The sequence below is a fragment of the Streptomyces sp. NPDC006516 genome, from assembly GCF_040611875.1.
Lineage (GTDB): Bacteria > Actinomycetota > Actinomycetes > Streptomycetales > Streptomycetaceae > Streptomyces.
This window is the reverse complement of sequence record NZ_JBEXPD010000013.1, coordinates 57,672-113,944: the sequence shown is the minus strand read 5'-3', so window position 1 is coordinate 113,944 and position 56,273 is coordinate 57,672. Positions and strand designations below refer to the sequence as shown.

Below are 56,273 nucleotides of genomic sequence, written 5' to 3'. Positions count from 1 at the left end.
CCACTGCCGATCAGCACGACCCGTTCGGCGGTCCGGGCCACCAGGCCGTTGTGCGACCCGAAGGGCCGCAGGGCCAGAAGCTCACCGTGCACGACGGCGGCCATGACCAGCGCGGGCGCCGCGCTGCCGTCGATGATCAGCCGCGACAGCCCCTCGAGCCGCCCGGACACCTCGTCGGCACTCGGGAGAGGCGCTTCGATCAACGGCTCGTCGACGCGCTCACCGGCCAGCCGAGGCCGTCCGACCGCATCGTCCGGAGTCACTCCGCCTGCCGCAACCAGGTGCAGCCGAGCCAGAACACGAAGCGGTGACTGACGCCAGATGGAGAGCAGCTGCCCCGCTTCAGCGGTGAGCCGCAGCGCGGCACCCACGGTGCGAGCTTCGCCGTCACCACTGAAGTCAGTGCGCCTGCGCACCTCCTCGAGATTCCAGTCGGCGCCCGAGAGCGCCGCGGAACCCCTGGCGCCGCGCAGGGCGGCCTCCGCGGTGACCTCATTGCTGCGCCGCCGCATGACCCGGTGACCGTAGACCCGGTCCACAGCCTTGCGCACGGAGTCCACCGCGTCGCCGACCCCGGGCAGGGCACCGAGAGCGGCAAGCGGGTCCGAGGAAGTCGTACTCATAAGTAGGGAGGCTACGCGTCCGCCACACGAATACGGCCCACGAGTGGTCATTTTCACGAACCATGACAGCGCTGAGCGATGGAGCGGCTACCCTAGGTGAACATGAAGATCGCTTTCGTAGGGAAGGGCGGCAGCGGGAAGACGACGCTGTCCTCGCTCTTCATCCGCCATCTCGCCGCCAATGAAGCACATGTCATCGCGGTGGACGCCGACATCAACCAGCATCTCGGGGCCGCGCTCGGTCTCGACGAGGAGGAAGCCGCCGCACTGCCGGCCATGGGCGCCCAGCTGCCCCTCATCAAGGACTACCTCCGGGGGAGCAACCCCCGCATCGCGTCCGCGGCAACGATGATCAAGACCACGCCTCCCGGCGAGGGGTCCCGGCTGCTGCGGGTCCGTGAGGACAACCCGGTCTACGACGCCTGCGCCCGCCCGGTCCGTCTCGACGACGGCGACATCCGGCTGATGGCCACCGGTCCCTTCACCGAGTCCGATCTGGGCGTTGCCTGCTATCACTCCAAGGTCGGGGCGGTCGAGCTCTGCCTCAACCATCTGGTCGACGGCCCGGACGAGTACGTGGTGGTCGACATGACGGCGGGGTCGGACTCGTTCGCGTCAGGGATGTTCACCCGTTTCGACATGACCTTCCTGGTGGCCGAACCGACCAGGAAGGGCGTTTCCGTCTACCGCCAGTACAAGGAGTACGCCCGGGACTTCGATGTCGCTCTGAAGGTGGTGGGCAACAAGGTGCACGGCCCGGACGACCTCGACTTCCTGCGCGCCGAGGTCGGCGAGGATCTGCTGGTCGGCATCGGCCATTCGGACTGGGTACGGACGATGGAGAAAGGCCGGCCGGCGCCCTTCGACCTTCTGGAGGCGGACAACCGGATGGCGCTGCAGTCCCTGCAGGACGTCGCGGAGGATTCGTACGAACTGCGCGACTGGGAGCGCTATACGCGGCAGATGGTGCACTTCCACCTGAAGAACGCGGAAAGCTGGGGCAACGAGAAGACGGGTGCCGACCTGGCTGCCCAGGTCGACCCCGCCTTTGTCCTGCACGAGCACTCCGCCGCAGCGGGCGCAGCCCAGCCGGCCTGAATCCCGCGGGCGGCGTCGGGGGTGATTCCTACTCCGCGCCGCTGCCTGCCCCCTGGCCTGCCGGCTGATCCGCCGGCCTGGCAGGCACAGGGCTGCTCGCCGACTTGCCCGGAGCCGTCCCCGCCAGGAAGGCCGGCCATCCGGGCTTCGGCGCCTGGCCCACCTTCAGCGTCCCGAGCTTGGCGAGCGTCGCCGGGTCCTGTGCGTCGAGCCAGTCGGCGAGCTGACGGAAGGACACGCACTGCACATCCTGCTGGGTGCACACGGTTTTGATCGTTTCCTCGACGGCGCGCATATAGGTGCCGCCGTTCCAGGATTCGAAGTGGTTACCGATGATCAGCGGTGCGCGATTGCCGTTGTAGGCGCGGTCGAACGCCTGGAGCAGACCGTCCCGCATCTGGTTGCCCCAGTAGGTGTGGCGGCCCGGGTCGCCCTGGGTCGTCGTACCGGACTGGTTGAACATGAAGTTGTAGTCCATCGAGAGCGTTTCGAACGCGCGTCCCGGCACCGGGACGAGCTGCAGGGGAAGATCCCAGAGTCCGTCCTTCTTCGTGGGCCAGACCTGGTTGCCGACGCCGCTGGAGTCGTAGCGGAACCCCATGGTCCGCGCTGCCGCGACCATGTTCTTCTGGCCCTCGAGGCACGGTGTGCGGGCCCCGATCAGTTCCTTGTCGTAGTCGAAGGGCAACGGAGCCTCCGCCTTGAGCGTCGGAGCGTTGGTCTTCCAGCCCTTCACGAACTCCTTCGCCTGGCTGATCTCGCTCTTCCACTCCTCGACCGACCAGGTACCGACACCGCCGTCCGGCCCGCAGAAGTGCCCGTTGAAGTGGGTGCCGATCTCGTTTCCGTCCAGCCAGGCCGCACGCAACTCCTTCAGGGTGGCGCGGATCCCCTCGGTGTCGTTGAAGCCGATGTCGGAGCGGCCCGCTGAATGCTGCGGGGGGTCGTACAGTGCCTTCTTCTCCTCCGGCAGGAGGTAGACCCCGCTGAGGAAGTACGTCATCTTCGCGTCGTACTTCTTGGCGACCGCGCGGAAGTGCGAGAACAGCTTCTGGCTGTCCTCGCCGGCGCCGTCCCAGGAGAACACCACGAACTGCGGCGGTTTCTGCCCGGGCTTCAGGCGCTTGACCGCGGGAAGCTTCGGCTGGGCGCCGGTGAACGCGGTGGAACCGTCACCGATGAGCTTGACCGCCCCCTTGGGCGCCGCCGCCGGAGAGTTCCCCTCCGCGCCAGGGGTCTGCTTCTTTCCGGGCCCGGGGCCGGCGACCCCCGCGTCCGGACCCGAGCAGCCGGCCAGGCCGGCGATCAGCGCCGTGACCACGGCACCCAGGGCGATCCGCTTCGTGGCGGCCATCATCCGTCCACCCTCTTCCTTGCAGGAGTCGTGCGTTGAAGTGCCGACGCGGCGCGGTCAACGTCACACGCAGCCCTGCTGGAACCAGTACGACAAGCCGGATGAAAAGCTGCTTATTCACTTCAAAGAGTGACTCACTGGGCTATTTGCTCGAAAGCATGGACACCCTTCTTTACTCTCCATTACGATTCGTTTACGGAGAGTTGAGAAATCCCGCCGTATCACCCCACCGCCGCACGCCGTGAACCACGGCCGCCGTCACTCACATACCGCGACCGCGCTGCCCCGGAGGAGACGGGAACATGTCTGCCTGCGTCCCAACCCGCAATGACCACTCGCCCCGCAGTTCACGCCCGCCCCGCGCCTCGGGGGTCAAGCGGCCGCACAGTCCGCCGTCCCCGCCGGGCCGAGGACGTTTCCGCGTCTCGGGCGCCGACCTTTCCGCATCGATCACCGTCTTCCTGATCGCCGTCCCCATGTCGCTCGGGCTCGCCGTCGCCATGGACGCGCCCCTGGCAGCCGGACTCGTCTCGGCGGCGATCGGCGGCATCGTCGCCGGGCTGCTCGGCGGCACACCTCTTCAGGTGAGCGGCCCGTCGGCCGGCCTCACCGTCGTCACGGCCGAGCTGATCCAGATCTACGGCTGGCGCACCACGTGCGCCATCACCATCGGCGCGGGCCTGCTGCAGATTCTGCTGGGATCGCTGAGAGCCGCACGCAGCGCTCTCGCCGTCAGCCCCGCGATCGTCCACGGCACGCTCGCCGGGATCGGGGTGGCCATCGCGCTCGCCCAGTTGCACATCGTGCTGGGCGAGGCGCCTCGGAGCTCGGCTCTCGACAACGTCCTCGCACTGCCCTCGCACTTGGAGCAGTTCAGCCCGGCGGCACCCTTCATCGGGGCTCTCACCATCACCCTTCTGGTGCTGTGGCCCCGACTGCCCGGTCGGGTGGGAGCGGCGCTGCGCAAAATCCCCGCCGCCCTCGCCGCCGTGGCCGTAGCGACGGCTGTGGCCGCCGTGGCCACACCCGGGATCGCCAGGGTGGATCTTCCTTCCTGGCACTCGCACGCCCTGCCCGAGATGCCGCAGGGCCCCGTGGCCGCCCTCGCAGCGGCCGTCCTGACCGTCACGCTCGTGGCCAGCCTGGAATCCCTGCTCGCCGCGGTCTCCGTGGACAAGCTGGCAGCCGATCGAGCCGCAGCCCCCTCCAGGAACGGCCGCAAGGCGCCGGCACCCGTCAAGCGCTCGGACCTCGACCGGGAACTGCGCGCTCAGGGCGTAGGCAACGCACTGTCCGGATTGGCCGGAGGGCTGGCCATCTCCGGCGGAGCGGTGCGCAGTTCCGCGAATGTGCGGGCCGGCGCGGAAAGCCGGGCGGCCACCGTGCTGCACGGCCTCTGGGTGCTCCTCGCGGCCGCACTGCTGGTCACGGTCCTGGAATGGATCCCCTTGGCGGCGCTCGCCGCGCTGGTGATGGTGGTCGGCGTGCAGATGGTCAGCTTCGCCCACATCCGCAAGGTGCACCGGCACCGCGAATTCCTGGTGTACGGCGCCACCATCAGCGGCGTTCTCCTTGTGGGGGTGCTCGAGGGTGTGGCGATCGGCATCGTCGTGGCGGTCGCCGTCGCCCTGCACCGACTGGCCCGCACCAGGATCACGGTGACGGAGCAGGACGACCGTTACCTGGTGACCGCTCGCGGGCAGCTGACCTTCCTGGCCGTCCCGCGCCTCAGCCGCGTGCTCGGCCGACTCCCGCAAGGCGTACACGCCGTGGTCGAGTTGGACGGCTTCTTCATGGACCACGCGGCCTACGAGGCCATCCAGGACTGGTATGCGGCGCAGACCGCCGCGGGGGGCCAGATCGAATTCACGGGACGTTCCGGAGGCCGGATCGCCGAGCCCGCATCGGCGGCGCATTCCTGCTGTCGCCCGTGGACCCCATGGCGTAACCATCACTGCCACGACCGCGTGCAGGACGCCGCCCCGGCCACCGCCGGCCCCGCCTCTCACACCGTGGCACCGACGGCCCCTGTCACGGTGGCGGGCTCCATGGGTGAGCGACAGGGCGCCCATCGACTCCTCAGCGGCCTCAGCTCGTTCCAGCGCACCACCGCGCCGCTGGTCCGGGAAGAACTGGCCCGGCTGGCTGCCGAGGGGCAGCGGCCTTCCCAGCTGTTCCTCACCTGTGCCGACTCCCGCCTGGTCACCAGCATGATCACGGCAAGCGGCCCCGGCGACCTCTTCACCGTACGTAACGTCGGCAATCTCGTTCCCCCGCCAGGCACCGGAGGGGATGCGGGGGGCGACGACTCGGTGGCCGCCGCCATCGAATACGCGGTGGACGTGTTGCAGGTCGAATCGATCACCGTCTGCGGCCACTCCGGATGCGGAGCCATGCAGGCCCTGCTGGGGGCCGCGCCGGAGACTCCCGGGACACCGCTCTGGCGCTGGCTGCGGCACGGCCTCCCGAGTCTGGAGCGCATGCGCTCCAAGCATCACTCCTGGGCCCGCATCGCCGGACGCCTGCCCGCCGACGCGGTGGAACAGCTCTGTCTGACCAATGTGGTCCAGCAGTTGGAGCACCTTCGCGCGCACGACGCGGTGGCTCGCCGGCTCGCAGCGGGCACACTGCAACTGCACGGTATGTACTTCCATGTCGGGGAAGCCCAGGCATACCTGCTGACCGAGGGCGTCAGTTCGGGGACCGGCCCCGACGAAGTCTTCGCCAGGGTCGCTCCCGAGGCGGTGTGGAGTGCCGCTCCCAGCGCCGAGGCCCTGCACGTCACCGCCGACTCCCCCGTGGGCGCCTGAACCGCTCACACCCCCGGTCCGTGAGACCTTGTGGTCCCGCTCTCGCATCGCACACCGCTGCTCGCGGGAGCGGGCCGTGTGACTCCGTAACACGAGGAACAGGTCTAAACCAATTCCCGGCAGACACTTGTCACCTGGCCTGCGGCCTGATGAGCTGTCCCCCGGGACACAACGGACACCCTGGGAATGGGAGATGTCGTGAGCAACGAAAGCCTGGCCAATCTGCTCAAGGAGGAGCGGCGGTTCGCACCGCCTGCCGATCTGGCCGCGAACGCCAACGTGACCGTGGAGGCGTACGAGCAGGCCAAGGCGGACCGGCTGGGCTTCTGGGCCGAGCAGGCCCGCCGCCTGACCTGGGCCACCGAGCCGACCGAAACGCTCGACTGGAGCAACCCGCCCTTCGCGAAGTGGTTCGCGGACGGCGAACTCAACGTCGCGTACAACTGCGTGGACCGCCACGTCGAGGCGGGCAACGGCGACCGGGTCGCCATCCACTTCGAGGGCGAGCCCGGCGACAGCCGCGCGATCACCTACGCCGAGCTGAAGGACGAGGTCTCCCGCGCGGCCAACGCCCTCACCGAGCTCGGAGTCGGCAAGGGAGACCGGGTCGCCGTCTACCTGCCGATGATCCCGGAGGCGGCCGTAGCGATGCTGGCGTGCGCCCGGATCGGCGCCGCTCACTCGGTGGTCTTCGGCGGATTCTCGGCGGACGCCATCGCCGCCCGCATCCAGGACGCCGACGCCAAGGTCGTCATCACCTCCGACGGCGGCTACCGCCGAGGTAAGCCCTCCGCGCTCAAGCCCGCGGTGGACGACGCGGTCTCCCGTATCGACAGCGTCGAGCACGTCCTGGTGGTGCGGCGCACCGGACAGGACACCGCGTGGACCGAGGGCAGGGACGTCTGGTGGCACGAGATCACCGCCAGGCAGTCGACGGAACACACCCCCGAGGCCTTCGAGGCCGAGCAGCCTCTCTTCATCCTCTACACGTCGGGAACCACGGGTAAGCCCAAGGGCATCCTGCACACCTCCGGTGGCTACCTCACCCAGGCGGCGTACACCCATCACGCCGTCTTCGACCTCAAGCCCGAGACCGACGTGTACTGGTGCACCGCCGACATCGGCTGGGTGACCGGGCACTCGTACATCGTCTACGGCCCCCTGGCCAACGGTGCGACCCAGGTGATGTACGAGGGCACTCCTGACACGCCCCACCAGGGGCGCTTCTGGGAGATCGTCCAGAAGTACGGCGTCACGATCCTCTACACCGCGCCGACGGCGATCCGGACGTTCATGAAGTGGGGAGACGACATCCCCGCCAAGTTCGACCTGTCGTCGCTGCGTGTCCTCGGTTCGGTCGGCGAGCCGATCAACCCCGAGGCCTGGATGTGGTACCGCAAGCACATCGGCGCCGACAAGTGCCCCATCGTGGACACCTGGTGGCAGACGGAGACCGGCGCGATGATGATCTCGCCGCTCCCCGGGGTGACGGAGACGAAGCCGGGTTCGGCGCAGCGGGCGCTGCCCGGTATCTCTGCCACCGTCGTCGACGACGAGGCCCGCGAGGTCCCGAACGGAGGGGGCGGTTATCTGGTCCTCACCGAGCCGTGGCCGTCGATGCTCCGCACCATCTGGGGCGACGACCAGCGCTTCATCGACACCTACTGGTCGCGCTTCGAGGGCAAGTACTTCGCCGGCGACGGCGCCAAGAAGGACGAGGACGGCGACGTCTGGCTGCTCGGCCGGGTCGACGACGTCATGCTCGTCTCCGGGCACAACATCTCGACCACCGAGGTGGAGTCGGCCCTCGTGTCGCACCCGGCGGTCGCCGAGGCAGCCGTGGTCGGTGCCAACGACGAGACGACCGGCCAGGCCATCGTCGCCTTCGTGATACTGCGCGGCACCGCCACCGCCTCCGACGAGCTCGTCGCAGAGCTGCGCAACCACGTCGGCACCACGCTCGGGCCGATCGCGAAGCCCAAGCGGGTCCTCCCGGTGGCAGAACTGCCGAAGACCCGGTCGGGCAAGATCATGCGCCGTCTGCTGCGTGATGTCGCCGAGAACCGTGAGCTGGGTGATGTCACGACGCTCACCGACTCCTCGGTCATGTCCCTCATCCAGACGCAGCTGCCTGCCGCGTCCTCCGAGGACTGACACGACTGCGGCCACCGCACGGCACCGAGGGGCATCCGGCAGGACCGGATGCCCCTCCGGGCGCCTCGGGAACAACGGCAAGCTCCGCACTCCGGAACAACGGCGAGCTCCGCACGCCACCGGGCGGTGGGCACCGGATCGGGATAGCGTGTCGACACCCCAGGTAGAGTGGTGGTTTCGTCGACGGAGCACGTGATGCGGAGCGAGAGCGGCCGAGCACGTAGGACGAGCCGTCAGTACGGGCACATCGCACAGGCACGTGCGCACCAGCACGGTAGGAGGCCGGGGCGGGCGCCTCTGACGGGACCCTCCAGGCGGGACAACCACATAGGACATCTCCACAGGGGCGCCGGGAAGTCTGGTCGGCATGCGAATTCGCCATGCCGTCAATGCCGTAACCCGACCCGGAGGTCTCTCCCCGTGGCCACGCCCGCCCCCTCGTCCGACAACCGCGGCACTCTCTTCGGCCGACTGCCCCTGCCCGAGCGGAACTACGTCGCCGATGCCCTGCGTACCGAGACGGTCGGCGGAGTCATCCTGCTGGTTGCGGCCGTAGCCGCGCTGGTCTGGGCGAACGTAGCCGGTTCGAGCTACGCGGCCGTCAGCCACTTCCACTTCGGCCCCGAGGCGCTGGGACTCGACCTCTCGGTGGCCCATTGGGCGGCGGACGGGCTGCTCGCCGTCTTCTTCTTCGTCGCGGGCGTCGAACTCAAGCGTGAACTGGTCGCCGGCGAACTCCGTGACCCCCGAGCGGCAGCCCTGCCCGTTGCCGCGGCGCTCTGCGGCATGGCCGTGCCCGCCCTCGTCTACACGCTGACCGCAGTGCTCGGAGGGGGGTCCACAGACGGCTGGGCGGTCCCCACCGCCACCGACATCGCCTTCGCCCTCGCCGTGCTCGCGGTCATCGGAACCTCGCTGCCGGCGGCGCTGAGGGCCTTCCTGCTCACGCTCGCCGTGGTGGACGACCTCTTCGCCATCCTGATCATCGCCGTCTTCTTCACCGAGGAGATCGACTTCCTGGCGCTCGGCGGAGCCTTCGCCTGCCTGGCCGTGTTCTACGTGCTGCTGCGTTCCGGGGTGAAGGGCTGGTACATCCACGTCCCGCTCGCGCTGGTCATCTGGGGTCTGATGTACAACAGCGGCGTCCACGCGACGATCGCCGGTGTAGCCATGGGCCTCATGCTGCGCTGCACCAGGCGCGAAGGCGAGACGCGCTCCCCGGGCGAACACATCGAGCACCTGGTACGTCCTCTGTCGGCGGGCGTCGCGGTTCCGTTGTTCGCACTCTTCTCTGCCGGTGTCACCCTCAAGGGGGATGCCCTGGCCGGCGTTTTCGAGCGGCCCGAGACGCTCGGGGTGGTTCTCGGTCTGGTGGCGGGCAAGACCATCGGCGTCTTCGGCGGCACCTGGATCGTCACCCGCTTCACCAGGGCCCGACTCAACAAGGATCTGGCCTGGGCGGACGTCTTCGCGGTGGCCACGCTGGCCGGTATCGGGTTCACCGTTTCCCTGCTCATCGGAGAGCTCGCCTTCGCCGGCGACGAGGACATGATCAACGAGGTCAAGGCCGCGGTCCTCGTCGGTTCCCTGATTGCAGCCGTACTCTCCGGTGTACTGCTCAAACTGCGGGTACGCAGATACAGGGCGCTGTACGCGGCCGAGGAGCTCGACGCGGACGCGTCCGGGGTTCCCGACATCTACGAGCAGGACGACCCGGAGTACCACCTGCGGATGGCAGCGATCCACGAGAGGAAGGCTGCCGAGCACCGCCGCCTTGCCGAACGGGCGGGGGCAGCGAGCAGCAAGCCGGACAGTCCGGCATGATCTGACATCGGATGTACGGAAGAGGAGAGGGAGTCAGGGATGAGCGACCCCGGCAACTACACGGGCACCTATGCGGGCAGCACCGACCGCAGTCTCGGACAGTTGTTCGCTTCGGCGACCGCCGAGATGTCCGCGCTGGTACATGACGAGATCGCCCTGGCGAAGGCCGAGGTCCGCCAGGACGTGAAGCGCGGCGTGATCGGCAGCGTGGCGTTCATCGTCACAGGTGTGCTGATCCTGTTCGCGATCCCCGTGCTGAGCTTCGCGGCCGCGTACGGCATCCACAACCTCGGGCTCGGACTCGCCTGGTCGTTCCTGATCGTGGGCGGTGCGTTCATCCTGCTGGGCATCCTGCTGGCCCTGTTCGGGCTGGCCAAGTTCAAGAAGGTCAAGCCGCCGGAGAAGTCCATCGCCTCGGCCAAGCAGAGCGCCGCGGTCCTTCAGGGCGTCAAGCCGCACCCCCGCCCGGCCGTCACCGCTGTCACGATCGAGCGGGCACAGGGCAGCTCACTCGCGGACAAGGCCATCGAGAACCGCCCTGTCCAGGACAAGGCGGTCTCTGTGACACGCTCATCCACATGACCGACCTTGATTACAGCGCATCCGGCCCGGTAGGGCCGTTGGGACCGGCGGCCGGTTCCGGCGGCCCCGTCCGCCTGGACGGGCCCTGGACCCACCGCGACGTGGCAGCCAACGGCGCGCGGTTCCACATCGCCGAAATGGGCGACGGGCCGCTGGTGCTGCTGTTGCACGGTTTCCCGCAGTTCTGGTGGACCTGGCGCCATCAGCTGACCGCCCTGGCGGATGCCGGGTACCGCGCGGTCGCGATGGACCTTCGCGGAGTCGGCGGCAGCGACCGTACGCCCCGGGGGTACGACCCCGCCAACCTGGCGCTCGACGTCACCGGCGTCATCCGCTCGCTCGGGGAGCCCGACGCGGCGCTGGTCGGCCACGACATGGGCGGGTACCTCGCCTGGACGGCCGCCGTGATGCGTCCGAAACTGGTGCGGCGGCTCGTGGTGTCCTCGATGCCGCATCCGCGCCGCTGGCGTTCCTCGATGCTCTCCGACTTCGCACAGTCCCGGGCCGGCTCGCACGTCTGGGGATTCCAGCGGCCCTGGGTCCCCGAGCGCCAGCTCGTCGCGGACGACGCGGCCCTGGTGGCCCGGCTGATCCGCGACTGGTCAGGGCCCCGTACCCCCGACTTCCCCGACGACAAGACCGTGGACGTCTACCGGCGCGCGATGTGCATCCCGTCGACCGCGCACTGCTCGATCGAGCCCTACCGCTGGATGGTCCGCTCGCTCGCCCGCCCCGACGGCGTCCAGTTCAACCGGCGGATGAAGCGGCCCGTGCGGGTACCGACGCTGCATCTCCACGGATCACTCGATCCGGCGATCCGGACGCGCAGTTCCGCGGGGTCGGGTGAGTATGTCGAGGCACCGTACCGGTGGCGACTTTTCGACGGTCTCGGCCACTTCCCCCACGAGGAGGATCCGGTCGGGTTCTCGACCGAACTCATCAACTGGCTCAAGGATCCTGAGCCCGATCGGTAGTCGCGGGCACAGATTTCCGACGAACAGCCAATTGCCTGCCGCATAAGCCAATTGGCTGACTCGCACGCGATTACCGACCTTGGGTCACGGGCAGACGTCGGGGTATGGGCTGGACGCGCGACTTCAATGACGCAGCACGCAACCGACGCTCGACCGCTCCCGCTGGTCCGAGCGGTCACGAGGGGGGCGGCTCTCCGAGCCGGGTGCACGATATGAGTGATTTCCATGAGCTGCGGTTGGGCATTCCGCGCATCCTCCACCGCCGGGCCCGCTGGGTGTCGGCACGGCTGCGCCATCCCCGCGCCGACCGCTCCTGACCCGGCAGCCTGACCTGGTTGATCCTGGAATCGCTGACCGGTACACCGCATGAGAGGCCCCGGACTCCAAGGCCCGCCGGCCTCCCGTGCGCACACAGTTCGCGAGCCCAGGAAGCCGCACGAGCCCGCAACGGGCGCGCATGAGCCCGTCGCACCACCAGACCGCGAACCGCGTGAGACCGCGGGGCCGCCAGGCTCCGCCACCCACATGAGCCCGCGGGGCCGGAAGGCTCCGCGGGCCCGTCATGCGGCAGAAGCCCTCAGAGCGCACAGCCCTGGCTGTCGACCTGCTGGACGCTGGACCTGCCGAGCTCGATGTCCTGGCGGATCTCGTCCGCCGTCAGGGCGTAACCCGTGTCCGGGTCGTCGAGCGACTTGGCGAACACCACTCCGTACACCTTGCCGTCCGGGGTGAGCAGGGGGCCGCCGGAATTGCCCTGGCGGACGGTCGCGTACAGCGAGTACACATCACGCCGCACGGTGCCCCGGTGGTAGATGTCCGGCCCGTTGGCGTCGATGCGCCCACGGATGCGGGCGGAGCGTACGTCGTAGGCGCCGTTCTCGGGGAACCCGGCGACGATGGCACTGTCACCGCTCTCCGCGTCGCTGTCGGAGTCGGTGAAACGCAGCGGCTGGGCGTCGAGGTCCGGGACGTCCAGTACGGCGATGTCCCGCTGCCAGTCGTAGAGGACGACCTTCGCGTCGTACAGCCGTCCCTCGCCGCCGATCTGGACGGTCGGCTCGTCGACGCCGCCCACCACGTGGGCGTTGGTCATCACGCGACGGTCGGAGAAGACGAATCCGGTGCCTTCGAGGACCTTGCCGCAACCCGGCGCCATGCCGACGACCTTGACGATCGACTTCTTCGCGCGGGCCGCGACAGGGCTGCCGACCAGGGCGGGGTCAGGGGGCTCGACCTCGGTGATGGGCTCGTTGGCGAACGGGCTGAAGACCTGCGGGAAGCCGTTCTGCGCGAGAACCGAGGAGAAGTCCGTGAACCAGTTGGATGCCTGATCGGGCATCACCCTGGAGACCCCGAGCAGCACCGAGGAGTTACGGACCTCCTTGCCCAGCGTCGGGAGGGACGTGCCCGCCAGCGCTGAACCGATCAGCCAGGCGACCAGGAGCATGGCCACCACGTTGACCAGGGAACCGCCGGTGGCGTCCAGTGCGCGCGCCGGCGACCACGTGATGTAGCGGCGGAGTCTGTTGCCGAGATGGGTGGTGAAGGCCTGGCCCACGGAGGCGCACACGATCACGATCACGACCGCGACGATGGCGGCGGTGGAGGAGACTTCCGATCCGTCGGTCAGCTGGTCCCAGATGACCGGCAGCAGGTAGACGGCCACGAGGCCGCCACCCAGGAAGCCGATCACGGACAGGATGCCGACGACGAATCCCTGGCGGTACCCGATGACCGCGAACCACACGGCGCCGACGAGCAGCAGGATGTCCAGCACGTTCACCGTCTATAGCCTCGCAGATTCGTCACCTGGCCCGTCCGGTTCGACGGGGTCCGGGCCAGGCCCGGAACAGCGCAGCACGGGAGTCAGCCTGTCATGCGCGCCAGTCGAGCGGCACCTGCCTGGTCCTGTCCCAGGGGCGTTCCCACCCCGCGTAGTGCACAATCCTGTCGATCACGCCGGCTGTGAATCCCCACACCAAGGCGGACTCGACCAGGAACGCCGGGCCTTGATGGCCGCTGGGGTGCACTGCCGTCGCTCGGTTGGCCGGATCCGTGAGATCCGCCACGGCGGCCGTGAAGACCCGGGCGGTCTCTGCCGGATCGACGACTCCCACGGGGCTCGGTGTCCGCCACCAGCCGAGGACGGGGGTGACGACGAAGCTGCTCACCGGGATGTAGAGCCGGGGCAGGACGCCGAAGAGCTGGACGCCGCTCGGATCGAGTCCGGTCTCCTCCTCGGCCTCCCGCAGGGCGGCTCTGAGCGGCCCTGTGGTGGTGTGGTCGCCGTCCTCGGGATCGAGGGAACCTCCTGGGAAGGACGGCTGGCCGGGGTGGGAGCGCAGGGAACCGGCACGCTCCATCAAAAGCAGCTCCGGGCCCCGCTCACCCTCACCGAAGAGGACCAGGACGGCGGACTGGCGTCCGGCGCCGTTCTCCGGCGGCAGGAAGCGACTCAGCTGCTGGGCTCTGACGGTGCGTGCCGCCCGGGCGACCGGCTCCAGCCAGGAGGGCAGCCCTTCGGCGGAGACGGTGATGGCGCTGTCCAGCGGGGCGCTTTTTCCTGTGGTGGCCGCGTCGGCCGCGGCCCGTGTGCTTTGTGCGTGCGTCATGGGCACCCCCGTCGTTCCAACGCCTGTCGTCCGCCATTTCGTTCCGCCCGGCTCTTCACGGCGGGCGGAGTTGTCCGTCCGGCTCTTCCGGTGCCCCGCGACGCGCTCCGTACCCGGCGCGGGGCCCGGCGCCACGTCGGGCGGGGGCCGCCGGAGCCGGGGCGGTCTCCGCTCACCCGGCTCCCAGGGGCGGGGCGGGACGGCCCGGGTAGTCCGGGGGCGGGCTGAGACGCTGCCCCGGATAGCCGCCCATCTCGTACTTCAGAAGCTTCTTCGCCTTGTTTGGATCGGTCTCGCCCTCCCCGTAGGCGGGGCAGAGCGAGGCGATCGGGCAGGCCCCACAGGCGGGCTTTCGGGAGTGGCAGATGCGGCGGCCGTGGAAGACCACCCGGTGCGAGAGCATCGTCCACTCGCTCTTGGGGAAGATCGCGGCAACCTCCGCCTCGACCTTCTCCGGATCCTCCTGCTCGGTCCACTTCCACCGGCGGACCAGGCGGCCGAAATGGGTGTCGACCGTGATGCCGGGCACCCCGAACGCGTTGCCGAGGACGACGTTGGCCGTCTTGCGGCCCACCCCGGGCAGCTTCACCAGGTCCGCGAGACGGCCCGGGACCTCACCGCCGAAGTCGTCCCGCAGGGCGGCCGACAGGCCCATGAGGGAACGCGCCTTGGCCCGGAAGAAGCCGGTCGGCCGGATGATCTCCTCGAGTTTCTCGGGGACGGCCGCGGCCATGTCCTCGGGCGTCGGGTACGCGGCGAAGAGGGCGGGGGTGGTCTGGTTGACCCTCAGGTCGGTGGTCTGGGCGGAGAGGACCGTGGCGACCAGGAGCTCGAAGGGATTGCGGAAATCCAGCTCGGGGTGGGCGTACGGATAGACCTCGGCGAGCTCACGGTTGATCCGGCGGGCACGGCGCACCATCGCGAGATGCGACTCCGGCTTCGCGGACCTGCCGGCCGCCGCTCCGGCGGAGGTGGACTTGCCGGCCGCCGCTCCGGCGGAAGTGCGTTTGCCGACCGCCGCTCCGGCGGAGCTGGACGCGCCCTTTTTCCTACTTCGTACACCCTGTTCGCCCACAGCGGAATTCTTGTCTCCCGACACCCCATCAGCCCCCTTGGCCTGTGCTGTCACCGGCGTACCGGACACCCGGCCAGCCTAGAGCCAGGGGCTGACATCCGCCCCGGTCACCGCGCATCCACGCCCAATCGGCCCCCTGCCGTAGGGTCCGGCACGCCCGTGCGTCAAACTGGTTTGTGATCGATCGCACTGTTTTACCGTCCGGCATCATGGAAACCACGCTTCCCTGAACAGGCCGACAAGGAGAGAACTCGTGGACGACGTTCTGCGGCGCGCCCCGCTTTTCGCGGCGCTCGATGATGAGCAGGCCGCGGAGCTCCGCGCCTCGATGAGTGAGGTGACCCTCGCGCGCGGCGACGCGCTGTTCCACGAGGGCGACCCGGGCGACCGCCTGTACGTGGTCACCGAGGGCAAGGTGAAGCTCCACCGCACCTCACCCGACGGGCGGGAGAACATGCTGGCCGTCCTCGGCCCCGGCGAGCTGATCGGGGAGCTGTCGCTCTTCGACCCGGGCCCCCGCACCGCGACGGCGACGGCGCTCACCGAGGTCAAGCTGCTCGGCCTCGGCCACGGAGACCTCCAGCCCTGGCTGAACGCCCGCCCCGAGGTGGCCACCGCGCTGCTGCGCGCCGTCGCCCGCAGGCTCCGCAAGACGAACGACCAGATGTCCGACCTGGTCTTCTCCGACGTGCCGGGCCGCGTCGCCCGTGCGCTCCTCGACCTGTCCCGCCGCTTCGGCGTGCAGTCGGAGGAGGGCATCCACGTCGTGCACGACCTGACCCAGGAGGAGCTGGCCCAGCTGGTCGGCGCCTCCCGCGAAACGGTCAACAAGGCGCTCGCCGACTTCGCGGGCCGCGGCTGGCTGCGCCTCGAGGCGCGCGCCGTGATCCTGCTGGACGTGGAGCGTCTGGCGAAGCGCTCCCGCTGACGCCTCCGCCCGTACACCGCCGCCCGGGACAGCCGGGCAGGGCCGGTACCGGTCACACGCACATGCCGAAGGGCCCCACCGGGCGGTGGGGCCCTTCGGCGTGGTGGGGCCCTTCGGCATGGTGGAACGTCCGGTTCAGATCAGGCCGTGCTCGGTCAGGTACTCCATCTGGGCGCGCACCGACAGCTCCGCCGCCGGCCACAGGGAACGGTCCACGTCCGCGTACACCGCGGCGACGACCTCGGCCGGTGTCCCGTGCCCCGCCTCCACGGCCGTCTCGACCTGCGCCAGCCGGCTCGCGCGGTGGGCGAGGTAGAACTCGACCGCGCCCTGCGCGTCCTCCAGCACCGGCCCGTGTCCCGGAAGCACCGTGTGGACGCCGTCGTCGACCGTCAGCGAGCGCAGCCGGCGCAGCGTGTCCAGGTAGTTGCCGAGCCGTCCGTCCGGGTGGGCGACGACGGTCGTGCCGCGCCCCAGGATCGTGTCGCCCGTCAGCACCGCGCGGTCGGCGGGCAGGTGGAAGGAGAGCGAGTCGGCGGTGTGCCCGGGGGTGGGTACGACCCGGAGTTCGAGCCCGCCCGTGGTGATCACGTCGCCGGACGCGAGGCCCTCCTCCCCCAGCCGCAGCGCGGGGTCGAGGGCACGCACGGGCGTACGTGTGAGTTCGGCGAAACGGGCGGCTCCCTCGGCGTGGTCGGGGTGGCCGTGGGTCAGCAGGGTGAGAGCGACGCGCCTGCCCGCCCGCTCCACGGTGTCGACGACGGCTCGCAGATGTGTGTCGTCGAGCGGCCCGGGATCGATCACGACAGCGAGATCGGAGTCCGGTTCGGCGACGATCCAGGTGTTCGTGCCGTCCAGGGTCATCGCCGAGGCGTTGGGGGCCAGGACGTTGACCGTGCGGGCGGTGGCCGGCCCGGAGAGGACGCCGCCGCGGGGCTGGCCCGGCAGTGCTGCCGCGTCGCTCATGCGGAGGCACCGTCCGTGCCGCCGTCGGCGGGGGCGGAACCGCCCGCCGGTACGTGTTTGGTGAACTCCTCGTGACCCGGCCAGCTCAGCACCAGCTCGTCACCCTCCATGCGGGCCTCTGCCAGCACGGGAGCCAGGTTCTGGGAATCGGCTGCCTTCAGCGCCTCCCCGGCCGTCCCGTACGGCCTCAGCGCCCGCAGGGTGGCCACGGTGGGCGGCATCATCAGCAGTTCGCCCCGGTCGTAGCCGTCGGCGGCGTCGCCCGGGCGGATCCAGACGGTCCGGTCGGCTTCGGTGGAGGCGTTCCGGGTGCGCTGGCCTTCCGGGAGGACGGCCACGAAGAACCAGGTGTCGTAGCGCCGGGGTTCGAACGCCGGGGTGATCCAGCGCGCCCACGCCGCCAGCAGGTCGGAGCGCAGGATCAGGCCCCTGCGTTCCAGGAAGCCGGCGAAGGACAGCTCCCGGGCGACGAGTGCCTCGCGGTCGGCCTCCCAGTCGGCGCCCGTGGTGTCGCTCACGACGGTGTGGGCGGTCGGACCGGCCAGCAGGACGCCGGCCTCTTCGTACGTCTCGCGGACCGCCGCGCAGACCACTGCCTGGGCCTCGGCCGCGGTGTCCACGCCCAGGCGCGTGGCCCAGCTCTCCAGGGAGGGCCCCGCCCACCCCACGAGGTGGTCGTCGTCGCGCGGGTCGACCCCGCCACCCGGATAGGCGTACGCGCCCCCGGCAAACGCCATGGAGGTGCGCCTGCGCAGCATGTGGACGGAGGGGCCCGTGGGGTCGGCGCCCGCCGGTTCGTCCCGGAGCAGCATCACCGTGGCCGCTCTCCTGGGGACCACGGCCGTCAGCTCGCCGCTGGCGAGGGCCCTGATCCGGGCGGGCCATTCCGGTGGGTACCACTGACCGTTGGACATGGCCGGAGGCTATCCGGAACCGCGCCGATGTTCGAGGGGCCTCGGACACGGATGCCTTCCCCGTACACGCGGGCCTGTCACGGGGGCGAGGCCACGCCCGTACACGCAGGCCGGTCACCGGGCGAGGCACCCCGTACACACGTGATCCCGCCCGGTCGCGGGACCGGGCGGGATCGGGGGGTGTGGGGGATCAGGCGTCGACGAGCTCGACCTGGACCTCGACCTCCACCGGGGCGTCCAGCGGCAGTACCGCGACGCCCACGGCGCTACGGGCGTGCACGCCCTTGTCGCCCAGGACGGCGCCGAGCAGTTCGCTCGCGCCGTTGATCACGCCCGGCTGCCCGGTGAAGTCCGCGGCGGAGGCGACGAAGCCCACCACCTTCACGACTCGGGCGATCCGGTCGAGATCGCCGGCGACCGACTTCACGGCCGCCAGGGCGTTCAGCGCGCAGGTCTTGGCCAGTTCCTTGGCCTCGTCCGGCGTCACCTCGGCGCCGACCTTGCCGGTCACCGCGAGCTTGCCGTCCACCATGGGGAGCTGGCCGGAGGTGTAGACGTACACCCCTGAGCGCACGGCCGGCTGGTAGGAGGCCAGCGGCGGTACGACGTCCGGAAGCGTCAGGCCGAGTTCGGCGAGCTTCTCCTCGACGGCGCCCGCCACTACGGCTTCTCCCGCTTCAGGTAGGCCACGAGCTGCTCGGGGTTGTTCGGGCCGGGAACGACCTGGACCAGCTCCCAGCCGTCCTCGCCCCAGGTGTCCAGAATCTGCTTGGTCGCGTGCACGAGAAGGGGCACGGTCGCGTATTCCCACTTGGTCATGAGCCGACTGTAATGCCTGGCACAGGCGGCCTCGTGCGTAGCCTGCCTGCCGACTGGTTAGGCTCGAAGACGTGAGCAGGTTCCAGGTCGTCAGCGGCAAGGGCGGGACCGGTAAGACCACGGTCGCCGCCGCACTCGCGCTCGCCCTCGCGACCGAGGGCAGGCGCACCCTCCTCGTCGAGGTCGAGGGCAGACAGGGCATCGCCCAGCTCTTCGAGTCGGAGGCGCTTCCCTACGAGGAGCGCAAAATCGCGGTGGCGCCGGGTGGTGGCGAGGTCCACGCCCTGGCGATCGACGCCGAGCGCGCGCTCCTCGACTACCTCCAGATGTTCTACAAGCTGGGCAGCGCCGGCCGTGCGCTCAAGAAGCTCGGCGCCATCGACTTCGCCACCACCATCGCCCCCGGCGTACGGGACGTCCTGCTGACCGGCAAGGCCTGCGAGGCCGTACGCCGCAAGGACAAGCAGGGCAGGTTCGTCTACGACCACGTGATCATGGACGCGCCTCCCACCGGCCGGATCACCCGCTTCCTCAACGTGAACGACGAGGTGGCCGGCCTGGCGAGGATCGGACCGATACACAATCAGGCGCAGGCCGTCATGCGGGTCCTGAAGTCCCCTGAGACCGCCGTCCACCTGGTGACGCTCCTGGAGGAGATGCCGGTCCAGGAGACGGCCGACGGCATCGCGGAGCTGCGGGCCGCCGAACTCCCCGTGGGCAGGATCGTGGTCAACATGGTGAGGCCCCATCTGCTGGACGAGGACGCGCTGCGTACGGCTTCGGGGAACCGCCGCAAGGAACTCGCGAAGACGCTCACCCGGGCGGGTGTGACGGGTTCCGCGGGGCTGGTACGCCCCCTGCTGGAACAGGCGGCCGAGCATGCGCAGCGCGTCGGCCTGGAGCGTGAGCAGCGGGCGGTGCTGGCCGGGCTGGGGCTGCCCACGGCCGAGCTCCCGCTGATGGGTGAGGGGGTGAGCCTGCCCGCTCTGTACGAGCTGGCGGAGGAGTTCCGTAAGCAGGGTGTGGGCGACGAGACCGCGGACGAGGCGGGGCGGACGCCCCGGGGCGAGGAGCGCCGCGGCTCCGGACGAGGGGCGGGATCATGACGCTGGGCACGGGGATCGCACCGGGGCTGGACACGGACGCGCTCCTGGACGACCCGGAGATCCGTATCGTCGTGTGCTGCGGATCAGGCGGCGTGGGCAAGACCACGACCGCCGCGGCGCTCGGTGTACGGGCGGCCGAGCGTGGGCGCAAGGTCGTCGTCCTCACCATCGACCCGGCCCGCCGGCTCGCCCAGTCCATGGGAATCGACCGGCTCGACAACGTCCCCCGCCGGGTCGACGGCATCGCGGGCGACGGCGAACTGCACGCCATGATGCTCGACATGAAGCGCACCTTCGACGAGACGGTCGAGGCGCACACGGACGCCGAGCGGGCCCGCGCGATCCTGGAGAACCCCTTCTACCAGTCGCTGTCGGCCGGGTTCGCGGGCACGCAGGAATACATGGCGATGGAGAAGCTCGGGCAGCTGAGGGCGCGCGACGAGTGGGACCTGATCATCGTCGACACCCCGCCGTCCCGCTCCGCCCTGGACTTCCTGGACGCGCCGAAACGTCTCGGCTCGTTCCTGGACGGGAAGTTCATCCGGGTGCTGATCGCTCCGGCGAAGATCGGCGGACGGGCAGGGATGAAGTTCCTGAACGTCGGCATGTCGATGATGACGGGCACGCTCGGCAAGCTGCTGGGCGGGCAGTTCCTGCGCGACGTACAGACCTTCGTCGCGGCGATGGACTCCATGTTCGGCGGATTCCGTACGCGGGCCGACGCGACGTACAAGCTGCTCCAGGCTCCGGGGACGGCATTCCTCGTCGTGGCGACGCCCGAGCGGGACGCGCTTCGCGAGGCCGCCTACTTCGTGGAACGCCTGGCCGCCGAGGAGATGCCGCTTGCGGGCCTGGTACTCAACCGGGTGCACGGCAGCGAGGCCGCACGGCTCTCGGCGGAGCGGGCGCTGACTGCCGCAGAAAATCTTGAGGGCATCGGCATTGTGGATCAGGCGACCGGGAAGGCTGGCCTTGGTGACCCGGCGGACCTGGTGGCCGCCACCTCTCCCGAAGCCCCGGAGTCACCGCTCTCCCCCGAGCAGAGCACCGAGCCGCACCCGCACGCCCACGAGCCGCACGACCACGCACCGCACCCACATGAGTCGCACGACCTTGCGTCGACGCCGTACGAGCCGCCCCGGCACGAACCTTCGTCGGGCACCCGGACATCGCCCACCCCCGAGGCGCGTGGCCGGAAGTCGTCTGACCCGTCCGAGTCATCCACCCACACACAAGCAGGCAGGCATGACACCTCCGTCGACGACGCCGTGACCGTCGAGCAGTTGGCCGCAGGGCTGCTGCGGCTGCACGCCGAGCGGATGCAGGTCGTCGCGCGTGAGCAGCACACGCGTGACCGCTTCACCACGCTCCACCCCGAGGTCCCCGTGACCGAGGTGGCCGCGCTGCCCGGTGACGTGCACGACCTCACAGGCCTCAGGGCCGTCGGGGAACGGCTCGCGACCGGTTCAGCTCCGGCCGGAGCTGCGTAGGACGACCGCCGGCTCCCTCGCGAGCGGGCCCACGGGGCACGCCCCGGCCTCACCCCACGGCGGCGAACGTCTCGTGCAGTTCGTCGTCGTGCAGATCGTCGTCCAGTCCCACCGCTGCGGGCAGCAGGCCTGTGGACCGCTCGTACTCACTGCGTGCGGTCTCCAGCAGGCGGCGCCATGACGTGACGGTCGGACGTCGGCGCAGCAGCGCTCGGCGCTCCCGCTCCGTCATTCCGCCCCACACGCCGAACTCGACGCGATTGTCCAGCGCGTCGGCCAGGCACTCGGTCCGCACCGGGCATCCGGTGCACACCGCCTTGGCCCTGTTCTGCGCTGCCCCTTGTACGAACAGTTCATCCGGATCGGTAGTGCGGCAGGCTGCCTGCGCACTCCAGTCGGTTACCCAGCCCATCCCGGCGCCGTCCTCTCCCGAATCGAGGCTCCCCCACGGCGGCAGCGGCATATTCACCGCTACCAGTTGAGGACGTTACGGAAGGTGGCGACAGCACAACACCCCCTTCGGGCCCAATCTTGAATGGCCCGAACGGACTATGCGTGCGCGGGAGATCACCCAGAGGAGTGACGTAAGGACATGCGGGACTATCCCGAGAGAATCGGGACAGAATACCCAAGCCGTAACGGACATTCAGCGACACGACGGGCGAATTCGGGGGCGCCTTGATGCCTGGCTGGATTCCGTTCGGACCATGCAGAGGGCTTGCTACAAAATCGGACTGCTGTGACAGTTGAGAGCAGCTTAGGCCAAGGCCTGTACGCGTGTCCGGCGAATGAGAACGTAGGCTGCCCCCATGCCAAAGAAGCGCTCAGGCGGGGGTCTTACGACGACCCAGCAGGCCGCCAAGTTCCTCGGTGTCGCCGCGCTGTCCGGAGCTGTACTGGCAGGCATCGCGCTGCCGGCTGCCGGCGCACTGGGGCTCGCGGCCAAGGGGACGGTCGAGGGATTCGACGAGATCCCTTCCAACCTCAAGACGCCGCCGCTGAGCCAGCGGACCACGATCCTGGACAGCGAGGGCGGGGCGCTCGCCACGGTGTACTCGCGTGACCGCACCGTCGTGCCGCTCAAGGACATCTCCCCGTACATGCAGGACGCGATCATCGCGATCGAGGACTCGCGCTTCTACGAGCACGGCGCGGTGGACCTCAAGGGCATCCTGCGCGCGATGAACCGGAACGTACAGGAGGGCGGCGCGGCCCAGGGCGCCTCCACACTCACCCAGCAGTACGTGAAGAACGTGTTCGTCGAGGAGGCGGGCGACGACCCCGACAAGGTCGCGGAGGCCACGCAGCAGACGCTGGGCCGCAAGGTCCGCGAGCTGAAGTACGCGATCCAGGTCGAGGAAGAGCTCGGCAAGAAGAAGATCCTGGAGAACTACCTCAACATCACGTTCTTCGGGCAGCAGGCCTACGGCATCGAGGCCGCCTCGCAGCGCTACTTCTCCAAGCACGCCAAGGACCTGAAGCTGGAGGAGGCGGCGATGCTGGCCGGCCTCGTCCAGTCGCCGACCCGCTACGACCCGGTCAACGACGCGGAGGAAGCCACCAAGCGCCGCAACACCGTGCTCGCGCGGATGGCGGCCGTCGGCAGCATCTCGCAGGCCGAGGCCGACAAGGCCATCGCCTCCCCTCTCGCCCTGAAGGTCAGCAGGCCCAAGAACGGCTGCATCACCGCAGTCAGCGGCGCCGGTTTCTTCTGCGACTACGTGCGCAAGACGATCCTCACCGACCCGGCCTTCGGGAAGACCGAGGAGGAGCGCTCCAAGCTCTGGAACCTCGGCGGTCTCACCATCAGGACCACGCTGTCGCCGCGTGCGCAGCAGGCGGCCGACGAGGCCGCCACGTCGAAGGTCTACAAGGACGACAGGGTCGCCGCCTCGGTCGTCCAGGTCGAGCCCGGCACCGGCAAGATCCTCTCGATGGGTCAGTCCCGGCCGTACGGACTGGACCAGAAGAAGCACGAGACGATGATCAACCTCGCTGTCAGCAACAAGATGGGCGGCAGCACCTACGGCTTCCAGGTCGGTTCGACCTTCAAGCCCATCACCGCCGCCGCGGCCCTGGAGAAGGGCATCAGCCCGGCCCAGAGCTACGCCACGGACTGGAAGATCTCGCTTCCGCTGAACTCCTTCCGCACCTGTGCGGGAGCTCCGACCGGCAGCTCCAACTGGGACCTGCAGAACGAGATGGAGTCCGAGAAGGGCAGCTGGGACATGACCAGCGCGCTCGGCAAGTCCATCAACACCTACTTCGCCAAGCTGGAGCAGAAGACCGGTCTCTGCGAGACCGTCGAGATGGCGAAGAAGGTCGGCTACGAGCGGGGCGACGGCAAGGAGATCGAGGAGCACGCCTCGATCACCCTCGGCGGTGAGGTCAGCACCCCGCTCTCGATGGCCTCGGTGTACGCCGCGTTCGCCAACCGGGGTACGTACTGCTCGCCCATCGCCATCGAGTCGATCACCGACGCCAACGACAAGAAGATCGGCGTACCGAAGACCGAGTGCTCCCGCGCGATGAGCGAGAGGACGGCCGACACGATCAGCCAGATGCTGAAGGGTGTGGTCGAGGACGGCACCGGCACGCTGGCCGGGCTCACCGACCGGGACAACGCGGGCAAGACCGGTACGACGAACGACCGCCTCGACGCCTGGTTCGTCGGCTACACCCCGAACCTCTCCACCGCGGTCTGGGTCGGCGACGACATCGGCGAGAAGACCACCAAGATGTACGACATCACCATCGGTGGCCAGTACTACGACAAGGTCTGCGGTGGCTGTCTGCCCGGTCCCATCTGGAAGACCGCGATGACCGGCGCGCTGAACGCCTCGGAGACCCCGTCCTTCAACCCGATCGCGGTGCCGCGCGCCAAGGAGAAGGAGAAGGACGAGAGGCCCGGCGAGGGCCGCGACGAGGAGACCGGCGACAACGGCGGCGACAAGCCCGGTGCCGACCCCATCGGCGGCATCACCCTGCCGCCGGGCATCATCGGCGGGAACGACGGCGGCCCGCGCGGCGGGAACGGCCCCTGAGCCTCCGGTTCGACGGGCGAGGTCATGACGCGTGAATGAGGAGGGGCACCCCCGGCCGGGGGTGCCCCTCCTCATTCGTACGCCGGCCACTCGGCCCGCGAAGTCCCGCCGGGCCTTTCAGCCCGCGGGGCCCGTGGGATTCGCCGAGCCTCTCAGCCCGCGAGCAGCTTCTTCACCGTGGCGGCCACCCGGCCGCCCTCGGCGAGCCCAGCCACCTTGGGGCTGACGATCTTCATCACGGCGCCCATCGCCCTCGGGCCCTCGGCGCCGGAGGCCTTGGCCTCCTCGACGGCCTGCGCGACGATCGCGTTCAGCTCGTCGTCGGAGAGCTGCTTGGGCAGGTAGGCGTCGAGCAGCTCGCCCTCCGCCTTCTCCCGCTCGGCCTGCTCGGTCCGGCCGCCCTGTGCGAAGGCCTCGGCCGCCTCGCGACGCTTCTTCGCCTCCTTTGCGATCACCTTCTGCACCTCGTCGTCGGAGAGCTCGCGCGACGTCTTGCCGCTGACCTCTTCCTTGGTGATCGCGGTGAGGGTGAGCCGGAGGGTGGACGAGGTGAGCTCGTCACGCGCCTTCATGGCCGTGGTGAGGTCTTCCTTGAGCTTGGACTTGAGCGTGGTCATGCGGCGATTGTGACAGGTACCGGGCACTCGCCGCCCGCCTGTTTTCGTCCCGTGGCGCTGTGTCTGCGACGATGGGCGCATGCGCGCACGCTATGGAGTACCCCTGAAAGTAACGGCAGTCGGCGCAGCGGTGGGCGCCGCGGGCCTCGTGTACGCGGCCGGATTCGAGGCACGCTCGTTCCGCCTCCGCCGGATCGCCGTCCCCGTACTCCCGCACGGGGCACGCCCGTTGCGCGTGCTCCAGGTCTCCGACATCCACATGGTGAGCGGCCAGCGCAAGAAGCGGGCCTGGCTCCAGTCACTGGCCGGCCTGCGGCCCGACTTCGTGGTGAACACGGGCGACAACCTCTCCGACCCGGAGGCGGTGCCGGAGCTGCTCGACGCCCTCGGCCCGCTGATGGAGTTCCCCGGTGTCTACGTCTTCGGTTCCAACGACTACTACGGCCCCAAGCTCCGCAACCCCGCGCGCTATCTCATGGAGAAGATGCAGGGCAAGCACGGCCTCAACGGGAACGCGCCGGCAGTCGGCGTCGTCCACAACCCGTGGGAGCCGATGCGCGACGCGTTCGACGAGGCCGGCTGGCTCAACCTCAGCAACACCCGGGGCCGGATCAAGGCCGACGGGCTCGAGATCGCCTTCACGGGCCTGGACGATCCGCACATCAAGCGTGACCGTTACGCCGAGGTCGCCGGCGGCCCCGAGACGGGCGCGGACCTCTCGATCGGCGTGGTCCACGCCCCGTACCTGCGCTCCCTGGACGCCTTCACCGCGGACGGCTACCCGCTGATCCTGGCGGGCCACACCCACGGCGGCCAGCTCTGCATCCCCTTCTACGGCGCCCTCGTCACCAACTGCGACCTGGACACGGACCGGGTGAAGGGCCTCTCCGGCCACACGGTCGGCGACCGGCGCTCCTACCTCCACGTCTCGGCGGGCTGCGGGACCAACCGCTACACCCCGGTCCGCTTCGCCTGCCCGCCCGAGGCCACGCTGCTGACACTGACGCCCCGGGACTGAGGTCCCCGGCCCCGCACACAAACCGGATTTCGCCTCCGGGCGCGGGTGGGCTAAAGTAATCGATGTCGCCGGGACAATCGGTGGACATCGGGGTGTAGCGCAGCTTGGCAGCGCGCTTCGTTCGGGACGAAGAGGTCGTGGGTTCAAATCCCGCCACCCCGACAGCTGAAACACCAGGTCAGAGGCCAGGTCCTACATTCAGGACCTGGCCTCTTCCGTGTGTTGCCCGCTCCTGCTTCTGCCGGCGCACGTGCTCCTCAAGGACCCCCACCACCTGCTTCGGCAGTGCAATCGTCCGTCGGCTCCGGACCTTCGTTCCGTCGTGGCGCCGCACAGATCGCCGTACCGCACCATGGGGCGGGATGTCGTTCACGGGCCCAGCCGCGAGCCCTGGCGGCTACCAGAGCCCGCCTTGGCCTGCTCCAGGCGCAGAGCCTGGACCTGGCCGCGAGCCGGATTCCGCCGGACGTCGCCTCGATCCGACTCCGACTCCGACTCCGGCTCCGTCCGTGATCTCCGCCGTATCCACTAGCCGGTCGTGCCGTCGAGCATCTCGCGCAGGATGTCCAGGTGGCCGTTGTGGCGGGCTGTCTCCTCCGTGAGGTGGAGGAGGATCCAGCGCAGGTCGACGTGGAGGCCGTCGCGGATGGTTCCCTCGGCCCGCTTGTCCAGGTCGTTTCCGGCGACCAGTTCGCGATAGCGGGCGCTCTGTTCGGCGTACTCGTCGAGCAACTGCGTGAGCGGGAAGTCGACGGCGATACGCATCTCGCGGTCGGGATCCTCCTCCGTCATGGGGGCCCGGTCCTCCTCGCCCAGGAAGACCACCTGGAACCAGTAGTACTCGACCCAGCGCAGGTGGTTGATCACTCCGCTCATGGTCATCAGCGGTGAGCCCGGCAGGAGCGCCCTGCGGGCGTTCTCCGCGGAGACGCCGGCGCACTTGGCGCGGGCGGTGTCACGTGCGTAGTCGAGGAACGTGGTGAGTTGGGCGCGCTCGTCCCATGAGGGCGGCGTGTCGTTGATTCTGGTCATCGCGCGAAGCGTCCCCGATCACCGCGCCCGCTGTCGAGGAAATTACCGACGGACCCCACCTGCTCCATCCAGCGGCGCGCCATCGATTCAGCGCCGACGGCCGGCCGGCATGATCCGCCGGACGGAACACCCAGGCCGCGAGGAGTTCATGGAGGTCCCGATGACGTCACCCGGGCCGACGACGACGGCGTGATGGTGGTCGTCCCCCATGAACGGGTACGCGAACCGCCGAGGCGTCGAAGGCCGAGGAGGGCGTGGCGCGCGCTGCCTTCCAGGAGAACCAACTCGGCCTGGACCGCTACGGACTGCGCGAGAAGCTCGACGCCCTGGGCGTGCGATGCACGTCGTACGAGGAGCACGCCGGGGGGAGACGGGCGCTTGGCTCTTCGAGCGAAGCGGACCGGGCCCACACGTGCGGGGTGTACCGGGACGGCGGCGCGCGGCGTACTCGGCGCGCCGCCGTCTCAGGTGCGTCAGGCAGCCGCCGCGCCGACACCGTCGGTGACCTGGCGCAGGACCTCGGTCAGAGAGGCGACGACCTCGGCGTCGTCGGCCGGGTGCGTCTCCGCGAAACGGGTCACGGAGCCGGGGATGGAGAGCTTGGCGTCCGCCAGGACCGCACCGCCCGCGATGCCGGCCGCCTTGCGGACCTCGTCCTGCGCCCACACGCCACCGAACTGACCGAAGGCGGTACCGACGACCGCGACCGGCTTGGCGGTCAGGGCACCGGCGCCGTACGGACGCGACAGCCAGTCGATGGCGTTCTTCAGGACGGCGGGCATGGTGCCGTTGTACTCCGGCGAGAACAGCAGGAAGGCGTCAGCACGGCCGGCCGCCTCACGCAGCTGCGCGGCGGCGGCGGGCACGCTGCCCTCGACGTCGAGGTCCTCGTTGTAGAAGGGGATCTCGGCCAGGCCCTCGTACAGCTCGACCTCGGCACCCTCGGGCGCGTGCTTGACGGCCGCCTCGGCGAGCTGACGGTTGTGCGAGCCGGCGCGGAGGCTGCCGACGAGGGCGAGGATGCGTACAGACATGGGGTAGCTCCCGGGAGACGGAGACAGCAGAATTAAGCGGACCAGGGTCCGTTTAATGTTGTACCACCTAAACGGACCGTGGTCCACTTCTGCTGTTCCAGCGTTACCCTGAAGCCATGACCGCTCCCCTCCCCCCGCTGCCCGGGCCGCCCGACATCGGTGAGGTGCGGGCGAACCTTCCGCTCGCCGCCGTCGGCGAACCCGAGCAGCTGCGGGCGGACGCGGCACGCAACCGTGCGCTCCTGCTGGACGCGGCGTCACGCCTCCTGGCCCACTGCGGAGCGGCGAAGCTCACCATGGAATCGGTGGCCGCCGCCGCCGGAGTGGGCAAGGGCACCGTCTTCCGGCGCTTCAAGGACCGCACCGGCCTGCTCATCGCGCTCCTGGACCACCGGGAAACTCTCCTGCAGGCCGCCTTCCTCTCCGGACCGCCCCCGGTGGGCCCCGGCGCCACCGCCGCGGAGCGGCTGCACGCCTTCGGGCCGGCGGTGATGCGCCACGAACTCGATCACCACGAGCTGATCCTGGCCTCCCGCACCGACCCTCTCCGGGGCTACACCGTGCCGGCGTACCGCCTGCGGCTCAGTCATGTCGGCATGCTGCTGCGCGAGGCGCACGTGCCGGGCGAGCGCGAGCTGATCGCGCACACCCTTCTCGGTTCCATCGACGCCACCCTCGTCCACCACCTGACCTGCGAACGCGGCATGCCCGTCGAACGGCTGGAGCAGGGCTGGCACGATCTCGTCACCCGGCACGGGGTGGCACGCTGAGCTCCGGCCCGGCGGACCGCGCGCGCACCTGGATCAGGGCGTGCGTGCCACTGGTGCGCCACGCGCGGCCGGACCGCTCCAGGCGCTCCAGGGTCCGCGGATCCAGTCCGGCGACGACGTCGGACTTCAGCGTGCGCAGCGCGGCGACAGCCCCCGGGAAGTACGAGGTGAGCTCGGCGAACGGCGTCGTCGCGGGCCAGAGCCGGTCACCCACCAGCCGACGGTAGTTGAGGTCGCCCTTCAGGATCGTCAGCGTCGCGGCGGAGAACTCGGCGCGCAGGTCCGCGGGCATCCGCTCGTACGGGTACGGGGCGCAGAAGAACGCATGGGTACGCACCTCGACGCGGCCCGCACCCATCGACCGGTGGATCCGCCCGCCGATCCTGCCTGCCTCCCCCGGAGCGCCGGACAGCCGCCGCAGGCAGTCGACGACGTCGGCGGTCATCGCGTCGGAGACGTAGTAAGGGCTGGGCTTGACGTACAGCACGACCCGCTGCGCGTGGCCGTGCTCCAGCAGATGGTCGACGAGGACCAGGTCGGGGATCAGCTCGCGTCCGGTGTTGTCGGCGACGACGGCGACGGTCGCCGGCGCCCGGGGCGGCAGCAGCGACCACAGGATCGCGCTGTCGTCGGCGACCAGACGGGGATCGGCCTCACCCGGCGCGGCCTCGCCCGCCGGGCCACGGAAGCCGAGATCTGCGCGATTGCCCCAGAGCGAGGCGAGAAGGAGGGCCGTCGCGCGCTCGTGCGCGGGGGCTCCGGCGAGGTCGTCCAGCGAGCGGAGCTCCTCGTCCACCGTGCCGCCCACGAGTTCGGCCCGCTTGAAAGGGCCGAACGGGTCCACGCCCTGCCAGGCCCCCTCGTCGAAGTACCCGACGGCGCCCAGGAGTCTGCGGTAGAAGTAGCTCTCGGACCAGAGGAACGGGGCTTCGAACCACGGCCGCCCGAAGTACTCGCGGCCGCGCGCCGACCAGAGGTCACTGTCCGGGGCCGTGGGATCGAGCGGCTCCACGACACCGTGGACGATCTCGTACAGCAGGGCGTCCAGGCCCCTCAGCTGACGAGGGCCGTACGGGAAGGCTTCGCGCACCTGCTCGATCAGTGCGGGATGGCGCTCGGCCAGCACCCCTCGGGCGAAGCTGCCTGGCTCCCTGCCGGTGATCACCGGTGGTCCGGCCTCGTTCGTGGTAGCCGCAGCCGCTCGTGTCTCGCGCATGTGCCCCAGTCTGCCCGGCCGCACGACCGGCGCCCGCCGGAGGTTGCGCCGGTCACCGCTCCGGGGCCGGGTGGGCGGCCAACGGCCCCGGACGGAAGGGCACATGGGCGGCGCGGTGCCTGGTTACGATATGTACCGGCTCAGACGACTCACCCCAGGAAAGGGAATCCGTACCTATGCCGGCCGAGACATTCGAGTTCCAGGTAGAAGCGCGTCAGCTCCTGCAGATGATGATCCATTCGATCTACTCGAACAAGGATGTGTTCCTGCGCGAGCTCATTTCCAATTCTTCGGACGCACTGGACAAACTGCGGCTTGAAAAACTCCGTGACGACCGGCTGGACGTGGACTCGTCCGACCTGCACATCGCGATCGAAGCCGACAAGGAGACGCGCACTCTGACCGTGCGCGACAACGGCATCGGAATGACACACGACGAGGTCGTGGAGCTGATCGGTACGATCGCGCATTCCGGTACGGCGAAGTTCGTCCAGGAATTGCGGGAGGCCAAGGACTCAGCGGCCTCGGAGGAGCTCATCGGCCAGTTCGGTGTCGGGTTCTATTCGAGCTTCATGGTCGCCGACGAGGTCACTCTGCTGACGCGGCGCGCGGGCGAGGAGACGGGGACGCGCTGGCAGTCCGACGGTGAGGGCACGTACACCGTCGAGACCGTCGACGACGCCCCGCAGGGCACCTCGGTCACCCTGCGGCTCAAGCCGGAGGACACCGAGGACAAGCTCTTCGACTACACCTCGCCCTGGAAGCTCAGGGAGATCGTCAAGCGTTACTCGGACTTCATCACCTGGCCCATCCGCATGGCCGCGACGACGGGCGAGGAGGGCGCCGACCCCGGGACCGAGACGGTCAACTCGATGAAGGCGCTGTGGGCCCGGTCGAAGGACTCCGTGACCCCCGAGGAGTACAGCGAGCTCTACAAGCACATCAGCCACGACTGGACCGAGCCGCTCGAGACCATCCGCATGCAGGCGGAGGGCACCTTCGAATACCAGGCTCTGCTCTTCCTGCCGTCGCACGCGCCGCAGGACCTCTTCATGCAGGACCACAAGCGCGGTGTGCAGCTCTATGTGAAGCGCGTATTCATCATGGACGACTGCGAAGCGCTCATGCCGACGTATCTGCGCTTCGTGAAGGGTGTCGTCGACGCGCAGGACCTTTCGCTCAACGTGTCGCGCGAGATCCTCCAGCAGGACCGCCAGATCGAGATGATGCGGCGCCGTCTGGTCAAGAAGGTCCTTTCGACGGTGAAGGACATGAGGTCCTCCGACGCGGAGAAGTACGGGACGCTCTGGAAGGAATTCGGACGCGTCCTCAAGGAAGGCCTGCTCCAGGACTTCGAGAACCGTGACGCGATCCTGGAGATCTGCTCGTTCGCTTCGACCCAGGACGAGGAGGGACTGACCACCCTGCGCTCGTACGTGGAGCGGATGAAGGAGGGGCAGGAGCAGATCTTCTACATGACGGGCGAATCGCGTGCCGCCATGGAGAGTTCGCCCCACATGGAGGCGTTCCGGGCCAAGGGCTTCGAGGTCCTGCTGCTGACCGACCCTGTCGACGAGGTCTGGGTCCAGTCCGTGCCGGAGTTCGACGGCAAGCAGCTGCAGTCCATCGCCAAGGGCGAGGTCGACCTGGACACGGACGAGGAGAAGAAGGAGGTCGAGGCCGAGCGTGAGAAGCAGCAGCAGGAGTACGCCGGCCTGCTGACCTGGATGACGGAGCAGCTCGGCGAGCACGTGAAGGAGGTACGGCTCTCCTCGCGGCTGACCGTCTCACCGGCCTGCATCGTGTCCGACACGCACGACGTCACGCCCGCGCTGGAGAACATGTACCGCGCGATGGGCCAGGAGGTGCCGCACGTCAAGCGCATCCTCGAGCTCAACCCCTCGCACGCGCTGATCAGCGGTCTGAGGAAGGCGCACGCGGCCGGAGCCGGCGAGAAGGACGCCACCGCCGAGCTGGCGGAGGCGGCCGAGCTCGTCCACGGGCTGGCCCTCCTCTCGGACGGCGGCGAGCTGAGCGACCCCTCACGCTTCAGCAGGCTCATGGCCGACCGGCTGGAGCGCACGCTCCAGCACTGACCGACACGCACACGAACGAGGCCGCCAGGATTCCTGGCGGCCTCGTTCGTGTGCCGTGCCTGTGTGCCGTGCCCGGGCGCCGTGCGGAACACCCGCGAGAGGGCTGGGGAGCGGCTGTGTTCGAGCGGGAGGCGCCCTCCGAAGATGGCCCCGAGGCGTCACCCAGGGTGTCGGATGGCCCCATAACTTCACTATTTCGAGGGGCCGTTGCAGGTTTATCTACGCGCGGAGCATGGGCTACCGAACGATCCTTCGGGCATATCAGACGACTTTCCCCGGGGGCATTACCGCCGAGTACCGGAAGCTGCTACAAACGTGCTCGCCCCACGAACTCCCCACTCGTCCCCCACATTTCGAAGGGCTGGCAGCCATGTCAGTACGAACGTTCCGGGCATCCCTCTGCACCCTGGCGATCACTGCCGTGGCCGCCCTCGGCCTCGCGCAGCCCGCATCCGCCGCAGGTGCCAACTACGTCGCTCTCGGTGACTCCTACTCCTCCGGAGTCGGCGCCGGGAGTTACACATCCGAGAGCGGTGACTGCAAGCGCAGCACCAACGCCTACCCCCAGCTCTGGAGCAACGCGAACGCGCCGTCCTCGTTCAGGTTCGTCGCCTGCTCGGGGGCGACGACGAGTTCGGTGTCCAGCGGCCAGCTGAGCGCGCTCAGTTCGTCGACCACCCTCGTCAGCGTGACGGCGGGCGGCAACGACGTCGGCTTCGCGGACGTCATGCAGACGTGCGTCCTGCAGAGCGAGGCCACCTGCGTGAGCCGGGTGAACACGGCGGTCTCGCAGATGCAGGGCACGCTGCCGGGCCGCCTCGACTCCCTCTACTCGGGCATCCGCTCGCGTGCCTCCCAGGCCCATGTGGTGGTCCTGGGCTACCCGAAGTTCTACAAGCTGGCGGGTACCTGCATCGCCGGACTCACCGAGACCGAGCGGGGGGCGATCAACAACGCGTCGGACGTGCTGAACGGGGTGCTCGCCAAGCGGGCGGCCAACGCGGGGTTCACCTTCTCCAGCGTGGTGGACGAGTTCACCGGGCACGAGCTCTGCTCGGGTGACGCGTGGATCCACAGCGTGTCCATCCCGATCACCAACTCGTACCACCCGAAGGCGATCGGGCAGTCGGGCGGCTATCTGCCCGCCTTCCGCTCTGCGGTGTAACGCGCGTAGAGCAGACCGCTTGAGGGACGCGGCGGTGCCCCGGGCTCGCCCGGAGGTACCGCCGCACACCCGTTCCACGTTCCGCGAGCGCCTCGGGGCGCGGGCCGGCCGCTGGTCGGCTGCGCGCCCTCGGCGGGGGCGGCTCCGGGGCCTCGGCGGGGGCGGCTCCGGGGCCTCGGCGGGGTTGCTCGGGCCGGCGGTTGCGGAACCGGCTGTGGGCCTCGGCTGCGGACCGGCCGAGGTCTGCCGACTGCGGACCTACCGCGGGCCGCCGGGTCGGGGGCTCCGGCTCGTGTTGTTGTTCAGTACCGCTCCGTCAGATGCTCCCGGCCCGCCGGGGTTTCGTAGGGCTCCCGCCAGAAGTCCGTCACACCGGCGATCCGCCCCCGCGCGTCGAACGTGAAGAAGTGCACCGCGGACAGCTCCTGCGAGCCGGCCATGACCGTGGTCCGGGCGGCGACCCCTCCGCCCCTTCCGCCCTCTCCGTCCGCGACGATCCGCTCGATCCGGACATGCCGGTCTTCCGGACGCGCCCGGCTGAACCTGACGTACCGCTCCTTGCCGAGGACGCGCTCACGGCTCTGCGGCAGGTCGTACACCACGTCGTCGGTGAGCATGGCGGCGAGGGCGCCCCAGTCGCGGGCGTTCACCGCGGCCCAGTAGGCCTCCACCGTCGCCCGTACCGCCCTGGATCCCCACGCCGTTCCGCCCTCGCCGGTCGTCTCAGTCATGACCCCGAGTGTGACCGGCCCCACTGACAATCGTGCGGCGGACGAGCCCGGTCAGCCGCTGACCGGCCGTGATGCCTTGATCGAGTACATCATCGGGATACGCGGACGGTCCGCGGGGAAGCGGTAGTACCCGTCCGGATGCCGCTCCAGCGCCGGGTACCGCGGGAAGAGCGACGCGTCGTGCTCGTGGAGGAACTCGATCCGCAGTCCCGCCGCCGCCAGCGCGGAGACCACCTCGCCCACCGGATGCTGCCACTCGACGCTGCCGTTGTGGACAGTGACCGCGTCGAGGTCGGCGTAGGTGCCCGGCGACTCGTCCACCCAGGCGTCACGGCTGAAGTAGTCGTACGTGACCGTGGAGCCGTTCGTGTCGTCCATGCAGTCGGTCAGCGGGTGGAACTCCGCGAGGTAGAGAAACCCGCCGGGGGCGACGAGGGAAGCAGCCACCTCCGCCCAACGCCCCACGTCCGGAAGCCAGTTCAGCGCTCCGAGCCCGGTGTAGACGATGTCGTACGCGGAGTCGGGCACGGCCTGGGCCGCGTCGTGGACGTCGGCCGTGACGAAGGCGGCCCGCTCCTGCGGCAGGCCCAGCGACCGGGCCAGGCCGCGCGCGGTCTCGACGGCCGGCTCGGAGAAGTCGAGGCCCACCACCTGCGCCGCGCCGTGGCGCGCCCACGAGAGGGTGTCGACACCGATGTGGCACTGCAGGTGCAGCAGAGTCCGGCCCGTCACGTCGCCGACCTCCGAGAGCTCGAAGTCGCGCAGGGCGTCCTGGCCCGCCAGGAAGGCGTCCAGGTCGTAGAAGTCGCCTGCCGCGTGGATGGGCACCCGCTCGTCCCAGCGTGCGCGGTTGATCTCGTGCCAGTCGTCGGGCGTCGGTGCGTACATGCCGGGAAAGTTACCCACAGGCCGGGGGTGCGTGCGAACAGTTATCCACAGGGCGCCCGGCAGTGTGGCCAGATCGGGTTGGATGGGGTCATGAGCGACACACAGAACGACGCGTCCGTATCCGAGCGGGAGCAGGAGCCGCCGCAGTGGGAGCAGCGCTTCCGTGCCCCCAGGGTGTCCCTGCCCGAATGGGCGGAGGACGCTCCCGACCGCGCGCTCTTCGTCTCCAACGCCACCGGCACGTACGAGCTGTACGCCTGGGACCGCGAGACCGGTGAGCAGCGTCAGGTGACGGACCGGCCCAACGGGACGACCGACGGGGTGCTGACGCCGGACGGCAAGGCCGTCTGGTGGTTCTCCGACACCGACGGCGACGAGTTCGGCGTGTGGATGCGGCAGCCGTTCGAGGGCGGGGCGGACGAGCCTGCCACGCCCGGTCTCGAAGCCTCCTATCCGGCGGGGCTCGCGATCGGCCGGGACGGCACGGCGGTGGTCGGCCGGTCGACGGACGAGGACGGCACCACGGTGTATCTGGTGCGGGCCGGGGCGGAGCCCGTCGAGATATACCGGCATCGGGAGTCCGCCGGCGTCGGTGACCTCTCCCACGACGGGACCTTGATCGCCCTGGAGCACACCGAGCACGGCGACGCCATGCACTCCGCGCTGCGCGTGGTGCGCCCCGACGGCTCGACGGTCGCCGAGCTGGACGACACCGAGGGCGGTACGAAGGAGCTGGGCCTGTCGGTGCTGGGCTTCGCACCGGTGGCGGGTGACACCCGGCTGCTGGTCGGGCACCAGCGTCGCGGACGCTGGGAGCCGATGATCTGGGACCCGGTGGCGGGGACGCAGACGGACCTGCCCATCGATCTGCCGGGTGACACGGGCGCCGAGTGGTATCCGGACGGCTCCGCGCTGCTGATCGAGCACAGCTTCGAGGCCCGCAGCGAGCTGTGGCGGTACGAGCCGGGAGCGGCGGAGCCGGTGAGGGTGGAGACCCCCGCCGGGACCGTGTCGGGAGCCACGGCCCGCCCTGACGGCACGGTGGAGTACCTCTGGTCGTCCGCCGCGCAGCCGCCCGCCGTGCGGTCCACGTCGGGCGCCGTCGTCCTCGACCCGCCGGGGGCGAAGGCTCCGGCCTCGGTCCCGGTGCGGGACGCCTGGGTGGAGGGTCCGGGCGGCCGCATCCACGCCCTGGTCCAGACACCGGCCACGGGGGACGGGCCGTTCCCCACGGTCTTCGAGATACACGGCGGGCCCACCTGGCACGACAGCGACGCCTTCGCCTCCGGCCCCGCCGCCTGGGTGGATCACGGCTTCGCCGTCGTGCGGGTCAACTACCGCGGCTCCACGGGTTACGGCCGCGCCTGGACGGACGCGCTCAAGCACCGGGTCGGCCTGATCGAGCTGGAGGACATCGCGGCGGTCCGGGACTGGGCGGTGAAGTCGGGGCTCGCCGACCCTGAGCGGCTGGTGCTGGCCGGTGGCTCGTGGGGCGGCTATCTGACCCTGCTCGGGCTCGGTACGCAGCCGGACGCCTGGGCGCTGGGGCTGGCGGCCGTCCCCGTCGCCGACTACGTCACGGCTTACCACGACGAGATGGAGGCCCTCAAGGCCATGGACCGCACATTGCTCGGCGGGACGCCTGAGGAGGTGCCCGAGCGCTTCGAGGCCTCCTCGCCCCTGACGTACGTGGACGCCGTGCGCGCCCCGGTGTACATCTCGGCCGGCGTCAACGACCCGCGCTGCCCCATCCGGCAGGTGGAGAACTACGTGGACCGCCTCGCGGCCCGTGGCGCCGTCCACGAGGTGTACCGCTACGACGCGGGGCACGGCTCCCTCGTCGTGGAGGAGCGCATCAAACAGGTGCGGCTGGAGCTGGACTTCACGCTGCGGCACCTGGGGGCCGCACAGGGCGGAGGGAGCGCGGAGGAAGGGGCGCCGAAGGAATAAGGACCGGATAAACGGTGCACCCCGCTCCACCGGCCCGGAGCGGGGAACCGTACCGTGGTGGGGTGTACCGGTTCCTGCTGACCCCGCGATGGTGGGGGATCAACCTCTTCGTCGTGCTGGCCATCCCGTTCTGCGTGTTCATGGGCACCTGGCAGCTCGGCCGCTTCGAGGACCGCGTGGAGACGCACGAGCAGGCCGAGAACCGGCCCGATCCGGGCACCCGCCCCGCGAAGCCGCTCGACGAGCTGCTGCCGGTGAGCACGGAGACCTCCGGCCGCCCCGCAGTGGCGACGGGTACGTACGCCGATCAGTTCCTGGTGCCCGGCCGCACGCTGAACGACCGCAGCGGCTTCTACGTACTGGATCTGCTGCGCACCGACAGCGGCAAGGCACTGCCCGTCGTACGCGGCTGGCTGCCCGGTTCCCCGGGCAAGGCCGAGGTCCCTCCGCCGCCGACCGGCAAGGTCACCGTGACGGGCGATCTGCAGGCGTCCGAGAACACCGGCACCAGCGGGGTCGACCTCAGCGGAGGGCTGCCCGAGGGCCAGCTCGGCATGATCAGTGCGGCGTCCCTGGTCAACCTCGTCCCGTACGACGTGTACGACGCCTGGGTGACCCTGCCCGAGCCCGGCGCGGGCGCGGCGGACGACAGCGGGATGCTTCCCGTACCCGCAACGGCGGCGCAGGGCAGCGGGCTCGATCTGAAGGCCTTCCAGAACCTCGGCTACACCGGCGAGTGGTTCGTCTTCGGGGGCTTCGTGCTCTTCATGTGGTTCCGGCTGATGCGCCGCGAGGCGGAAGCCGCGCGCGACATACAGCTGGGGCTGGCGGCTGACGCCGACTGACGCACACCGGCTGACGGGCAACGGCTCTCTGGGCGGTCCGGCTTACGGGCAACAGCTCACCGGTGGCCCGACTTACGAGCAACAGCTCACCGGTGGCCCGGCTTACCGGGTCCGCGGCCCGACTTGCCCGGAACCACAGAAGGCCCGGTACCGGTGCGCCCGGCGCCAAAATGCCGAACTGGATCCGTCCTGGTGCGGGAGCGCCCGCCGCGGGGACCAGGAACCGGTAGCGGCCGGAGGAGCGGCGCCCCCGAGACCTGGGTGCGCCGGCAGGAGCTGTCACCGGTGGATGCCCCCACCGGCGGAGGCCCCCACTGTTGGAGGCTCGCTGTCAGCGAGGACGCCCCGCCGGCGGAGAGGCCCGCCGACGTGCCCCGCGGTCCAGCTACGTGGCGTCCAGCACGCCCGTGCGGTAGATGGTGCCGGCACAGGCGTTGGCGATCGTGGTCTCCGCGGTCGGCGCGCCCGACTCCGGAGTGTGCGTGACCGCGACGCTGCCGTCCGCCGGGCCCTCGTCCGCGCTGCCGAACTGGGGTGCCGCGTCCGTCGTACCGGTGCCGGTCCCCGAACCGTCGCCACCGCCCCCGCCGCCGTCCGTCGGCGTCGGGCTGGGCGAACCGCCGGTGGTCGGACACGTGTCCGACGGGACCCAGGCGAAGCGCACCTCGTAGGCCATCGCCGGCTTCAGCAGAACCGTGCCGGGTTCCAGCGAGGGATCGGGCAGCCCGCTCGCCGGGTCGCCCGCGACGTGCTGCACCACGGTGATCTTCCCCGGGTCCGCCGCGCCCGCCGTGTGGAAGCCGACCGTGCCGTCACTGGTCACCGAGCAGACGTCGCCCGACACGTTGGCGATCCTGAAGGTGCCGTACACCGTGCCGTCCGCGCCCGCCGCGCCCGTGTCGGCCGAGGCGACCCCGAGCTGGCCGGGATCGCAGGCCGTCGCGGCGGCCGCCGCGGCGTCCGGGTCGTCGCCTTCGGCGTCGCCCACACCACCCTCGGCATCCGGGTCCACCCCCTGTGACGGGGCCACGGAGTCACCGGCCTCGCCCTCGCCGCCCGCGTTCCGGCTGTCCGCCGGTCCCGCGGTCCTGCCGCCCTCGGACTCGGTGCCCGCGTCCTCGCCACTGCCGCCCTGGGCCTGCTGGCCGTGGCCCGCGATCGCGGGGCTGGCGGTGGCCGAGCCGTCCGAGTTCGCCACATGGACGAAGGCGGGGACCGCCGTACCGATCAGCAGCGCCGCAGCCGCCGCCCCCACGATGCCCTGACGGCGCCGGGCGCGCCGGGCGGGTACCGCGCGGTGCAGATGGTCGAGGGTGCCGTCCGAGGGCTCCAGTCCCTTGACCGCGCCCTGCAGCATGCGGCGCAGCGCGACCTCGTCCAGGTCTTCGCCGTCACCGCCGCCGGAGACACGACCGGTACCGCCCCCGGAGGCGCCGCCACCGCCCGAGGCGCCTCCGAAGAGCTCGGTCAGCGTGCCGCCGCCTCCGGCACCCCGCCCCGGGGTGCCGGCCCCTGAGGCCGCTTCCGCACCGTCGGCCGCGCCCTCGCCCTGCTCACGTTCACCGTCCTGCTCGGGAGCGGTGTTCGGCATGTCCTCCGGCCCGTGGTTCACAGTTCCGTTTCCAGTCCGGTCATCGTCGTGCCTGTGCTCGGGCCTGCTCATGCCTGCGCCTCCATCACGACGCGCAGTGCCGCAATGCCCCGGGAGCCGTACGCCTTCACCGAGCCGAGCGATATGCCCAGCGTCTCGGCGACCTGCGCCTCCGTCATGTCCGAGAAGTAGCGCAGGACCAGCACCTCGCGCTGACGGCGCTGCAGCCCTTTCATCGCCTTGATCAGCGCGTCCCGCTCCAGCTGGTCGTACGCGCCCTCCTCCGCACTCGCCATGTCGGGCATCGGCTTGGAGAGCAGCTTCAGGCCGAGGATGCGCCGGCGCAGCGCGGAGCGGGAGAGGTTGACCACCGTCTGGCGGAGATACGCGAGTGTCTTCTCCGGGTCGCGCACCCGGTTGCGGGCCGAGTGGACCCGGATGAACGCCTCCTGCACCACGTCCTCGCAGGACGCGGTGTCGTCCAGCAGGAGGGCCGCGAGGCCCAACAGCGAACGGTAGTGCGCCCGATAGGTCTCGGTGAGGTGGTCGACCGTGGTTCCTGCCGCCACGGTCTCTTCAGCGCCCTCGCGCTGCGAAGGCAGCCGGGTGGGTCGCGCAGCGGGCATGGGCGCGATCACCGGCATACCGCCGGGTGCGCGGGGCCTCCGGAGCGGACGCACCGAAGCGCCTCGCAACGGGCCCACCACTGTGATGTCGAGAACCTCTGCCACGCCAGTTGGACACGCTGCCCCCCGTCAGGGTTGTACGCGTACGGCACCTCGTTCGATGCTGTGCGACACGCCCTCATTCGTACCTGCTCTTCCACAAATGCCCCGAAAACGCGGCCGGCCACGCAAGAAGTGACGACATAGACGCGCCGCAATCGGCCAGCGGTTGCAGAGGGCCAGAAGATCATCGTCGGACAAGACAACGCCCCAGCTCAAGAGGTTCAGACCATCGAATTACCCACAGGGCGCACACAGATCCTACAAAAGAGTTTCGATCAGACCCGGGGAAATTCCCCGGCCACCGACTCGGCGATCTGGGCCACGTTGAGGGCTGCGCCTTTTCGGAGATTATCTCCGCAGATGAACATCTCGAGGGCGTTTGGATCGTCCATCGACTGCCTCACCCGCCCCACCCACGTCGGGTCGGTGCCCACCACGTCGGAGGGTGTCGGGAAGTCGCCGGCCGCCGGATTGTCGAACAGCACCACGCCCGGAGCGGTCGCCAGGATCTCGTGCGCGCGGTTGACGGCCACCTCGTTCTCGAAGCGGGCGTGCACGGACATGGAGTGGGTCGCCACGACGGGCACGTACACACAGGTCGCGGTCACCTTGAGGCCGGGCAGCCCCAGGACCTTGCGGCACTCCGCGCGGATCGCCAGCTCCTCGGACGACCAGCCGTCCCCGGCGTCGGTCCCGGCCCAGGGCACCACGTTGAGCGCCACCGGAGCCGCGAAGGGACTCCCGTCCCCTTCACCCAGAGCCCGGCGCACGTCCCCGGGGCGCGTGCCCAGCTCGGTGCCCGCGACCAGGGCGAGCTGGTCACGGAGCGCGGCGACGCCGTCCCGGCCCGCGCCGCTCACGGCCTGGTAGGAGGAGACGATCAGTTCCCGCAGACCGAATTCGGCGTGCAGCGCGCCGACCGCGACGATCAGCGAGAGCGTCGTGCAGCTCGGGGACGCGACGATGCCGCGGGGCCTCAGCCGCGCGGCATGGGAGTTGATCTCGGGGGCGACCAGGGGAACGTCGTCGTCCAGCCGGAAGGCGGCCGAGTCGTCCACGACCACGGCGCCCCGGGCCGCGGCGACCGGCGCCCACTGGGCGGACACCTCGTCCGGCACCAGGAACAGGGCCACGTCCACCCCGTCGAACACGTCCTCGGTGAGCGGGAGGACCTCGGTCTCCTCTCCGCGTACGACCAGCTTGGTGCCGGCCGCCCGCGGGGAGGCGATCAGTCTGACCTCGCCCCAGACGTCCTCGTGCTGCGAGAGGATCTGGAGCATGACGCCGCCGATCGCCCCGGTCGCGCCGACGACCGCGAGCGAAGGGCGGCGTCCGGTCATCGGCCGGTGCCCCCGTAGACGACGGCCTCGTCGGAGTCGCTGTCGAGGCCGAAGGCGGTGTGCACGGCGCGCACGGCCTCGTTGACGTCGTCGACACGGGTGACCACCGAGATGCGGATCTCGGACGTCGAGATGAGCTCGATGTTCACACCGACGTCGGAGAGCGCCTCGAAGAAGCCCGCGGTGACACCGGGATTGGTCTTCATGCCCGCGCCGACGAGGGAGATCTTGGCGATCTGGTCGTCGTAGCGGAGCGACTCGAAGCCGATGCCGGCCCGGTTGCGCTCCAGGGCGTCGATGGCCTTGCGGCCCTCCGCCTTGGGCAGGGTGAACGTGATGTCCGTCAGACCCGTCGAGGCGGCGGAGACGTTCTGGACCACCATGTCCATGTTGATCTCGGCGTCCGCGATGGCGCGGAAGATCGCCGCGGCCTCGCCCGGCTTGTCGGGCACGCCGACGACCGTGACCTTGGCCTCGGAGACGTCGTGGGCGACTCCGGAGATGATGGCGTGCTCCACCTGCTGGTCCCCTTGCGGCTCGTTGCTGACCCAGGTGCCGCGCAGTCCGGAGAAGGACGAGCGGACGTGGATCGGGATGTTGTAACGGCGTGCGTACTCGACGCAGCGGTGCAGCAGCACCTTGGAGCCGGACGCCGCCAGCTCCAGCATGTCCTCGAAGGAGATCCAGTCGATCTTCTGGGCCTTCTTCACGACCCGGGGGTCGGCGGTGAAGACACCGTCCACATCGGTGTAGATCTCACAGACCTCGGCGTCCAGCGCCGCGGCCAGCGCGACGGCGGTCGTGTCCGACCCGCCGCGGCCGAGGGTCGTGATGTTCTTGCCCTCCTGGCTCACACCCTGGAACCCGGCGACGATGGCGATGTTGCCCTCGTCGATGGAGGTCCGGATGCGGCCCGGCGTGACATCGATGATGCGCGCTTTGTTGTGGACCGAGTCGGTGATGACACCGGCCTGGCTGCCCGTGAACGACTGGGCCTCGTGACCCAGGTTTTTGATCGCCATCGCCAGCAGGGCCATGGAGATCCGCTCTCCGGCGGTCAGCAGCATGTCGAACTCACGCCCGGCAGGCATCGGGGATACCTGCTCGGCGAGATCGATCAACTCGTCCGTCGTGTCGCCCATCGCGGACACCACGACAACCACCTGGTTGCCGTTCTTCTTGGCGTCGACGACTCGCTTGGCAACACGCTTGATGCCTTCGGCATCGGCTACGGAGGAGCCTCCGTACTTCTGCACGACAAGGCCCACGTGCGCTCCTCGCTCAATAATGGTGCGGTCGGCTCAGTCTAACGAGCAGCCCGGAATCGACCCGTCGATACCATATGGTGAGATGTTCCGCCCACCACCCGGTACGGCGTGTCGCACCGAACCGCTCGTACGGGGCTGCTGCCCCACTCGCTCTCACCGCACGCCTTTTGTGTCCCAGGACACAGCGGGCGCAGTGGGTGCCGCAGAGGCCCGGGACCGGCCGATGCCCGGCCGAGGCCCGGGGTTCTACAGGACCGGCCGCAGGCCCAGCGGGCCCGCGATCTCCTCCGCCATCACGCGGCCCGCTTCCTCGGCCAGGTCCCCGTCTCCCGGGTCCTGGTCCGTGTCCAGGCCGTCGAGCTCCTGGAGCGGCTGGTTCAGCCGGATGTGGGCGATCAGGGACTGCAGGGCGCGAAGCGCCGCCGACGCGGTGGAGCCCCAGTTGGAGAAGTACGAGAACTGCCACCACCACATGGCCTCCGCCGTGCGGTCCGCCTCGTAGTGCGCGAGACCGTGACCGAGGTCCGTGACCAGGTCGGCCAGGTCGTCGGAGATGCGGTGTGGCACAGGGGGCTTGCGGGGCTCGTACGGGTCGAAGACCTCGGAGTAGACGTCGATGGGCTCCAGGAGGCCCGCGAAGCGCTCACGGAGTCCGTCGGCGTCCGGCTCGGGGCCCAGGTCCGGCTCGTAGCGCTCGTCCGGGAGGATGTCCTCGTACGCGCCGAGCCTGCCGCCGGCGAGCAGGAGCTGGGAGACCTGGAGGAGCAGGACCGGGACCGCCTCTTCGGGCTCCTCGGCCTTGGACACCTCGGTGACCGCGACGATGAACGTCTTGATCTGGTCCGCGATCTGGACGGCGAAGTCGTCCGGATCCTGCGTGACGGAGTTCAGCGTGGCGTCAGACATCGAGGAGACCTCCCGTGGGCACGGTCGCGAACGGTGTGTAGAACATAGCGCCGTCGCACATAAAGCCGCAGTCAGACGCCCGGTCACACATCGAGCAGCCGCCTCCCCTCGAAGGCGCGGCCGAGCGTGACCTCGTCCGCGTACTCCAGGTCGCCGCCCACCGGGAGCCCGCTGGCCAGCCGTGTGACCCGCAGGCCCATCGGCTTGACCATCCGGGCGAGGTACGTCGCGGTGGCCTCGCCCTCGAGATTGGGGTCCGTCGCCAGGATCAGCTCCGTGATGGAGCCGTCCGCGAGCCGGGCCAGCAGCTCCCTGATGCGCAGATCGTCGGGGCCGACGCCCTCGATCGGGCTGATCGCGCCGCCGAGCACGTGGTACCGGCCGCGGAACTCACGGGTCCGCTCGATCGCGACGACGTCCTTCGGCTCCTCGACCACACAGATGACCGTGCGGTCGCGGCGCGCGTCACGGCAGATGCCGCACTGCTCCTGCTGCGCGACGTTCCCGCAGACCTCGCAGAAGCGGACCTTGTCCTTCACCTCGAGGAGGGCGTGGGCCAGACGGCGTACGTCGGTGGGCTCGGCCTGCAGGACGTGGAAGGCGATCCGCTGCGCGCTCTTGGGACCGACGCCCGGCAGCCTGCCCAGCTCGTCGATGAGCTCCTGAACCACGCCTTCGTACAACGGAACGCCTTTCCTTTTTCCTGCTCGTACCGTAGCCGGTACGTCCGGGTAGCCACAGGGGTCAGAACGGGAGGCCCGGCATCCCGCCGCCGAGGCCCTGGGCCAGCGGGCCCAGCTTCTGCTGCTGGAGCTGCTGAGCGTTCTCGTTGGCCGCCTGGACCGCCGCGACGACGAGATCGGCCAGCGTCTCGGTGTCCTCCGGGTCCACGGCCCCCGGGTCGATGACCAGGGCGCGAAGCTCTCCGGAGCCGGTCACGGTGGCCTTCACCAGACCACCGCCCGCCTGTCCCTCGACCTCGGTCCTGGCCAGCTCCTCCTGGGCCGCGGCGAGTTCCTGCTGCATTTTCTGGGCCTGCTGGAGCAGCTGCTGCATGTTGGGCTGGCCACCACCGGGAATCACGGTCACTCCTGGCATTTCGACAACGGATTGTTTCGGTATGCCGAGCCTACGTGCTCGCCGGACGCGGTGCCCCACCCGCCGGGGACCAACTCTTTCGAGTGAGATCTGAAAAGCACCTGGTGTGCTCCTATACCTGACCAGAGGCCGTGGACACCCGGGAATCCCGCGATTTCGACCCCATGGCCCACCATTCGGCGGTAGGAAGAGCATGCGTAGCCGTACCCGTACGCACACCCAAGGTAACGCAGAGTTACACGGGTGGGCTCCGGTCATATGCCGGGGACCGTCCCTCCCGTGACCGACAACCGTGCCGATCCCGCGTCGATACGCGCCGATACGCGCCGGACCCAGAGTGCAGAGGAGTGCCCCGGTGAGTCAGCCGGAGATGCAGCCCGAAGGGCCGCCCCGCAAGGAGTCCGGCGCAGGATCCGGTGCAGGTACCGGAACCGGGCAGTCCGTTTCACGCCACGGTTCGGGCCCCCGGGACCTGACCGGCCGCGCCTTCCCCCTCGGCGACTGGGGTGAGCCCGCGGAACGGCTCGACGAGCTCTACCGCTGGGTCGAGGCGGGCGCCCTGGAGACCGCCGACTGGTACCTGCGGGACCGGGTCCGCAAACGGCGCACGGCCAGGCTGCTCCGCTTCGGCACCGCGGCCGGAGTGGTCGCGGGCGCCGCTCTCCCGCTGCTCGACCTGACCGGAGAACTGCACGGGTCGGCCGGCTGGGGCTATCTGTCACTGCTGCTGGGCGCCGCGTGCATGGCGTGCGACCGCTATTTCGGGCTGACATCCGGCTGGATAAGGAATCTCGCGACGGCGCAGGCCGTGCAGCGGCGCCTCCAGGTGCTGCAGTTCGACTGGGCGTCGGAGTGCGTACGGGAGATGCTCGGGCCGACCGAGGGCACCGCCAGCGAGGCCGCGGAGCGGTGCCTGGGGGTGCTCCGCCGGTTCTCGGAGGACATCACCGAGCTCGTCCGGATGGAGACGGCGGACTGGATGGTGGAGTTCCGCGCCGGACCCGCGCCCATGGGGATGCAGTCGCTGGTCTCGGGCGGCCCGGGCGGCCGCCCGGAGCACAACTCCGCCCCCGGGCGGCTCACCATGCCGTCGGTGACCCGGCCGAACATGCCGCGCCAACGGCCCCCGGAGCCGCCCCGGTGACCTGCGGCCCGCCGCCGCTCCCACGGCCTCAGGCCTCCGGCCTCACGGCTCCCGGCTACGGCGCCGTCGAGGGCTCGCCCTCAGCTGAAGATGATCATCGAGCCCTGCGCGAGGCTGCGGGTCGCCGCCGCGTGCAGGCCGAGCCAGACGTGCCGCTCCCTGGCGAACGGATGGTCGTCGTACGGGGCCGGGGCGGCCGGTTCCTCCAGCGAGGTGGGACCGGCCGGCGGGAGCGGGGCGGCCGGCGGGTTGGCGGGGTCGATCCCGATGGACGGCGCGACGAACTCCAGCTCGCGCAACAGGCCGTGCGCCGAGCCCAGCGGCCCTCCGCCCTCCAGGAGCTGGTCGCCGGAGAGCGGATGGGGAAAGTCCACCGGGACGTACGCCCCGGCGTGGTCGTAGTGCCAGACCAGATGCGACTCCTGCGCGCTCTGCTCGAACATCTCCAGCAACTGCTCGTAGTCCCCGCCCAGTTCGTCGACGGGGGCGACGGCGAGCCCGCTCAGGGTCAGCAGGTAGGCGCGGCGCAGGAAGTGCAGCGCGTCGTAGTCGAAGCCGGCGACCGGGGCGACGTCCCCGGTGAGGCCGGGCATGTAGGCGTAGACGGGCACCGGCGGGAGCCCTGCCTCGGTCAACGCCTTGTCGTAGACGGCGATCTCTTCGGCGAACGGATTGTCGGGGCTGTGGCACAGCACATCGACGAGGGGGACCAGCCACAGGTCACAGGCCACGAAGTCTCGCTCTCCAACGGGTTCGTGAAGGTGGTCGGGACAGCGTAATGCGACCTGGACCCCGCGCACAGGCCGCGGGCAGGACGTACGGTCAGCCCTCGTGGCCCGGGTGCGGCGGGTTTCCGGCGGCCAGCCGGTCCGCCCAGTTCAGCCCGTGTGCGTAGTAGGCGTCCAGCACCGCGCGCACGGCCGGGCCGTCGACGGCCTCGATCGCCTCCACCAGCTCCTGGTGGCCGTTCCACAGCCAGTCCGTCACGTCGGCGTCCCCACGCAGGTACGGCACGGCGAAGGCCCACGCCTGCATCCGCAGCCGTTGCAGGAAGTCGGTGATGTAGACGTTGCCGACGACCACCCCCAGCTCCCGCCAGAACCGCAGGTCGTACCCGATGAGGATGTCGAGGTCGCCGCAGCGCGCCGCGCGCGCGGCCTCCTCCGCCCGGCGCCGTACGGAGACGAGGGCCGCCCGGTGGGCGCCGATCACGGCGGACGCGGAGCCGGTGCCGTCGAAGATCCCGCGGAACACCCCGTCTATGACCAGGGCACGCGCCTCCACCATCGACCGGTAGTCGGCGACGGAGAATGCGCGGACCCGGAAGCCGCGGTGCTGGTCGGATTCGAGCAGTCCCTGCGCCGAGAGGTCGAAGAGCGCTTCCCGGACGGGCGTCGCGGACACCCCGTACTGCTCGGCGATCTGTTTGACGGTGAACTCCACCCGTGGCTGCAGACGCCCCGCCAGCACCTCGTCACGCAGTGCGTCGGCGATCTGCTGCCGCAGCGTGCTGCGGGTCACACCTCCGCTCGCACCCATGACGCCCTCCCCTTCTCGGCTCCGGGTCACCATAAGCCAGGGCCATGCCCGCTTCCGGGCACGGGGGAGGGCGTCACACCAGGGCGTCACACGAGGTGCCCGCTACACGGTGTGCTCGTCGGCGACCGACAGGGCCACGTCCAGGGCCGCCAGGCCCTCCTTCGCCTCGGCCTCGGTGATGTTGCAGGCGGGGACGACATGGGTGCGGTTCATGTTGATGAAGGGCCAGAGGCCGTTCCGTTTGCAGGCCGCGCCGAAGGCCGCCATGGGGGCGTTGGCCTCGCCGGTCGCGTTGTACGGGACCAGGGGCTCACGCGTCTCCCTGTCACGGACCAGCTCCAGCGCCCAGAACGCGCCGAGCCCGCGGACCTCGCCGACGGACGGGTGGCGTTCGGCTAGCTCCCTGAGGCCGGGGCCGAGCACGCGCTCGCCGAGCTGCGCGGCGCTCTCGACGGTCTTCTCCTCCTCCATGACACCGATGGTGGCGACGGCCGCCGCACAGGCCAGCGGATGCCCGGAGTAGGTGAGGCCGCCGGGGTAGGGGCGGGTGTCGAAGGTGGCGGCGATCTCGGCGCTGATGGCGACACCGCCGAGCGGCACGTAGCCGGAGTTGACGCCCTTGGCGAAGGTCATCAGGTCCGGTACGACGTCGTAGTGGCCGGCGGCGAACCACGACCCGGTGCGCCCGAAGCCGGCCATGACCTCGTCCAGGACGAAGACGATGCCGTAGCGGTCGCAGAGCTCGCGGACGCCCGCGAGATAGCCGGGCGGCGGCGTCATGATGCCGGCCGTGCCCGGGATGGTCTCCAGGACGACCGCGGCGACGGTCGCCGGGCCCTCGAAGACCAGCGTGTCCTCCAGGTGCTGGAGTGCGCGGGCGCACTCCTCCGCCTCGGTCCGCGCGTGGAACGGGGAGCGGTAGAGGAACGGCGCCCAGAAGCGGACGACGCCGGCGGCGCCGCTGTCGGACGCCCAGCGGCGCGGGTCGCCCGTGAGGTTGATCGCGGTGGCGGTGGCACCGTGGTACGAGCGGTAGGCGGACAGCACCTTCGGCCGGCCTGTGTGCAGCCTCGCCATGCGGACGGCGTTCTCCACGGCCTCGGCACCGCCGTTGGTGAAGAAGATCTTGTCCAGGTCGCCGGGGGTGCGTTCGGCGATGAGGCGGGCGGCCTCGGACCGCGCCTCGACGGCGAAGGCGGGGGCGAACGTGGCGAGCTTGCCCGCCTGCTCCTGGATGGCGGCGACGACGGTGGGGTGCTGGTAGCCGATGTTGGTGAAGACGAGACCGCTGGTGAAGTCCAGGTAGCGGTTGCCTTCGTAGTCCCAGAAGTAGGCCCCCTCGGCGCCGGCGACGGCGAGCGGGTCGATGAGGCCCTGGGCTGACCAGGAGTGGAACACGTGAGCGCGGTCGGCGGCTTTCACGGCCGCACCCGCCGCGGAGTCGACGTACGGGGCGCGAGAGGCATCGGGGGTCATGCGGCGAGCGTAGGCGGCGGCGCGGCCCGGCCTCCATGGCCACTGTGTATGGCCTTCGGCGCTGGGCTCGGCAGGGTGTCGGGTCCGGGTCGACCCCCTCGCACACATTGACAGGATGCTGCCATCATGACAGCCTTCTGTCATAGGGCCCGTTCCCGATCCGGAGGTCATCATGACCGGTACGACCGTTCACCTGGCCGTCTACGACACCTTCGCCGACTGGGAGCCGGGCTTCGCCACGGCGCACCTCGCCCAGAACGGCCACACCGTGCGCACCGTCGGCCCCACCACAGCACCCGTCACCACCATGGGCGGGATGCGGGTCCAGCCGGATCTGGCGCTCGACGAACTGGATCCCGCGGGCAGCGGGCTGCTCATCCTCACTGGCACCGCCCTCTGGGACACGGGCGACACCCTTGCCCCCTTCGCCCGCGCGGCACGCTCTTTCCTGGACGCCGGTGTGCCCGTGGCGGCCATCTGCGGGGCGACGGCGGGGCTGGCCCGCGAAGGCCTGCTCGACGACCGCTCCCACACGAGCGTGGTGTCGTTCTACCTGGCGGCCACGGGCTACGCGGGCGGTGCGCACTACACGGAGGCCGACGCGGTCACGGACGCAGGCGGGCCCGCACGCGGCGCCCTCGTCACGGCGGGGCCGACCGAACCGGTCGCGTTCGCCCGCGAGATCCTCGGAGTGCTCGGGGTGTACGAGCCCAAGAAGCTCGACGCCTGGTACCGCCTCTTCCACGACTCCGACGCGAGCGCCTACGAGGAGCTCCAGGCATGAGCGGGGACGACCAGGACCGCTTCAGCCGGACGGCCCTCGGGGTCTTCCGGCTCAACGGTCAGTTCCTCTCCCTCGCGGAGGAACTGGCGAAGCCCGCCGGTCTCACGGCTGCGTGGTGGCAGGTGCTCGGCGCCGTCCTGGCCGAGCCGCTCCCGGTGTCGGGGATCGCCCGTGCGATGGGGATCACCAGGCAGAGCGTGCAGCGGATCGCGGATCTGCTGGTGGGCAGGGGTCTCGCGGAGTACCTGGAGAACCCGGCGCACCGGCGGGCCAAACTCCTGCGCCCCACCGAGGAGGGGCGCGCCGCCGTGGCCCGGATCGGCCCGGGTCACGCGGCGTTCGCCGCCCGGCTGGCCGAGGAGCTGGGCGAGGAGCGGTTCGCGGAGACCGTCCGCGTGCTGGAGCGGCTCTCCGTGGCGATGGACTCGGTGACCTCGGGCAGCCGGTGAGACCACCGCGGCCGTCCGGCGGGCACCCGCCGATGGCGGACCCGCCGCGCCCGCCGGGCAGGTGACGCCCCGTCCGGCGACGGACGGAACGGTCAGATCAGGCCGACCTGCATGGCGCGGGCCCCGGCCTGGAATCGACTACGCGCGTCAAGTGCTTCCATGGCGGAGGCGACGTCGTTGCGCACCGTGCGGACGCTGCACCCCAGCCGGCGGGCGATCGCGTCGTCCGTGAGCCCTTCCGACAGGAGCCGCAGGACGACCTCCGAGCGCGGGCGGCGGGTCGGGGCGACGGGCTGCCGCCCCGTCTGCCGTACGGTCGCTCCGCGCTCCCAGAACCGCTCGGCGAGCGCGCTCAACCGCTCCAGCTCCGCCGCGGACCGTACGACGCGGATCCCCTCGGTCTCGTCGACGACCACGGCGACCGCGCCGTCCATGATCATCGCGCGCGGCGGCAGGGTGCTGACCGAGCGCAGCGCGACGCCCTCCTGCGAGAGCCACTGCGCGTGCGCCATGGCACCCGGCGCCTTGATCACCGAGGAGGCCCACACCGCGCGCACCTTGGCACCTCGCCTCAGCACCATGTCCACGACCGGCCGGGAGAACTCGAAGCCGCCCTCGTCGTGGTGCGGGACGAGGAGAACGACCTCGCGCTGGACCTTGGCGACCAGCCGCTCGATGATGACGGACGCGTCGTGACGGTTCTCGCCACTCTCGCCGGAGTCACCGAAACGTTCCGCCTGCTCGTGCAGGGCGATGAACCTGCCGATCCGGACCGGGCAGGGCTGGGGCGAGCGGCCCTCCCGCATGCGGGAGGCCAGCAGCGTCGGCAGGGCGATGCACGGCTCGACGGCCCGGGACGCCGTCCCGTCCTCCCCGGAGACACTGGCGAGACCTTCGGCCCGCAGGGTGTCCAGCACCCTCACGACCTGGTCCGTCGGCCAGGCGAGAGTCTGAGCCAGTTCCCGCGTCCGCCATGTCGCACGCTGGAGCATCGTGCGGTAGAGCAGCTCCGACCGCACATCCAAACCGATCCCCGTATCAGCCACGTCAACCTCTCGGCAGTTGCTCTCTCCGGGCAGAACCACGCCCCTCTGACGTGGTCAACTTAGGCCGCCTCCAGCGCGGTCGGCGTGTCCGAGAACCGATTGCGACAGCTTGGTGCCACGCCCACCCGGGTTTCCCTCGTGCACAGCCGGGTAGGCGGCACAACCGGCCATCCGCCGCCTCGGCGGGACCCCTCGTGCCTCGGGTTTCTCGCCGCGGCGACACGCCCACGCCTCAGCTCGCCGCCCCGCAGCGACACGCCCGCGCCCGGCCCTTCGAGCCACGGGCCCAGGGGCCGCCTCGGCCCCGCGCCTGCCCGCCCGTACGTTCACGCGGGGCCGTCGCTCCCGTCCGCATCTGCAGTTTCCTGTACCGGGCATCGGTGGAGGGTTCCGGCGCGGGCACGGAGAATTGGCCGCCGGCGCCGGGCGCACGGCACTGCGGAAGCAGGCGCACGGCACGGCGGAAGCAGCCGGGCACAGGGCGCACGCGGCGGAAGCAGGCGCCCGGGAACGGCGGCCCGGCGCCCTTCGCGAGATTCCCCGTACCCGCACCGCACATGGACTCCGGTCCGGGAAAGGCTCTGCCATGCAGCACACAGCGTTCCTGATCCTGATACCCGTCCTCTTCGTCGGCACCCTGGTCGGCCTCTCCATGGGCGCCCGTCGGCTGCTCGGCATCAGGATCGGCACGATACGGACGGCGCTCGGCGGCACCGTCGGCGTCCTCGCGACGATGCAGATCATCGCGGCCATGGGCCCGAGCAGCCACCGGCCGGCCATGACCTCCGTCCAGGTGGGCTGCGGCATCCTCGTCACGATGCTCTTCCTGGCGGTCTCGGAGGTCGTGCTGCCCAGCGGCCGGCTGACCGAGATCGTTCGCCTGCCCGGCGTACTGCGCCGCCGCGTCGTGCGTACACGGCGCTACGCGGAACTCAGCGCCATCGCCATGCGCAACGGTCTCTCACCCTCGTTGCGCGGACTCTCCAGGGCGGGATCGCCGAAAGGGACGTCCGCCGGACGCAGGCACTCCGCCCGGCAGTTGAGGCGGGCCCTTGAGGAAGCGGGCTCGACCTTCGTCAAGCTGGGGCAGATGCTCTCGACCCGCTACGACCTGCTCCCCGCCGAATACGTCGAGGAGTTCTCCGAGCTCCACCACCAGGCCGCGGCCGAACCCTGGGACCGCGTACGGGAGCTGCTCACCGAGGAGCTGGGCTGTGAACCGGAGGCGGTCTTCGCCGAGTTCGACCCCGCCCCCCTGGCCGCCGGGTCGATGGCCCAGGTGCACCTGGCGCGGCTGAAGGACGGTCAGGAGGTCGCGGTGAAGATCCAGCGTCCGGGCGCCTGCCAGGTGGTGGAGCGCGACCTGGACATCCTGTTCCGGATCAGCCACAAGCTGGAGGAGCACACGAACTGGGCGAGCAGCATGGGCCTCGGTGAGCTGATGAACGGTTTCGCCGTTTCGCTCAACGAGGAGCTGGACTTCCGGACCGAGGCCCGCAACATGGCCGCCATCGTCGCGGGAGCCGCGGAGTCGGGCGCGGTCTGCGCCATCCGTACGCCCCGCGTGTTCGAGCAGTACAGCAGCAGGCGGGTGCTGACACTGGAGCGCCTGCACGGCGTTCCCCTCAGTTCCGCCAGGGAGACGATCGCCGAACGCGGCCTGGACGGTGCGAAGCTCGCGGGGCAGCTCTTCGACTGCATCCTCGAACAGATCACGCTGGGCGGGGTCTTCCACGCCGACCCGCACCCGGGGAACGTCCTGCTGTTGAGCAGTGGCGAGCTCGGACTGCTCGACTTCGGCTCGGTCGGCCGGCTGGACCGGCGGATGCGCGCCGCACTCCAGGACCTGCTGCTGGCCCTCCACCGCGACGATCCCGCCGCCCTCAGTGACGCGCTGCTGGAGATCGTCGAGCGCCCGGAGCAGATCGACGAGAGGCAGCTGGAGCGGGCGCTGGGACGGTTCATGGCCCGCTGCCTGGGCCCCGGGGGCAAGCCTCACCGCGACATGTTCTCCGAGCTCTTCGTGCTCGTCGCCCGCCACGGCCTGACCGTACCGCCGGAGGTGGCGGCCACCTTCCGGGCCCTGGCCACCGTGGAGGGCACGGTCGAACGGCTCGTGCCGGACTTCGACCTCGTCGCGCAGGCCCGTACGTTCGCCGCCGCGCGGGTCCAGGAGCAGCTGAGCTACGAGCGGGTCAAGGACTCGCTGATCGAGGAGGCGATCTCGCTCACCTCGGTCCTGCGCCGACTGCCGCGCCGGGTGGACCGGGTCAGCAGCGCGCTGGAGGGGGGCCGGCTGGGGATCCGGATCCGGCTGCTGGCGGACGAACGGGACCGGCGTTTCGTGCGCGGGCTCGTGCACGACGTGCTGCTGACGTTCCTCGGCGGGGTCATCGCACTGGTCGCCTCCGTGCTGCTGAGCGTCGACGGCAAGCCGACGATCATGGGGTCCGTCTCGCTGAGCCAGCTGATCGGCTACAACCTGCTGGTCGTCAGCTTCATCCTGGTGCTCCGGGTGGTCTTCTCCATCTCCCGGGGCCGGGGCTGATTACACCTGTCAGCACCGGGCCGGGCCCGTCACACACGTCGGCCGGGAGACGCGGTGCGCGTCTCCCGGCCGCCGGTCGTAGCGGTACCCGTCACGGGGTACCGCGACGGAGGGTCACAGCACCCGGAAGGACCGGTTCGCGATGGGTGCGCAGACGGCCACCAGGACGCAGGAGACGCCCACGGTGGTGAGGAGCTCCGTGAACGAGGCCTGGCCGGCGACCATGCTGCGCATCGCGTCGTTCGCGTACGAGATGGGATTCGCCTCGGCGACGACCCGCAGCCAGACCGGCATCGACTCCGGGTCGACGAAGGCGTTGGAGGCGAACAGCAGCGGGAAGGTGCAGAGGGTGGTGATCATGCGCAGCACGTCACCGTTGCGCAGCACCGCTGCCAGGGCGATGAAGATCCAGCTCATCGACCAGCCGACGAACAGGGCCAGCAGGATCGAGCCGGCGACCCCGAGTATGCCGCCGGGCGGGTCGAAGCCGAAGATCAGCGCGGCCAGGACGGCCACGGCGATCAGCTGGTAGAGGGACCGTGCGGCGTCCGCGAGGCTCCGGGCGAGCAGTACGCCGAACCGGGAGATCGGCATCGTGTGGAAGCGGGTGATCACATCGTTGCGCAGGTCGTTGATGAGCCCGTTCCCGGCCTGCGCCCCGGCCGCCACCGAGGTGATGATCATGATCGCGGGGGCCAGTCCGGCGATGTACGACAGGTCGCTCCCCTGGGGCGCGACGGTGTCGCCCAGCGCGCGCAGCACACCGCCGAACATCAGCAGCATCACCAGGGGCTCGATGAACGTCACGATGAGCACGCCCGGTTGCAGGTAGGGCCGTACGGAACGGCCCGTGAGCGCGAGGGTCTGGGTCAGCAGGCTGCTGCCGCCCCACTCCTCGGACACGCTCACGCCGGTCCGGGAGGTCGGTCGGGGTGCGGTCTCGGCGTCGATGACCGTCATCGGGATGCTCCTTCTTCAGTGAGGCTGGTCGGGACGGTCACGCGGACACCGGCTTCGCGGCGGGTTCGTGGGTCAGCGTCAGGTAGACGTCGTCCAGGGTCGGTTCGGAGAAGGCCAGTTCGGCGATCTCGATGTCGGCGTCGCTGAGGACGCGTACGACGACCGCGAGGTCCGAGGCCGCCGCCACGGGTGCGCTCAGCGCCGCCCCCGACTCCTGCGGTGTGGCCCGGATGCCGGCCTTGTCCAGGGCGTGCACCGCGTCCCGCACGCCGGACTCCGACGCGGGGGTCACCGTCACCAGGCGCTGACCGACCTCGGCCTTGAGTTCGGCGGGGTTCCCGCCCGCCACCACGCTCCCCGCGGAGAGCACGGTGATCTGGTCGCAGAGGCGGTCCGCCTCCTCCAGGTACTGGGTGGTGAGGAGCACGGCGGTGCCGTCCTTGGCGAGCCGCTCGATGGTCTCCCACACCCCGATCCGGGCGTTCGGGTCGAGCCCGGTCGTCGGTTCGTCGAGGAAGATGACCCGGGGACCGCCGACGAGGCTGGCCGCGATGTCCAGACGCCGGCGCATGCCGCCGGAGTACTGGAGCACCGGGCGGGTCGCCGCGTCGGTCAGCTCGAACAGCTCCAGGAGCTCGTTCGCGCGGGCGACGGCCTGGCGCCTGCTCGCGCCGAGCAGCCGCGCGACGAGCACGAGGTTCTCCCGCCCGTTGAGCTGCTCGTCGACCGAGGCGAACTGTCCGGTCAGGCCGATGCAGCGGCGTACGGCCTCCGCGTCGGCGGTCACGTCGTGGCCGCAGATGCTCGCGGAGCCGCTGGTCAGCGGCAGCAGCGTGGACAGGATGTGCACCAGGGTGGTCTTGCCGGCGCCGTTGTGGCCGAGCAAGCCGTGGATCGAGCCTTCCGGAACAGAGACGTCGACTCCGTTCAGGGCTTTCACGTCACCGAACGACTTCACTACGCCGACTGCCTGAATCATGGGTTTGGCCACGTGCTCGGCCTCCGTTGCTGTGTCCGGTGGCCCGATGGCTGGCCCCGGTTCGGATGTGTGCTCGGATAAGCCACCGCCGCCGGGTGGCGATCGTAGAACCGGGCAGCGGCCGGAAGACGGGGCGCTGCAGGTTGCGGAAAGTCCGGCTCGTGGCAGGGGCCCGGTCGTGTCAGCCCGTGAGGGCTTCGCTGATCCGGGCGGTGCGTGGCCGCGCCATGCGGACGTAGTCGTCGGTGGGCAGCGCCATCGACAGGTCGAGGCGGGCGGCGTTGAAGTACAGCATGTCGTGACGGAGCAGGTCCTCGTCGACGATCAGCTCGAGTTCGGGGTGGAAGGAGAACGGGATGATGGAGCCGCTGACCGAGCCGGCCAGCCGCTCCGCCGTGCTGCGGGCCGCGAAGCCCGCCTTGCGTCCGCCGGCGAGCTCCGCGATCCGGCCGAGGTCGACGCGCCGGTCACCCGGCACGACGGCCAGTACGTAACGGCAGGTCCGCTTGGTCGGACGGGCCTCGACGACCAGGGACTTGGCGCCCTGCGCGAGGGCGTGCCCGCGCAGGGCGCTGGCGGCCTCGGTGCGGCCCTCCGGCGCGTGCGCGATCATCCGGTAGCCGGCCCCGTGCAGGTCCGCCAGCTGCCGCAGTCGCTGGTACGCGGACCGGCCGTCCGGCAC

51 protein-coding genes and 1 tRNA gene (1 of these 52 only partly in view) are annotated in these 56,273 nt (G+C 70.2%); 22 read left to right on the top strand and 30 right to left on the bottom strand.

Annotated features, from left to right (window positions below):
- Window positions 1-623, bottom strand: the 5' portion of a protein-coding gene (locus ABZY45_RS28430; RefSeq protein WP_356744359.1) for an oxidoreductase. The gene continues 202 nt to the left of window position 1, outside the view; the window shows 623 of its 825 coding nt (coding positions 1-623); it begins with the start codon at window positions 621-623; its stop codon lies off the left edge, out of view.
- A 102-nt stretch (window positions 624-725) separates the two neighbouring features.
- On the opposite strand from ABZY45_RS28430, the gene ABZY45_RS28425 reads away from it, so the two are divergent.
- Window positions 726-1,721 carry an ATP-binding protein gene (locus ABZY45_RS28425; RefSeq protein WP_356744357.1) on the top strand — a complete coding sequence of 332 codons (996 nt, stop codon included), beginning with the start codon at window positions 726-728 and terminating at the stop codon, window positions 1,719-1,721.
- A 28-nt stretch (window positions 1,722-1,749) separates the two neighbouring features.
- Here ABZY45_RS28425 and ABZY45_RS28420 read toward each other — a convergent pair whose 3' ends face one another.
- The gene (locus ABZY45_RS28420) at window positions 1,750-3,078 is read right to left on the bottom strand and encodes a hypothetical protein (RefSeq protein ID WP_356744355.1); all 1,329 of its coding nucleotides are present in this window, start codon (window positions 3,076-3,078) and stop codon (window positions 1,750-1,752) included.
- Window positions 3,079-3,377: 299 nt separating this feature from the next.
- On the opposite strand from ABZY45_RS28420, the gene ABZY45_RS28415 reads away from it, so the two are divergent.
- From ABZY45_RS28415 to ABZY45_RS28390, 6 genes are all read left to right on the top strand, one after another.
- Window positions 3,378-5,885: a SulP family inorganic anion transporter gene (locus ABZY45_RS28415; protein ID WP_356744353.1), complete on the top strand. Its 2,508-nt coding sequence runs from the start codon at window positions 3,378-3,380 to the stop codon at window positions 5,883-5,885.
- A 186-nt stretch (window positions 5,886-6,071) separates the two neighbouring features.
- The gene (gene acs, locus ABZY45_RS28410) at window positions 6,072-8,039 is read left to right on the top strand and encodes an acetate--CoA ligase (protein ID WP_356744351.1); all 1,968 of its coding nucleotides are present in this window, start codon (window positions 6,072-6,074) and stop codon (window positions 8,037-8,039) included.
- Window positions 8,040-8,459: 420 nt separating this feature from the next.
- Window positions 8,460-9,863 (top strand): Na+/H+ antiporter NhaA, encoded by a 1,404-nt coding sequence (gene nhaA / locus ABZY45_RS28405; protein ID WP_356744349.1) that lies wholly within the window; start codon window positions 8,460-8,462, stop codon window positions 9,861-9,863.
- A 39-nt stretch (window positions 9,864-9,902) separates the two neighbouring features.
- Window positions 9,903-10,445 carry a phage holin family protein gene (locus ABZY45_RS28400; RefSeq protein WP_356744347.1) on the top strand — a complete coding sequence of 181 codons (543 nt, stop codon included), beginning with the start codon at window positions 9,903-9,905 and terminating at the stop codon, window positions 10,443-10,445.
- Entirely contained in the window at window positions 10,442-11,419 is a 978-nt protein-coding gene (locus ABZY45_RS28395; protein WP_356744345.1) for an alpha/beta hydrolase, read from the top strand. The genes ABZY45_RS28400 and ABZY45_RS28395 overlap by 4 nt, the downstream gene beginning before the upstream one ends.
- 104 nt (window positions 11,420-11,523) lie before the next feature.
- Window positions 11,524-11,736 carry a hypothetical protein gene (locus tag ABZY45_RS28390; RefSeq protein WP_356744343.1) on the top strand — a complete coding sequence of 71 codons (213 nt, stop codon included), beginning with the start codon at window positions 11,524-11,526 and terminating at the stop codon, window positions 11,734-11,736.
- 260 nt (window positions 11,737-11,996) lie between these two features.
- On the opposite strand, the gene ABZY45_RS28385 is transcribed toward ABZY45_RS28390, so the two are convergent.
- The 3 genes from ABZY45_RS28385 to nth all read right to left on the bottom strand — a co-directional run bounded on the left by ABZY45_RS28385 (window position 11,997) and on the right by nth (window position 15,106).
- Window positions 11,997-13,202, bottom strand: a complete 1,206-nt coding sequence (locus tag ABZY45_RS28385) for a MarP family serine protease (RefSeq protein WP_356744341.1) — start codon at window positions 13,200-13,202, stop codon at window positions 11,997-11,999.
- Window positions 13,203-13,293: 91 nt separating this feature from the next.
- Window positions 13,294-14,031 carry a CoA pyrophosphatase gene (locus ABZY45_RS28380; protein ID WP_356744339.1) on the bottom strand — a complete coding sequence of 246 codons (738 nt, stop codon included), beginning with the start codon at window positions 14,029-14,031 and terminating at the stop codon, window positions 13,294-13,296.
- A 172-nt stretch (window positions 14,032-14,203) separates the two neighbouring features.
- Window positions 14,204-15,106, bottom strand: coding sequence for an endonuclease III (gene nth, locus ABZY45_RS28375; RefSeq protein ID WP_356744337.1), 903 nt, complete (start codon window positions 15,104-15,106; stop codon window positions 14,204-14,206).
- A gap of 253 nt (window positions 15,107-15,359) precedes the next feature.
- Between nth and ABZY45_RS28370 the strand changes: the two genes are divergently transcribed.
- Complete coding sequence (locus ABZY45_RS28370) at window positions 15,360-16,034, top strand: Crp/Fnr family transcriptional regulator (RefSeq protein WP_014046869.1); 675 nt, start codon at window positions 15,360-15,362, stop codon at window positions 16,032-16,034.
- A gap of 135 nt (window positions 16,035-16,169) precedes the next feature.
- Here ABZY45_RS28370 and ABZY45_RS28365 read toward each other — a convergent pair whose 3' ends face one another.
- The 4 genes from ABZY45_RS28365 to ABZY45_RS28350 form a co-directional block, all read right to left on the bottom strand.
- Window positions 16,170-17,000 carry an MBL fold metallo-hydrolase gene (locus ABZY45_RS28365; RefSeq protein ID WP_356744335.1) on the bottom strand — a complete coding sequence of 277 codons (831 nt, stop codon included), beginning with the start codon at window positions 16,998-17,000 and terminating at the stop codon, window positions 16,170-16,172.
- Window positions 16,997-17,914: an NUDIX hydrolase gene (locus tag ABZY45_RS28360; RefSeq protein ID WP_356744333.1), complete on the bottom strand. Its 918-nt coding sequence runs from the start codon at window positions 17,912-17,914 to the stop codon at window positions 16,997-16,999. Before ABZY45_RS28360 ends, ABZY45_RS28365 begins: the two co-directional genes overlap by 4 nt.
- A 190-nt stretch (window positions 17,915-18,104) precedes the next feature.
- Window positions 18,105-18,575, bottom strand: coding sequence for a RidA family protein (locus ABZY45_RS28355; RefSeq protein ID WP_356744331.1), 471 nt, complete (start codon window positions 18,573-18,575; stop codon window positions 18,105-18,107).
- Window positions 18,575-18,733: a DUF4177 domain-containing protein gene (locus tag ABZY45_RS28350; RefSeq protein WP_019992579.1), complete on the bottom strand. Its 159-nt coding sequence runs from the start codon at window positions 18,731-18,733 to the stop codon at window positions 18,575-18,577. Before ABZY45_RS28350 ends, ABZY45_RS28355 begins: the two co-directional genes overlap by 1 nt.
- Before the next feature lie 71 nt (window positions 18,734-18,804).
- Between ABZY45_RS28350 and ABZY45_RS28345 the strand changes: the two genes are divergently transcribed.
- Together ABZY45_RS28345 and ABZY45_RS28340 are read left to right on the top strand one after the other, a co-directional pair.
- The gene (locus ABZY45_RS28345) at window positions 18,805-19,839 is read left to right on the top strand and encodes an ArsA-related P-loop ATPase (RefSeq protein ID WP_356744329.1); all 1,035 of its coding nucleotides are present in this window, start codon (window positions 18,805-18,807) and stop codon (window positions 19,837-19,839) included.
- On the top strand, window positions 19,836-21,329 hold the full coding sequence (locus tag ABZY45_RS28340; protein WP_356744327.1) for an ArsA-related P-loop ATPase: 1,494 nt from the start codon (window positions 19,836-19,838) through the stop codon (window positions 21,327-21,329). Before ABZY45_RS28345 ends, ABZY45_RS28340 begins: the two co-directional genes overlap by 4 nt.
- A 49-nt stretch (window positions 21,330-21,378) precedes the next feature.
- Here the strand turns inward: ABZY45_RS28340 and ABZY45_RS28335 are convergent, their stop codons facing one another.
- A complete protein-coding gene (locus ABZY45_RS28335; RefSeq protein WP_356744325.1) occupies window positions 21,379-21,741 on the bottom strand; it encodes a WhiB family transcriptional regulator in 363 nt (120 codons plus the stop codon).
- Window positions 21,742-22,138: 397 nt separating this feature from the next.
- On the opposite strand from ABZY45_RS28335, the gene ABZY45_RS28330 reads away from it, so the two are divergent.
- Window positions 22,139-24,373 carry a transglycosylase domain-containing protein gene (locus ABZY45_RS28330; protein WP_356744323.1) on the top strand — a complete coding sequence of 745 codons (2,235 nt, stop codon included), beginning with the start codon at window positions 22,139-22,141 and terminating at the stop codon, window positions 24,371-24,373.
- Between the two features lie 152 nt (window positions 24,374-24,525).
- Here ABZY45_RS28330 and ABZY45_RS28325 read toward each other — a convergent pair whose 3' ends face one another.
- Window positions 24,526-24,990, bottom strand: coding sequence for a GatB/YqeY domain-containing protein (locus ABZY45_RS28325; protein ID WP_073750322.1), 465 nt, complete (start codon window positions 24,988-24,990; stop codon window positions 24,526-24,528).
- Between the two features lie 79 nt (window positions 24,991-25,069).
- On the opposite strand from ABZY45_RS28325, the gene ABZY45_RS28320 reads away from it, so the two are divergent.
- Both ABZY45_RS28320 and ABZY45_RS28315 read left to right on the top strand, forming a co-directional pair.
- Window positions 25,070-26,008, top strand: coding sequence for a metallophosphoesterase (locus ABZY45_RS28320; RefSeq protein ID WP_145809469.1), 939 nt, complete (start codon window positions 25,070-25,072; stop codon window positions 26,006-26,008).
- A gap of 88 nt (window positions 26,009-26,096) precedes the next feature.
- Window positions 26,097-26,170: transfer RNA gene (locus tag ABZY45_RS28315), tRNA-Pro, on the top strand.
- Window positions 26,171-26,536: 366 nt separating this feature from the next.
- Here the strand turns inward: ABZY45_RS28315 and ABZY45_RS28310 are convergent.
- Window positions 26,537-27,040, bottom strand: a complete 504-nt coding sequence (locus tag ABZY45_RS28310; protein WP_356744320.1) for a DinB family protein — start codon at window positions 27,038-27,040, stop codon at window positions 26,537-26,539.
- A gap of 473 nt (window positions 27,041-27,513) precedes the next feature.
- Window positions 27,514-28,074: an NAD(P)H-dependent oxidoreductase gene (locus ABZY45_RS28305; protein WP_356744318.1), complete on the bottom strand. Its 561-nt coding sequence runs from the start codon at window positions 28,072-28,074 to the stop codon at window positions 27,514-27,516.
- 116 nt (window positions 28,075-28,190) lie between these two features.
- Here ABZY45_RS28305 and ABZY45_RS28300 point away from each other — a divergent pair, with 116 nt between their 5' ends.
- The gene (locus ABZY45_RS28300; protein WP_356744316.1) at window positions 28,191-28,844 is read left to right on the top strand and encodes a helix-turn-helix domain-containing protein; all 654 of its coding nucleotides are present in this window, start codon (window positions 28,191-28,193) and stop codon (window positions 28,842-28,844) included.
- Here ABZY45_RS28300 and ABZY45_RS28295 read toward each other — a convergent pair.
- Window positions 28,819-30,060: a damage-control phosphatase ARMT1 family protein gene (locus ABZY45_RS28295; RefSeq protein WP_356744314.1), complete on the bottom strand. Its 1,242-nt coding sequence runs from the start codon at window positions 30,058-30,060 to the stop codon at window positions 28,819-28,821. The two genes, ABZY45_RS28300 and ABZY45_RS28295, sit on opposite strands and share 26 nt — an antisense overlap.
- Window positions 30,061-30,236: 176 nt before the next feature.
- Here ABZY45_RS28295 and htpG point away from each other — a divergent pair, with 176 nt between their 5' ends.
- Entirely contained in the window at window positions 30,237-32,156 is a 1,920-nt protein-coding gene (gene htpG, locus ABZY45_RS28290) for a molecular chaperone HtpG (RefSeq protein ID WP_356744312.1), read from the top strand.
- 370 nt (window positions 32,157-32,526) lie between these two features.
- Complete coding sequence (locus ABZY45_RS28285) at window positions 32,527-33,321, top strand: SGNH/GDSL hydrolase family protein (RefSeq protein ID WP_356744310.1); 795 nt, start codon at window positions 32,527-32,529, stop codon at window positions 33,319-33,321.
- A 302-nt stretch (window positions 33,322-33,623) separates the two neighbouring features.
- Here ABZY45_RS28285 and ABZY45_RS28280 read toward each other — a convergent pair whose 3' ends face one another.
- Both ABZY45_RS28280 and ABZY45_RS28275 read right to left on the bottom strand, forming a co-directional pair.
- Window positions 33,624-34,052, bottom strand: a complete 429-nt coding sequence (locus ABZY45_RS28280) for a nuclear transport factor 2 family protein (RefSeq protein WP_356744308.1) — start codon at window positions 34,050-34,052, stop codon at window positions 33,624-33,626.
- A gap of 51 nt (window positions 34,053-34,103) precedes the next feature.
- Window positions 34,104-34,940, bottom strand: a complete 837-nt coding sequence (locus ABZY45_RS28275; protein WP_356744306.1) for a class I SAM-dependent methyltransferase — start codon at window positions 34,938-34,940, stop codon at window positions 34,104-34,106.
- A gap of 90 nt (window positions 34,941-35,030) precedes the next feature.
- Here ABZY45_RS28275 and ABZY45_RS28270 point away from each other — a divergent pair, with 90 nt between their 5' ends.
- On the top strand, window positions 35,031-36,890 hold the full coding sequence (locus ABZY45_RS28270) for a prolyl oligopeptidase family serine peptidase (protein ID WP_356744304.1): 1,860 nt from the start codon (window positions 35,031-35,033) through the stop codon (window positions 36,888-36,890).
- A gap of 62 nt (window positions 36,891-36,952) precedes the next feature.
- The gene (locus ABZY45_RS28265) at window positions 36,953-37,735 is read left to right on the top strand and encodes an SURF1 family protein (RefSeq protein ID WP_356744302.1); all 783 of its coding nucleotides are present in this window, start codon (window positions 36,953-36,955) and stop codon (window positions 37,733-37,735) included.
- A gap of 385 nt (window positions 37,736-38,120) precedes the next feature.
- Here ABZY45_RS28265 and ABZY45_RS28260 read toward each other — a convergent pair whose 3' ends face one another.
- From ABZY45_RS28260 to ABZY45_RS28230, 7 genes are all read right to left on the bottom strand, one after another.
- Window positions 38,121-39,398, bottom strand: a complete 1,278-nt coding sequence (locus ABZY45_RS28260) for a hypothetical protein (RefSeq protein WP_356744300.1) — start codon at window positions 39,396-39,398, stop codon at window positions 38,121-38,123.
- Window positions 39,395-39,970 (bottom strand): SigE family RNA polymerase sigma factor, encoded by a 576-nt coding sequence (locus ABZY45_RS28255; RefSeq protein WP_031090798.1) that lies wholly within the window; start codon window positions 39,968-39,970, stop codon window positions 39,395-39,397. The genes ABZY45_RS28260 and ABZY45_RS28255 overlap by 4 nt, the downstream gene beginning before the upstream one ends.
- Window positions 39,971-40,329: 359 nt before the next feature.
- A complete protein-coding gene (locus tag ABZY45_RS28250) occupies window positions 40,330-41,394 on the bottom strand; it encodes an aspartate-semialdehyde dehydrogenase (protein ID WP_356744297.1) in 1,065 nt (354 codons plus the stop codon).
- Complete coding sequence (locus ABZY45_RS28245; protein WP_356744295.1) at window positions 41,391-42,662, bottom strand: aspartate kinase; 1,272 nt, start codon at window positions 42,660-42,662, stop codon at window positions 41,391-41,393. The genes ABZY45_RS28250 and ABZY45_RS28245 overlap by 4 nt, the downstream gene beginning before the upstream one ends.
- A gap of 246 nt (window positions 42,663-42,908) precedes the next feature.
- Window positions 42,909-43,568 (bottom strand): DUF5063 domain-containing protein, encoded by a 660-nt coding sequence (locus ABZY45_RS28240; RefSeq protein ID WP_356744293.1) that lies wholly within the window; start codon window positions 43,566-43,568, stop codon window positions 42,909-42,911.
- Between the two features lie 83 nt (window positions 43,569-43,651).
- Window positions 43,652-44,251 (bottom strand): recombination mediator RecR, encoded by a 600-nt coding sequence (gene recR / locus ABZY45_RS28235; protein WP_073750344.1) that lies wholly within the window; start codon window positions 44,249-44,251, stop codon window positions 43,652-43,654.
- 61 nt (window positions 44,252-44,312) lie between these two features.
- Window positions 44,313-44,651 (bottom strand): YbaB/EbfC family nucleoid-associated protein, encoded by a 339-nt coding sequence (locus tag ABZY45_RS28230; RefSeq protein WP_356744554.1) that lies wholly within the window; start codon window positions 44,649-44,651, stop codon window positions 44,313-44,315.
- Between the two features lie 370 nt (window positions 44,652-45,021).
- Between ABZY45_RS28230 and ABZY45_RS28225 the strand changes: the two genes are divergently transcribed.
- A complete protein-coding gene (locus ABZY45_RS28225) occupies window positions 45,022-45,810 on the top strand; it encodes an SLATT domain-containing protein (protein ID WP_356744290.1) in 789 nt (262 codons plus the stop codon).
- An 80-nt stretch (window positions 45,811-45,890) separates the two neighbouring features.
- Here the strand turns inward: ABZY45_RS28225 and ABZY45_RS28220 are convergent, their stop codons facing one another.
- From ABZY45_RS28220 to ABZY45_RS28210, 3 genes are all read right to left on the bottom strand, one after another.
- Window positions 45,891-46,541, bottom strand: coding sequence for a hypothetical protein (locus ABZY45_RS28220; protein ID WP_356744288.1), 651 nt, complete (start codon window positions 46,539-46,541; stop codon window positions 45,891-45,893).
- 91 nt (window positions 46,542-46,632) lie between these two features.
- Window positions 46,633-47,349, bottom strand: coding sequence for a GntR family transcriptional regulator (locus tag ABZY45_RS28215; RefSeq protein WP_356744286.1), 717 nt, complete (start codon window positions 47,347-47,349; stop codon window positions 46,633-46,635).
- Window positions 47,350-47,451: 102 nt separating this feature from the next.
- Entirely contained in the window at window positions 47,452-48,825 is a 1,374-nt protein-coding gene (locus ABZY45_RS28210; RefSeq protein WP_356744284.1) for an aspartate aminotransferase family protein, read from the bottom strand.
- A gap of 172 nt (window positions 48,826-48,997) precedes the next feature.
- Here ABZY45_RS28210 and ABZY45_RS28205 point away from each other — a divergent pair, with 172 nt between their 5' ends.
- Window positions 48,998-49,609: a DJ-1/PfpI family protein gene (locus ABZY45_RS28205; RefSeq protein WP_356744282.1), complete on the top strand. Its 612-nt coding sequence runs from the start codon at window positions 48,998-49,000 to the stop codon at window positions 49,607-49,609.
- The gene (locus ABZY45_RS28200; protein WP_356744280.1) at window positions 49,606-50,058 is read left to right on the top strand and encodes a MarR family transcriptional regulator; all 453 of its coding nucleotides are present in this window, start codon (window positions 49,606-49,608) and stop codon (window positions 50,056-50,058) included. Before ABZY45_RS28205 ends, ABZY45_RS28200 begins: the two co-directional genes overlap by 4 nt.
- 92 nt (window positions 50,059-50,150) lie before the next feature.
- On the opposite strand, the gene ABZY45_RS28195 is transcribed toward ABZY45_RS28200, so the two are convergent.
- Complete coding sequence (locus tag ABZY45_RS28195; protein WP_356744278.1) at window positions 50,151-51,104, bottom strand: helix-turn-helix domain-containing protein; 954 nt, start codon at window positions 51,102-51,104, stop codon at window positions 50,151-50,153.
- Window positions 51,105-51,690: 586 nt separating this feature from the next.
- Here ABZY45_RS28195 and ABZY45_RS28190 point away from each other — a divergent pair.
- A complete protein-coding gene (locus ABZY45_RS28190) occupies window positions 51,691-53,652 on the top strand; it encodes an AarF/UbiB family protein (RefSeq protein WP_356744276.1) in 1,962 nt (653 codons plus the stop codon).
- Window positions 53,653-53,766: 114 nt separating this feature from the next.
- Here the strand turns inward: ABZY45_RS28190 and ABZY45_RS28185 are convergent, their stop codons facing one another.
- The 3 genes from ABZY45_RS28185 to ABZY45_RS28175 form a co-directional block, all read right to left on the bottom strand.
- Entirely contained in the window at window positions 53,767-54,612 is an 846-nt protein-coding gene (locus ABZY45_RS28185) for an ABC transporter permease (protein WP_356744274.1), read from the bottom strand.
- 37 nt (window positions 54,613-54,649) lie between these two features.
- Window positions 54,650-55,603 (bottom strand): ATP-binding cassette domain-containing protein, encoded by a 954-nt coding sequence (locus ABZY45_RS28180; protein ID WP_356744272.1) that lies wholly within the window; start codon window positions 55,601-55,603, stop codon window positions 54,650-54,652.
- 169 nt (window positions 55,604-55,772) lie between these two features.
- Window positions 55,773-56,204, bottom strand: a complete 432-nt coding sequence (locus ABZY45_RS28175) for a YbaK/EbsC family protein (protein WP_356744552.1) — start codon at window positions 56,202-56,204, stop codon at window positions 55,773-55,775.
- Between the last annotated feature and the right edge of the window lie 69 nt (window positions 56,205-56,273).

What these genes read in the sequence shown, in the direction of transcription:
- ABZY45_RS28425 (WP_356744357.1), top strand. Translation starts at nt 726, where the DNA reads ATGAAGATCGCTTTCGTAGGGAAGGGCGGCAGCGGGAAGACGACGCTG.
- ABZY45_RS28420 (WP_356744355.1), bottom strand. Translation starts at nt 3,078, where the DNA reads ATGATGGCCGCCACGAAGCGGATCGCCCTGGGTGCCGTGGTCACGGCG.
- ABZY45_RS28415 (WP_356744353.1), top strand. Translation starts at nt 3,378, where the DNA reads ATGTCTGCCTGCGTCCCAACCCGCAATGACCACTCGCCCCGCAGTTCA.
- acs (WP_356744351.1), top strand. Translation starts at nt 6,072, where the DNA reads ATGGGAGATGTCGTGAGCAACGAAAGCCTGGCCAATCTGCTCAAGGAG.
- ABZY45_RS28400 (WP_356744347.1), top strand. Translation starts at nt 9,903, where the DNA reads ATGAGCGACCCCGGCAACTACACGGGCACCTATGCGGGCAGCACCGAC.
- ABZY45_RS28395 (WP_356744345.1), top strand. Translation starts at nt 10,442, where the DNA reads ATGACCGACCTTGATTACAGCGCATCCGGCCCGGTAGGGCCGTTGGGA.
- ABZY45_RS28390 (WP_356744343.1), top strand. Translation starts at nt 11,524, where the DNA reads ATGGGCTGGACGCGCGACTTCAATGACGCAGCACGCAACCGACGCTCG.
- ABZY45_RS28380 (WP_356744339.1), bottom strand. Translation starts at nt 14,031, where the DNA reads ATGACGCACGCACAAAGCACACGGGCCGCGGCCGACGCGGCCACCACA.
- ABZY45_RS28365 (WP_356744335.1), bottom strand. Translation starts at nt 17,000, where the DNA reads ATGAGCGACGCGGCAGCACTGCCGGGCCAGCCCCGCGGCGGCGTCCTC.
- ABZY45_RS28360 (WP_356744333.1), bottom strand. Translation starts at nt 17,914, where the DNA reads ATGTCCAACGGTCAGTGGTACCCACCGGAATGGCCCGCCCGGATCAGG.
- ABZY45_RS28350 (WP_019992579.1), bottom strand. Translation starts at nt 18,733, where the DNA reads ATGACCAAGTGGGAATACGCGACCGTGCCCCTTCTCGTGCACGCGACC.
- ABZY45_RS28340 (WP_356744327.1), top strand. Translation starts at nt 19,836, where the DNA reads ATGACGCTGGGCACGGGGATCGCACCGGGGCTGGACACGGACGCGCTC.
- ABZY45_RS28335 (WP_356744325.1), bottom strand. Translation starts at nt 21,741, where the DNA reads ATGGGCTGGGTAACCGACTGGAGTGCGCAGGCAGCCTGCCGCACTACC.
- ABZY45_RS28330 (WP_356744323.1), top strand. Translation starts at nt 22,139, where the DNA reads ATGCCAAAGAAGCGCTCAGGCGGGGGTCTTACGACGACCCAGCAGGCC.
- ABZY45_RS28325 (WP_073750322.1), bottom strand. Translation starts at nt 24,990, where the DNA reads ATGACCACGCTCAAGTCCAAGCTCAAGGAAGACCTCACCACGGCCATG.
- ABZY45_RS28320 (WP_145809469.1), top strand. Translation starts at nt 25,070, where the DNA reads ATGCGCGCACGCTATGGAGTACCCCTGAAAGTAACGGCAGTCGGCGCA.
- ABZY45_RS28310 (WP_356744320.1), bottom strand. Translation starts at nt 27,040, where the DNA reads ATGACCAGAATCAACGACACGCCGCCCTCATGGGACGAGCGCGCCCAA.
- ABZY45_RS28305 (WP_356744318.1), bottom strand. Translation starts at nt 28,074, where the DNA reads ATGTCTGTACGCATCCTCGCCCTCGTCGGCAGCCTCCGCGCCGGCTCG.
- ABZY45_RS28300 (WP_356744316.1), top strand. Translation starts at nt 28,191, where the DNA reads ATGACCGCTCCCCTCCCCCCGCTGCCCGGGCCGCCCGACATCGGTGAG.
- ABZY45_RS28295 (WP_356744314.1), bottom strand. Translation starts at nt 30,060, where the DNA reads ATGCGCGAGACACGAGCGGCTGCGGCTACCACGAACGAGGCCGGACCA.
- htpG (WP_356744312.1), top strand. Translation starts at nt 30,237, where the DNA reads ATGCCGGCCGAGACATTCGAGTTCCAGGTAGAAGCGCGTCAGCTCCTG.
- ABZY45_RS28285 (WP_356744310.1), top strand. Translation starts at nt 32,527, where the DNA reads ATGTCAGTACGAACGTTCCGGGCATCCCTCTGCACCCTGGCGATCACT.
- ABZY45_RS28280 (WP_356744308.1), bottom strand. Translation starts at nt 34,052, where the DNA reads ATGACTGAGACGACCGGCGAGGGCGGAACGGCGTGGGGATCCAGGGCG.
- ABZY45_RS28275 (WP_356744306.1), bottom strand. Translation starts at nt 34,940, where the DNA reads ATGTACGCACCGACGCCCGACGACTGGCACGAGATCAACCGCGCACGC.
- ABZY45_RS28270 (WP_356744304.1), top strand. Translation starts at nt 35,031, where the DNA reads ATGAGCGACACACAGAACGACGCGTCCGTATCCGAGCGGGAGCAGGAG.
- ABZY45_RS28260 (WP_356744300.1), bottom strand. Translation starts at nt 39,398, where the DNA reads ATGAGCAGGCCCGAGCACAGGCACGACGATGACCGGACTGGAAACGGA.
- ABZY45_RS28255 (WP_031090798.1), bottom strand. Translation starts at nt 39,970, where the DNA reads ATGCCGGTGATCGCGCCCATGCCCGCTGCGCGACCCACCCGGCTGCCT.
- ABZY45_RS28250 (WP_356744297.1), bottom strand. Translation starts at nt 41,394, where the DNA reads ATGACCGGACGCCGCCCTTCGCTCGCGGTCGTCGGCGCGACCGGGGCG.
- ABZY45_RS28240 (WP_356744293.1), bottom strand. Translation starts at nt 43,568, where the DNA reads ATGTCTGACGCCACGCTGAACTCCGTCACGCAGGATCCGGACGACTTC.
- ABZY45_RS28215 (WP_356744286.1), bottom strand. Translation starts at nt 47,349, where the DNA reads ATGGGTGCGAGCGGAGGTGTGACCCGCAGCACGCTGCGGCAGCAGATC.
- ABZY45_RS28210 (WP_356744284.1), bottom strand. Translation starts at nt 48,825, where the DNA reads ATGACCCCCGATGCCTCTCGCGCCCCGTACGTCGACTCCGCGGCGGGT.
- ABZY45_RS28205 (WP_356744282.1), top strand. Translation starts at nt 48,998, where the DNA reads ATGACCGGTACGACCGTTCACCTGGCCGTCTACGACACCTTCGCCGAC.
- ABZY45_RS28200 (WP_356744280.1), top strand. Translation starts at nt 49,606, where the DNA reads ATGAGCGGGGACGACCAGGACCGCTTCAGCCGGACGGCCCTCGGGGTC.
- ABZY45_RS28190 (WP_356744276.1), top strand. Translation starts at nt 51,691, where the DNA reads ATGCAGCACACAGCGTTCCTGATCCTGATACCCGTCCTCTTCGTCGGC.
- ABZY45_RS28185 (WP_356744274.1), bottom strand. Translation starts at nt 54,612, where the DNA reads ATGACGGTCATCGACGCCGAGACCGCACCCCGACCGACCTCCCGGACC.
- ABZY45_RS28175 (WP_356744552.1), bottom strand. Translation starts at nt 56,204, where the DNA reads ATGATCGCGCACGCGCCGGAGGGCCGCACCGAGGCCGCCAGCGCCCTG.